The organism is Litoribacterium kuwaitense (assembly GCF_011058155.1).
GTDB lineage: Bacteria > Bacillota > Bacilli > Bacillales > DSM-28697 > Litoribacterium > Litoribacterium kuwaitense.
This window is the reverse complement of sequence record NZ_JAALFC010000002.1, coordinates 1-57,671: the sequence shown is the minus strand read 5'-3', so window position 1 is coordinate 57,671 and position 57,671 is coordinate 1. Positions and strand designations below refer to the sequence as shown.

The 57,671-nt window shown below is 41.0% G+C and carries 51 protein-coding genes, 15 tRNA genes, 1 rRNA gene and 2 pseudogenes (1 of these 69 running past the window's edge); 4 read left to right on the top strand and 65 right to left on the bottom strand.

Going from position 1 to position 57,671, the window contains the following annotated elements; all coding sequences use genetic code 11:
• The 16 genes and pseudogenes from G4V62_RS02255 to G4V62_RS02180 form a co-directional block, all read right to left on the bottom strand.
• Window positions 1-239: the start of an extracellular solute-binding protein gene (locus G4V62_RS02255; protein WP_165199142.1), read on the bottom strand. It extends 1,378 nt beyond the left edge of the window; 239 of the gene's 1,617 nt are visible here — the first part of the coding sequence; the start codon lies at window positions 237-239; its stop codon lies beyond the left edge, outside the window.
• 30 nt (window positions 240-269) lie between these two features.
• Window positions 270-1,169, bottom strand: a complete 900-nt coding sequence (locus tag G4V62_RS02250; protein ID WP_165199141.1) for a carbohydrate ABC transporter permease — start codon at window positions 1,167-1,169, stop codon at window positions 270-272.
• Between the two features lie 13 nt (window positions 1,170-1,182).
• Window positions 1,183-2,148 carry an ABC transporter permease gene (locus G4V62_RS02245; protein WP_165199140.1) on the bottom strand — a complete coding sequence of 322 codons (966 nt, stop codon included), beginning with the start codon at window positions 2,146-2,148 and terminating at the stop codon, window positions 1,183-1,185.
• Between the two features lie 33 nt (window positions 2,149-2,181).
• Complete coding sequence (locus G4V62_RS02240) at window positions 2,182-3,012, bottom strand: MBL fold metallo-hydrolase (protein ID WP_165199139.1); 831 nt, start codon at window positions 3,010-3,012, stop codon at window positions 2,182-2,184.
• 27 nt (window positions 3,013-3,039) lie between these two features.
• Window positions 3,040-3,633: a histidine phosphatase family protein gene (locus G4V62_RS02235; protein WP_165199138.1), complete on the bottom strand. Its 594-nt coding sequence runs from the start codon at window positions 3,631-3,633 to the stop codon at window positions 3,040-3,042.
• Between the two features lie 285 nt (window positions 3,634-3,918).
• Complete coding sequence (locus G4V62_RS02230) at window positions 3,919-6,168, bottom strand: FAD-dependent oxidoreductase (protein ID WP_165199137.1); 2,250 nt, start codon at window positions 6,166-6,168, stop codon at window positions 3,919-3,921.
• Window positions 6,169-7,027: 859 nt separating this feature from the next.
• Window positions 7,028-8,221 carry an acetyl-CoA C-acetyltransferase gene (locus G4V62_RS02225; RefSeq protein WP_165199136.1) on the bottom strand — a complete coding sequence of 398 codons (1,194 nt, stop codon included), beginning with the start codon at window positions 8,219-8,221 and terminating at the stop codon, window positions 7,028-7,030.
• 59 nt (window positions 8,222-8,280) lie between these two features.
• The gene (locus G4V62_RS02220) at window positions 8,281-8,952 is read right to left on the bottom strand and encodes a 3-oxoacid CoA-transferase subunit B (RefSeq protein WP_165199135.1); all 672 of its coding nucleotides are present in this window, start codon (window positions 8,950-8,952) and stop codon (window positions 8,281-8,283) included.
• On the bottom strand, window positions 8,949-9,668 hold the full coding sequence (locus G4V62_RS02215) for a CoA transferase subunit A (protein WP_246218207.1): 720 nt from the start codon (window positions 9,666-9,668) through the stop codon (window positions 8,949-8,951). The genes G4V62_RS02220 and G4V62_RS02215 overlap by 4 nt, the downstream gene beginning before the upstream one ends.
• A gap of 146 nt (window positions 9,669-9,814) precedes the next feature.
• On the bottom strand, window positions 9,815-11,257 hold the full coding sequence (locus tag G4V62_RS02210) for a sugar porter family MFS transporter (RefSeq protein WP_165199133.1): 1,443 nt from the start codon (window positions 11,255-11,257) through the stop codon (window positions 9,815-9,817).
• Window positions 11,258-11,335: 78 nt separating this feature from the next.
• A complete protein-coding gene (iolB, locus tag G4V62_RS02205; RefSeq protein ID WP_165199132.1) occupies window positions 11,336-12,148 on the bottom strand; it encodes a 5-deoxy-glucuronate isomerase in 813 nt (270 codons plus the stop codon).
• A 120-nt stretch (window positions 12,149-12,268) separates the two neighbouring features.
• Window positions 12,269-13,168, bottom strand: coding sequence for a myo-inosose-2 dehydratase (gene iolE, locus G4V62_RS02200; protein WP_165199131.1), 900 nt, complete (start codon window positions 13,166-13,168; stop codon window positions 12,269-12,271).
• A gap of 16 nt (window positions 13,169-13,184) precedes the next feature.
• Window positions 13,185-15,046: pseudogene (iolD, locus tag G4V62_RS02195) on the bottom strand (3D-(3,5/4)-trihydroxycyclohexane-1,2-dione acylhydrolase (decyclizing)).
• A gap of 24 nt (window positions 15,047-15,070) precedes the next feature.
• Window positions 15,071-15,904, bottom strand: a complete 834-nt coding sequence (locus G4V62_RS02190; protein WP_165199130.1) for a class II fructose-bisphosphate aldolase — start codon at window positions 15,902-15,904, stop codon at window positions 15,071-15,073.
• 11 nt (window positions 15,905-15,915) lie between these two features.
• Window positions 15,916-16,911 carry a 5-dehydro-2-deoxygluconokinase gene (gene iolC, locus G4V62_RS02185; RefSeq protein ID WP_165199129.1) on the bottom strand — a complete coding sequence of 332 codons (996 nt, stop codon included), beginning with the start codon at window positions 16,909-16,911 and terminating at the stop codon, window positions 15,916-15,918.
• 133 nt (window positions 16,912-17,044) lie between these two features.
• On the bottom strand, window positions 17,045-18,076 hold the full coding sequence (locus tag G4V62_RS02180; protein WP_165199128.1) for a Gfo/Idh/MocA family protein: 1,032 nt from the start codon (window positions 18,074-18,076) through the stop codon (window positions 17,045-17,047).
• A 383-nt stretch (window positions 18,077-18,459) separates the two neighbouring features.
• Between G4V62_RS02180 and G4V62_RS02175 the strand changes: the two genes are divergently transcribed.
• Complete coding sequence (locus tag G4V62_RS02175) at window positions 18,460-19,245, top strand: DeoR/GlpR family DNA-binding transcription regulator (protein WP_165199127.1); 786 nt, start codon at window positions 18,460-18,462, stop codon at window positions 19,243-19,245.
• 352 nt (window positions 19,246-19,597) lie between these two features.
• Here G4V62_RS02175 and G4V62_RS02170 read toward each other — a convergent pair whose 3' ends face one another.
• The 30 genes from G4V62_RS02170 to G4V62_RS02035 form a co-directional block, all read right to left on the bottom strand.
• Window positions 19,598-21,967, bottom strand: a complete 2,370-nt coding sequence (locus tag G4V62_RS02170) for a glycoside hydrolase family 31 protein (protein WP_165199126.1) — start codon at window positions 21,965-21,967, stop codon at window positions 19,598-19,600.
• Window positions 21,968-21,995: 28 nt separating this feature from the next.
• Complete coding sequence (locus G4V62_RS02165; RefSeq protein ID WP_165199125.1) at window positions 21,996-22,838, bottom strand: sugar ABC transporter permease; 843 nt, start codon at window positions 22,836-22,838, stop codon at window positions 21,996-21,998.
• Window positions 22,838-24,121, bottom strand: coding sequence for a carbohydrate ABC transporter permease (locus G4V62_RS02160; protein WP_165199124.1), 1,284 nt, complete (start codon window positions 24,119-24,121; stop codon window positions 22,838-22,840). The genes G4V62_RS02165 and G4V62_RS02160 overlap by 1 nt, the downstream gene beginning before the upstream one ends.
• Before the next feature lie 104 nt (window positions 24,122-24,225).
• Window positions 24,226-25,485: an extracellular solute-binding protein gene (locus G4V62_RS02155; RefSeq protein WP_246218206.1), complete on the bottom strand. Its 1,260-nt coding sequence runs from the start codon at window positions 25,483-25,485 to the stop codon at window positions 24,226-24,228.
• 150 nt (window positions 25,486-25,635) lie between these two features.
• Complete coding sequence (locus G4V62_RS02150; protein ID WP_246218216.1) at window positions 25,636-26,655, bottom strand: LacI family DNA-binding transcriptional regulator; 1,020 nt, start codon at window positions 26,653-26,655, stop codon at window positions 25,636-25,638.
• Between the two features lie 220 nt (window positions 26,656-26,875).
• Complete coding sequence (locus G4V62_RS02145; RefSeq protein ID WP_165199121.1) at window positions 26,876-27,688, bottom strand: DUF2262 domain-containing protein; 813 nt, start codon at window positions 27,686-27,688, stop codon at window positions 26,876-26,878.
• A 348-nt stretch (window positions 27,689-28,036) separates the two neighbouring features.
• Complete coding sequence (locus G4V62_RS02140) at window positions 28,037-29,068, bottom strand: LacI family DNA-binding transcriptional regulator (protein ID WP_165199120.1); 1,032 nt, start codon at window positions 29,066-29,068, stop codon at window positions 28,037-28,039.
• A 90-nt stretch (window positions 29,069-29,158) separates the two neighbouring features.
• Window positions 29,159-29,854, bottom strand: a complete 696-nt coding sequence (locus G4V62_RS02135) for an inositol monophosphatase family protein (protein ID WP_165199119.1) — start codon at window positions 29,852-29,854, stop codon at window positions 29,159-29,161.
• A complete protein-coding gene (locus tag G4V62_RS02130) occupies window positions 29,835-30,710 on the bottom strand; it encodes a glycerophosphodiester phosphodiesterase family protein (RefSeq protein WP_165199118.1) in 876 nt (291 codons plus the stop codon). The genes G4V62_RS02135 and G4V62_RS02130 overlap by 20 nt, the downstream gene beginning before the upstream one ends.
• Window positions 30,711-30,725: 15 nt before the next feature.
• Window positions 30,726-32,438 carry an ABC transporter permease gene (locus G4V62_RS02125; RefSeq protein ID WP_165199117.1) on the bottom strand — a complete coding sequence of 571 codons (1,713 nt, stop codon included), beginning with the start codon at window positions 32,436-32,438 and terminating at the stop codon, window positions 30,726-30,728.
• 15 nt (window positions 32,439-32,453) lie between these two features.
• Window positions 32,454-33,455 (bottom strand): ABC transporter ATP-binding protein, encoded by a 1,002-nt coding sequence (locus tag G4V62_RS02120; RefSeq protein WP_165199116.1) that lies wholly within the window; start codon window positions 33,453-33,455, stop codon window positions 32,454-32,456.
• 92 nt (window positions 33,456-33,547) lie between these two features.
• On the bottom strand, window positions 33,548-34,600 hold the full coding sequence (locus G4V62_RS02115) for an extracellular solute-binding protein (RefSeq protein WP_165199115.1): 1,053 nt from the start codon (window positions 34,598-34,600) through the stop codon (window positions 33,548-33,550).
• Between the two features lie 333 nt (window positions 34,601-34,933).
• Window positions 34,934-36,253: a methyl-accepting chemotaxis protein gene (locus G4V62_RS02110; protein ID WP_512698558.1), complete on the bottom strand. Its 1,320-nt coding sequence runs from the start codon at window positions 36,251-36,253 to the stop codon at window positions 34,934-34,936.
• A 238-nt stretch (window positions 36,254-36,491) separates the two neighbouring features.
• Window positions 36,492-36,668, bottom strand: a complete 177-nt coding sequence (locus G4V62_RS19685) for a hypothetical protein (protein ID WP_246218204.1) — start codon at window positions 36,666-36,668, stop codon at window positions 36,492-36,494.
• Window positions 36,669-37,089: 421 nt separating this feature from the next.
• On the bottom strand, window positions 37,090-37,224 hold the full coding sequence (locus tag G4V62_RS20250; protein ID WP_281357983.1) for a hypothetical protein: 135 nt from the start codon (window positions 37,222-37,224) through the stop codon (window positions 37,090-37,092).
• A 580-nt stretch (window positions 37,225-37,804) separates the two neighbouring features.
• Entirely contained in the window at window positions 37,805-39,058 is a 1,254-nt protein-coding gene (locus G4V62_RS02105) for an alpha-L-fucosidase (protein WP_165199114.1), read from the bottom strand.
• 83 nt (window positions 39,059-39,141) lie between these two features.
• Window positions 39,142-40,749 carry an extracellular solute-binding protein gene (locus G4V62_RS02100; protein WP_165199113.1) on the bottom strand — a complete coding sequence of 536 codons (1,608 nt, stop codon included), beginning with the start codon at window positions 40,747-40,749 and terminating at the stop codon, window positions 39,142-39,144.
• 503 nt (window positions 40,750-41,252) lie between these two features.
• Window positions 41,253-42,878, bottom strand: coding sequence for an extracellular solute-binding protein (locus G4V62_RS02095; protein ID WP_165199112.1), 1,626 nt, complete (start codon window positions 42,876-42,878; stop codon window positions 41,253-41,255).
• A 68-nt stretch (window positions 42,879-42,946) separates the two neighbouring features.
• On the bottom strand, window positions 42,947-43,819 hold the full coding sequence (locus G4V62_RS02090) for a carbohydrate ABC transporter permease (RefSeq protein ID WP_165199265.1): 873 nt from the start codon (window positions 43,817-43,819) through the stop codon (window positions 42,947-42,949).
• Window positions 43,820-44,258: 439 nt separating this feature from the next.
• Window positions 44,259-45,224, bottom strand: a complete 966-nt coding sequence (locus tag G4V62_RS02085; protein ID WP_165199264.1) for an ABC transporter permease — start codon at window positions 45,222-45,224, stop codon at window positions 44,259-44,261.
• 242 nt (window positions 45,225-45,466) lie between these two features.
• Window positions 45,467-45,964 (bottom strand): GNAT family N-acetyltransferase, encoded by a 498-nt coding sequence (locus tag G4V62_RS02080; RefSeq protein WP_165199111.1) that lies wholly within the window; start codon window positions 45,962-45,964, stop codon window positions 45,467-45,469.
• A 314-nt stretch (window positions 45,965-46,278) separates the two neighbouring features.
• On the bottom strand, window positions 46,279-46,539 hold the full coding sequence (locus tag G4V62_RS02075) for a metal-sensitive transcriptional regulator (RefSeq protein WP_165199110.1): 261 nt from the start codon (window positions 46,537-46,539) through the stop codon (window positions 46,279-46,281).
• A gap of 286 nt (window positions 46,540-46,825) precedes the next feature.
• Window positions 46,826-47,602 carry a sulfite exporter TauE/SafE family protein gene (locus G4V62_RS02070; protein WP_165199109.1) on the bottom strand — a complete coding sequence of 259 codons (777 nt, stop codon included), beginning with the start codon at window positions 47,600-47,602 and terminating at the stop codon, window positions 46,826-46,828.
• A 49-nt stretch (window positions 47,603-47,651) separates the two neighbouring features.
• Window positions 47,652-47,879: a sulfurtransferase TusA family protein gene (locus G4V62_RS02065; protein WP_165199108.1), complete on the bottom strand. Its 228-nt coding sequence runs from the start codon at window positions 47,877-47,879 to the stop codon at window positions 47,652-47,654.
• A 44-nt stretch (window positions 47,880-47,923) separates the two neighbouring features.
• Window positions 47,924-49,051 carry an MBL fold metallo-hydrolase gene (locus G4V62_RS02060; protein ID WP_165199107.1) on the bottom strand — a complete coding sequence of 376 codons (1,128 nt, stop codon included), beginning with the start codon at window positions 49,049-49,051 and terminating at the stop codon, window positions 47,924-47,926.
• A 47-nt stretch (window positions 49,052-49,098) separates the two neighbouring features.
• Complete coding sequence (locus tag G4V62_RS02055) at window positions 49,099-49,332, bottom strand: glutaredoxin family protein (protein ID WP_165199106.1); 234 nt, start codon at window positions 49,330-49,332, stop codon at window positions 49,099-49,101.
• A 138-nt stretch (window positions 49,333-49,470) separates the two neighbouring features.
• A complete protein-coding gene (locus G4V62_RS02050; RefSeq protein WP_165199105.1) occupies window positions 49,471-49,767 on the bottom strand; it encodes a rhodanese-like domain-containing protein in 297 nt (98 codons plus the stop codon).
• Window positions 49,768-49,804: 37 nt separating this feature from the next.
• Window positions 49,805-50,167: a rhodanese-like domain-containing protein gene (locus tag G4V62_RS02045; RefSeq protein WP_165199104.1), complete on the bottom strand. Its 363-nt coding sequence runs from the start codon at window positions 50,165-50,167 to the stop codon at window positions 49,805-49,807.
• Between the two features lie 39 nt (window positions 50,168-50,206).
• Window positions 50,207-50,686: a DsrE/DsrF/DrsH-like family protein gene (locus G4V62_RS02040; RefSeq protein ID WP_165199103.1), complete on the bottom strand. Its 480-nt coding sequence runs from the start codon at window positions 50,684-50,686 to the stop codon at window positions 50,207-50,209.
• Window positions 50,687-51,020: 334 nt separating this feature from the next.
• The gene (locus G4V62_RS02035; RefSeq protein WP_165199102.1) at window positions 51,021-51,632 is read right to left on the bottom strand and encodes a hypothetical protein; all 612 of its coding nucleotides are present in this window, start codon (window positions 51,630-51,632) and stop codon (window positions 51,021-51,023) included.
• A 156-nt stretch (window positions 51,633-51,788) separates the two neighbouring features.
• Here G4V62_RS02035 and G4V62_RS02030 point away from each other — a divergent pair, with 156 nt between their 5' ends.
• Window positions 51,789-52,061, top strand: a complete 273-nt coding sequence (locus G4V62_RS02030; RefSeq protein ID WP_165199101.1) for an alpha-glucosidase C-terminal domain-containing protein — start codon at window positions 51,789-51,791, stop codon at window positions 52,059-52,061.
• Window positions 52,062-52,471: 410 nt separating this feature from the next.
• Here the strand turns inward: G4V62_RS02030 and G4V62_RS20245 are convergent.
• Window positions 52,472-52,603, bottom strand: a pseudogene (locus G4V62_RS20245) (alpha-amylase family glycosyl hydrolase); the annotation flags it as partial.
• Between the two features lie 74 nt (window positions 52,604-52,677).
• Window positions 52,678-53,340 (bottom strand): YgaN family protein, encoded by a 663-nt coding sequence (locus G4V62_RS02025; protein ID WP_212508634.1) that lies wholly within the window; start codon window positions 53,338-53,340, stop codon window positions 52,678-52,680.
• Between the two features lie 313 nt (window positions 53,341-53,653).
• Between G4V62_RS02025 and G4V62_RS20765 the strand changes: the two genes are divergently transcribed.
• Window positions 53,654-53,833: a transposase family protein gene (locus G4V62_RS20765; RefSeq protein ID WP_376768251.1), complete on the top strand. Its 180-nt coding sequence runs from the start codon at window positions 53,654-53,656 to the stop codon at window positions 53,831-53,833.
• 672 nt (window positions 53,834-54,505) lie between these two features.
• Complete coding sequence (locus G4V62_RS02020; RefSeq protein WP_376768250.1) at window positions 54,506-54,709, top strand: transposase; 204 nt, start codon at window positions 54,506-54,508, stop codon at window positions 54,707-54,709.
• 311 nt (window positions 54,710-55,020) lie between these two features.
• Here G4V62_RS02020 and G4V62_RS02015 read toward each other — a convergent pair whose 3' ends face one another.
• The 17 genes from G4V62_RS02015 to rrf form a co-directional block, all read right to left on the bottom strand.
• Window positions 55,021-55,980, bottom strand: coding sequence for a tyrosine-type recombinase/integrase (locus tag G4V62_RS02015; protein ID WP_212508633.1), 960 nt, complete (start codon window positions 55,978-55,980; stop codon window positions 55,021-55,023).
• A gap of 143 nt (window positions 55,981-56,123) precedes the next feature.
• Window positions 56,124-56,205 (bottom strand) — tRNA-Leu (locus G4V62_RS02010).
• 15 nt (window positions 56,206-56,220) lie between these two features.
• A tRNA-Cys gene (locus G4V62_RS02005) sits at window positions 56,221-56,294 on the bottom strand.
• A 10-nt stretch (window positions 56,295-56,304) separates the two neighbouring features.
• Window positions 56,305-56,379, bottom strand: a tRNA-Gly gene (locus G4V62_RS02000).
• Window position 56,380: 1 nt separating this feature from the next.
• Window positions 56,381-56,455, bottom strand: a tRNA-Gln gene (locus G4V62_RS01995).
• 15 nt (window positions 56,456-56,470) lie between these two features.
• Window positions 56,471-56,543: transfer RNA gene (locus G4V62_RS01990), tRNA-His, on the bottom strand.
• Between the two features lie 19 nt (window positions 56,544-56,562).
• Window positions 56,563-56,636, bottom strand: a tRNA-Trp gene (locus tag G4V62_RS01985).
• A gap of 29 nt (window positions 56,637-56,665) precedes the next feature.
• Window positions 56,666-56,749 (bottom strand) — tRNA-Tyr (locus G4V62_RS01980).
• A gap of 12 nt (window positions 56,750-56,761) precedes the next feature.
• Window positions 56,762-56,837: transfer RNA gene (locus G4V62_RS01975), tRNA-Thr, on the bottom strand.
• A gap of 9 nt (window positions 56,838-56,846) precedes the next feature.
• Window positions 56,847-56,922: transfer RNA gene (locus G4V62_RS01970), tRNA-Phe, on the bottom strand.
• 5 nt (window positions 56,923-56,927) lie between these two features.
• A tRNA-Asp gene (locus G4V62_RS01965) sits at window positions 56,928-57,003 on the bottom strand.
• A gap of 21 nt (window positions 57,004-57,024) precedes the next feature.
• A tRNA-Met gene (locus G4V62_RS01960) sits at window positions 57,025-57,101 on the bottom strand.
• Between the two features lie 10 nt (window positions 57,102-57,111).
• A tRNA-Val gene (locus G4V62_RS01955) sits at window positions 57,112-57,187 on the bottom strand.
• A 29-nt stretch (window positions 57,188-57,216) separates the two neighbouring features.
• A tRNA-Glu gene (locus G4V62_RS01950) sits at window positions 57,217-57,291 on the bottom strand.
• A 35-nt stretch (window positions 57,292-57,326) separates the two neighbouring features.
• Window positions 57,327-57,418: transfer RNA gene (locus tag G4V62_RS01945), tRNA-Ser, on the bottom strand.
• Between the two features lies 1 nt (window position 57,419).
• Window positions 57,420-57,494, bottom strand: a tRNA-Asn gene (locus G4V62_RS01940).
• An 8-nt stretch (window positions 57,495-57,502) separates the two neighbouring features.
• Window positions 57,503-57,617 (bottom strand): 5S ribosomal RNA (gene rrf / locus G4V62_RS01935).
• Window positions 57,618-57,671: the final 54 nt, after the last annotated feature.

Below are 57,671 nucleotides of genomic sequence, written 5' to 3'. Positions count from 1 at the left end.
GTACCTTCATTTATTTCTTTAAACGTTTCTAATTCATTCCAATCCGAACCGGTACGCGCATCGTATTTTCCGGCAATTTCCAAAGTAATGTCTTCTTCAACGATCGGGAGACCTGATTCATTAAAATTGCTGCTTACTGCCTCTGCACCAGATTCTTCAGGATTGCTGGAAGAACAACCAGACAATACAAGTGAAAAGGTGAGAACTGACGCTGACACAATCCCTTTATAGCTTTTCATGTGAAGGACCTCCTAGTTTATTAAAATGACTCATCCTTTAATCGAGCCGATCATAACGCCTTTGACAAAATAGCGTTGGACGAATGGATAAAGCACTAAAATAGGAACACTCGAAACAATAATTAACGAATATTTAATTAATTCTTTATACTGTTGCTGTTCGGCAATAAGTTCAGGGTCGATCGCATCACCCGTCACCGCAGCAGCGTCCTGACTTGCCACTAATATACTGCGGAGAATCAACTGTAGTGGATACAATTCTTGGTCTTGCAAATAAATTAACGCTGGAAAAAAGGAATTCCATTCATTCACTGCACTGAACAGCGCCATGACTGCGATGATCGGGACAGATAATGGGATGACAATTTTAAAGAAAAACTTTGTCGTCGAGCAGCCGTCCACTTTTGCCGCTTCAAGCAGCTCGTTCGGAATCGTCGTCTGAAAAAATGTTTTGGCGACAATCAAATGAAACGCAGATACGGCTGAAGGGATAACGACCGCCCAAATCGTATTAATCATGTCCAGTTGCTGCACAAGTAAGTAAGATGGGATGAGTCCGCCACTGAAAAACATCGTAAATACGATTAAAAACATGAAGAAGTTACGACCTATTAAATCTTTACGTGATAATGCATACCCAGCTGTAATGACTAAGGAGACATTCAAAATGAGCGACAGCACAACATAAAGCAGGGTATTTAGATAGCCTCTCCACACCTCACTATTGTCTAGTAAGATTTCATACCCTTTTAACGTGAAGCCTGCTGGCCAGAAAAGTACCTTTCCAGCATTCACTGCCGTAGGATCACTCACCGATGAAATGACGATTAAATATAATGGATAGATCACGACGAGCAAAATGAGCGTTAGCAGGGTATAATTTATCGCATCAAACAATTTGTCGCTTCTTGATCTTGCAATTTTTGACACGCTTTTCACCACCTTAAAACAAGCTTTGTTGTTTAAATTTCTTTGCCATTTGATTCATCATGATCAGCAGAATAAAGTTGATTACATTCTCAAACAGGCCTATCGCAGCAGCGTAACTGAATTGCGAATTCAACAAACCTGATTTATACACATACGTTTGAATCACTTCAGAAGACGCAATGTTCAATTCGTTTTGCATTAGGAGGACCTTTTGGTAGCCAAGTGTAACGAAATTTCCAATCTCCAAAATCAACATAATCATAATGACTGGAAGAATTCCCGGGATGTCGATATGAAACACTCTTTGAAGTTTCGTAGCCCCGTCAACGATGGCCGCTTCATGTAACTGTGGGTCGACAGAAGTCAACGCAGCCAAGTAAATGATGGCACTCCATCCTGTTGTCTGCCATATTTGTGACCCGACAAACACCGGCTTAAACCACGCTTCGCTCCCCATAAAATAAATCGGTTCGCCACCGAACAACTGAATGATATTATTCACAAACCCGTTGGACGGAGAGAGGAAAATAAAAAGCATGCCCACCAACACGACGACCGAAATAAAGTGCGGTGCGTAGGTGACCGTTTGCACAACTTTTTTAAAGCGTGTTCTCGTCACTTGATTCAGCATTAAAGCAAATATAATCGGAATCGGAAACGCAAAAATCAATTGGTAAAAGTTGATGAGCAAAGAGTTCCCTAAGAGATTCCAAAATTGATAAGACTCAAAAAAACGAATGAAATGTTCAAAGCCAACCCACGGACTGCCTAAAATCCCATGAACCGCCATAAAGTCTTTAAACGCAATTTGTAAGCCATACATCGGATAATATTTAAAGATTAGAAAATAGACGAGTGTTGGCAAAAGAAACAGGTACAACTCCCAATTTCTAGCAACTTTCCGCAAAGTCGCTAGCGGGCGCGTTTGTTTTTTTGGGTTCAATCCTGTTTTCTCTTTTGATGATGTCACTGTACTCATCGTGTCCCTCCTTTTAAAAAAAGATTTAGCTGATCAGACGGTTAATATGAATCCATCGTAGGCACACTCGACGCCCAATTTCGATAAGACTTGACTAAGCTCTTCATGGGACGGGCAATGTTGATGGGTAAAGTGGGTTGCACAAAGCTGTGTCTCATCCGTAACAACATTCATTTCTCTCATTTTCTCAATCATATATTGGACACCATCGATGCTTAAATGCCGCTCCTGCCCCGCCTTAAAGGAAGTGTTTGTGCCAACCGTGCATTCTATAATGAGTTGATCTAACGTTACATTTTCCAAATGCGCCCAGACCTCGTCCTTATAAACCGCTGTATCTGAAGCAATTAAAACGGTCGACTGACCATCATCAATAATAAAATTGACGGCATCGCCAACTGTAGGATAATGGGTCGCTTTCAGTGCTTTCACTTGATAAGGTGAAAGATCGACTTCATCGTAGGGTAAGATAGGCACTCTCTGTATGCCCATGGCGGAATCTTTGACACCACTTGTATTCAGCAATGTCATCACTGACGGTGGAGCGACAAAGTTCATCTGTGGAATGTCACTCCGACTTTGAAACCCTTGTTTCCGCACGACGAGATTCGCTATATCAAAGTGGTCGCGATGGCTATGGGTGACTAACGTATGTTTTACATTCAGCAAATGAACATCATGCAGCGAACAGGCAACGAGTAAATCGGGGCCAATATCAACAAGCAAATCATCATTAATTAAATAGCAACACCGCTTGCGCATATCACGGCCTCTGTGCTTACGGGCAAACTCACATCGCGGACAATCACAATAAGGTGATGGGATTTGATCGGCCGCTGCTGTCCCTAAAAAGGTGATTTTCATTTTCAGCCCCCCTACTTCGATATAAAGCTACTTCGTAATCGCTTCTTCCTCTAAATGACTCGTACAGTTGTACAAGTTGTACGTCCACGCGCTGGCGTTTTTTTGTATAACGGTCACGGACGTATTATCTAAGAGGTCATTTTCTTCTGTGTCATTTGGACATAGTTCATATAAGGTTTGAATGAGAAGGCGTCCGTGCGTAACGACAAGGATCGATTTACCTTGGAACCGGCTTTCAATATCTTCCACAAACTCTCGTCCCCTGACTTGTAACGCTGCGTAGCTCTCCTGCCATAATCCTAAACGACGCCAATCTTTCCCCCAGCGCTCAATTCGCTCTTCTTCAATCGTCCCTTCTATGTCTCCACGGTCTCTTTCTCGCAACCTTTGATCATATAAAATCGGTAAGTTGATATATGAAGCAATGATTTCCGCTGTTTGCTTCGCCCTTAATAAGTCGCTTGATACCAATACATCCCAATGTTCGTTGGCTAAGCGCTTGGCCACAGCATCAGCTTGCTGAAACCCTGTCCTATTTAAAGGGTTACTGGAATGGCCCTGTGCTCTTTTTTTTACATTCCAATCGGTGTTTCCATGTCTAACAAAAGTGATTCTCGTCATTGGCTTACCCCTTTTCAATCATGAATGTCGCAAAAGCGTTAAGAGTGCGATAGATACTACTCATCCTGAACGTTCCAAAACGAGTGGTAATACGAATCCATCCGTACGATGGATTTAAACGTCTCATGGTAATGTGTTTGAAAGTGCCCTTGTGAATCAATGCCTTTAAACGTCTTAAATAAATATGGAACGTTCCAAAAATAAAACAGATTGAATACACTGACTATCATAAAACCCCTATATTGATATTGTGTTGAGAAAATATTAAGAGATTATTAATCTTTCTTAGATCACACGAATTGTGCCCACTTCTGCAAAGCGTGAACCATTCGTTTCTTCTACGACAAGGCGAAGCTTTTCTAGCGTCATTGAGCGATCAATGGAATGCACTTTTTTTCGTTTTCGATTGTTTTTTTCTTGGGCAATGACTTTCCATTGTCCCTCTACATAGACTTCAACCCGATAATTTTTTACCAACTCTGGAAAAATATCAAAAGGCGTGCGAATATAGTGTAAGTTATTTAGATCTTCATTGACGTCATCGTTAAAAACAAGCTGTACTTCTGATGCATTCACTGGGCTTTCCCAGGTCAGTTTAATCCACTCCTCAGCACCTTTGATTGGCGCAGAATGCCACATATGAGGCCCACCATATGGACGAAGATAACCATCTGTGACCTTTGCTGGTGTATATGCATTCGTTTCGTCTTTTAATCTCACACAGAATGGATGTCTCCCAATAGGCTTTTTACTCCACTGTACAACAGGCTGCTCATTGTTGATTGCTTCTAGTAATCTTGAAATGTTGGCGCTTTTCTCTTTAATAAGCCCTAATATTCCTGTCTTATATTCACTTGATTGATACAAGGAAACAGCTTCATTTTCTCTGACAATAATAAAAGCGTTTTGTGCTTCTGCCGGATACCATGGCAGTGAAAAGGTGACCCACTGCTGATTTCCTTTTTTCACCGCTACTTCATCGCTGCATTGTTGCTGATAGGGGATGTAATTCTCTTTTCTTCCAGTATCCCAGAGCTCGACTTGCACGGTTGTATCTTGATTTGCATCTAACAACACTTCTACCTCACTGATTTTAGGATCAACCGGAAGTAAAATCGCTACGTCCGTGTCTAAAGGATACGCATTTTTAGGTTGACTGACCTCCACATTTCTTGAAACGCTTGAGGCACTTATTCTCGCTTGTGGCGCAATATCGTTTGAATCCTCGTAAGGCAATCCGATGATTGAAGCATCTTTCCATAAAAGTGTTTCTTGCAACTCTTTGATGTGGTTTTTACATAGCTCCCGCGGAGTCACCCCTTTGTCTATGCATAAGGCAGCCCCTGCGCCGACGGCTTCGCCCATGACTGAACAAGTCGCCATGACGCGCGTTGCTCCGAAAGCCACATGCGTTGCACTGATGTTTCGACCCGCAAAAAATAAATTATCGACGTTGACAGAATACAGGCTTCTAAACGGGATGTGGAAGTTCCCATCTGCGCAATACAACTTGGACACATACTCAGAGGCATACATTCCTTCCGGCGGATGCAAATCAATCGACCAGCCCCCAAAAGCAATGCGGTCTTCAAACGGGACTTGGTTCACAATATCGTTTTGCGTTAAAATGTGATCGCCTATGAACCTGCGATATTCTCTTTTTCCTGGTACACTGCCGACCCATTCTAAGGTCATATTTTCCGCATCGAAGTTTCCTGAGTTTTTAATGTAATCCCATATCCCATAAATGACAGACCTCAATTCATCACGTATTTTTTCATTGTCATACAATGTATTTATATGGTCTTCTCCGCCCCATTCGATCCACCAATAATAACACCCGTTGTCTCCTGCTTTAAACACACGTTTCATTGGAATGGCTGTTTTCGTGATATCTTGGGCAAAGCTTGGGGGCACAAACTTTACTGGGTGACCAGCATCTTTTGTGTAAAAGAACATTGTACTTCCCAATGTAATATTGTCAGGTTTTTCAGGGGCCCATTCTTCTTGAAACTCCTCTTTTGACTCACGGCCAATTCGATACTTTGCGCCAGCAAGAAACCCGACGAGGCCATCTCCGGTACAATCTAAAAAAATGGGGCTTTCAAAACGGATTTTTCGTTCAGATCCCATCATAAACCCTGTCGCTGACTTAATAATCCGCTCATTCTCTTCTCCTTGTGCTTCTACTTCATAGACATTCGTATTAAGAAAAAGTTGGATGTTCGGCTCCTTTAAAACGGTTTCTAGAACGACCAAGTCCCAATAATATGGATTTCCATCCGGATTTAAGTATTGATTTTCAACGAGCATTTCACCAACAATTCCAGTTTCTCTTGCATATCGATTTACCCCTAAACCTGTTGCGCCAAGGACCCAAACTCTAATCTCACTACTAGAATTACCACCCAATACTGGTCGGTTTTGCACCAACGAAACCTTTTTCCCCATTCGAGCGGCAGAAACTGCTGCACTGACACCAGCAAGTCCGCCACCTACAACAGTCAGATCTGCCTTTACTGTTTCATACCTCATTCATCTCACTCCTACATCAATAATTTGTCCAATGATTCTTTTTTTTTGAATATACTTCACGTGGCAACCTTCACTGACACTGTCATGAATAGACTTCACAAGGAGTGACTCTGATTCGCTAACTCACCAGCCTCCTCCTTTTTCAAAAATGCTCGTTTTTGTTCGTTTGTGATTATTTTAATTCATATTATATTCCATATGTTCATATGTCAATTTATTTTCAGAAAAAACAAATATTATTTTTCGCAATATTGATGCCGATGATATTAGCAAGCTAAACAGCTGTTTTGGGGTGAGATGCTTATGAAAGTGTCCCTTTTGGAAATAAAAATCGATAAGGTGTTAAGGGAAAAAATAAAACATATTTTGCCCATCAGTTTTCGAGGTGGAAACAACTTTGGAACAAAGTTAGCTGAAGAAATGGATGAGGAAGTTTATCGATGAAACGTTTTGCACGCAAGGTGTTCCGCTGTAATAGATGTCACAATTTAATATAAAAAAGGCCTATCGCGTGTGAGCAGAGATAGACCTTCGATACGCTAAGACAAACAATGAATGAAAGGCTATCACCAAAAACATCCTCTCAATATAGCATTGTTTGACGGCTCAAATTTACTTGTGACCAACGCATGTAAAACCTTTTCTACAGCAAGGTTTAATAAAGTGTGTCACTCAACAAGCTCGACTTTCTTTCCAGCATTACTGATTATGTCATCTGTAATGGATCCTTTACATAAAAGGGTGTCATTTTGTTGCAATTAAAGACCCCTAAGTGCTCAATTATATTGATGTGTAAATAACATCACTACTTTAAATGAGTAGGGAAAGTAAATACTGGTAACTTGTCCCTTGTCTCTTTTTACCCGTTCTCTCGTTCAATGATCGTCGCTACCCCTTGACCTCCACCAATACATAATGTCGCCAGCCCTTTCCTGGCTTTTTGTCTTTTCATTTCATGGATTAAGGTGACGAGTATTCGAGCACCGCTTGCCCCAATAGGATGGCCGAGTGCAATTGCGCCACCATTCGGATTGACTTTTACTTTTACTTGATCCAGATTGAGCTCTTTATAAACCGCTAATGCTTGCGCAGCAAATGCTTCATTAACTTCAAGAATATCTAATTCACCTAAGGATGTATCGGTTCTTGCTAATATTTTTCTTGTCGCATAAACAGGGGCAATTCCCATTTTTGCAGGACTTATTCCAACGCTCATGTTTTGCTGGATCACCCCTAAGATACGAATTCCTCTTTTTCTCGCTTTGCTTGCATCCATTAAAACAACCGCGGCTGCACCATCATTAATACCTGAAGAATTTCCTGCTGTGACTGTGCCTTTATTTATAAATGCTGGCTTTAACTTAGCTAATGTATCAATAGATACTCCTTTTCTCGGGTGTTCATCTTGGTCAATCCATACCGACTTTCCTTTTTTTTGCGGAACCAATATAGGTATAATTTCATCTGTGAAACGCCCTTCTACTTGAGCTTGATTGGCTTTATAATGACTTTCAGCAGCAAATTCATCTTGCTCGCCTCTAGAGATATTGTAATGTTTGCTCAAGTGCTCAGCCGTAATCCCCATGTGGCAATCATCAATCGAACACCACAAACCGTCCTTTATCAGACTATCTTCTACAATGCCATTCCCCATCCTGTACCCGTACCGGGCTTTTTCAAGGAGATAGGGTGCTTGAGACATACTTTCCATTCCTCCAGCAACGACAGCCTCAGCTTGTCCAAGCTTGATCGCTTGATACCCTAAATGAACGGCTTTTAATCCAGAGCCACACACTTTGTTTAAGGTCATAGCGGGTACTGAATAGGGGATACCTGCTTTGGCGGAAGCTTGTCGAGCCGGATTTTGCCCGTTTCCAGCTTGAAGTACATTGCCCATAATGACTTCATCAATATCTGATGGATCAATGTTTGCTTTTTCGACAGCTTTTTGAATCACTTGTGCACCTAAGTCTGTTGCTGTTATGTCCTTAAAGGCTCCACCAAGTGTGCCGATAGGTGTCCTAACGGCACTAACGATTGCGACTTCTTTCATTGTTCATTCCCCTCATCACGAATCTATATTTTCACGATTTATTGGTAAGGATACATTGTTTAAAACGCATTCATCTTTACATCCGGATGTACAAGTATGTCCGGCTCGGTAGATTCTTGAACATCTTTGACTGAATAACCACTTGCCACCTCGATGAGTTGGAGACCATTTTCCGTTTTGTCAATAACCGCTCGGTCTGTAATGATTCGATTGACAACTTGAGTACCAGTTAATGGCAAACTACACATTTTTAAAATCTTAGGCTCTGCAAATTTATTTACATGTTCCATAACCACAACGACTTTCTTGCTTCCATTGACTAGATCCATTGCTCCGCCCATACCTTTTACCATTTTTCCTGGAATCATCCAATTCGCCAAATCCCCTTGCTCAGATACTTCCATTCCACCAAGAATGGCAAGATCAATGTGACCTCCGCGAATCATCGCAAATGATTCTGCACTGTCAAAAAAGACGCCTCCTTTGGCTACTAATATCGTTTCTTTACCTGCGTTAATTAAATCTGGGTCAACCTCGTGTTCAGTAGGATAACGACCGATCCCTAGTAAACCGTTTTCAGAATGAAGCATCACTTGTTTAGTTTCATCTAAGTGGTTTGCAATTAACGTAGGCATCCCAATTCCTAAATTGACATAATCGCCGCTTTGAATTTCCTTTTCCGCTCTTCTAGCAATTCGCTCTCTCACAACCTTTTGATCTTGTACTTTCATGACGATCCTCCCTTCGCTATGGTGAGCTTCTCTACTCTCTTATCTTGCGTTCCACGAATCAGCCCACTTACATAGATGCTAGGCGTATGAATAGACTCTGGATGTAAATGACCGACTTCCACAAGCGCTTCTACTTCTGCTATCGTTGTTTTGCCTGCCGCAGCCATGAGCGGATTAAAGTTCCGTGCCGTTTTGTTATAGATAAGATTGCCTAAAGTGTCACCTTTGACAGCGCGAATAAGACTCACGTCAGCAACTAACGCTTCTTCCAACAAATAAGTTTTTCCCGCGAATACCCGCGTTTCTTTTCCTTCCGCAATTTGTGTTCCTACACCGGCAGGCGTGTAAAAAGCGGGGATGCCAGCACCTCCAGCTCTGATTCTTTCAGCTAGTGTCCCTTGAGGAATGATCTCAACTTCTAAATCACCTTGTAGAAGCTGTCTTTCAAACTCTTTATTCTCACCGACATAAGATGCAATCATCTTTTTAATTTGCTTATTTCTTAACAGCAAACCAAGTCCCCAATCATCGACACCGCAGTTATTAGAAATAACGGTCAAATTTTTAACACTGCTTTCTGAGAGTGCTTTGATCAGGTTCTCAGGAATTCCGCATAAGCCGAAGCCACCAACCATAATCGTGTCACCATCAGAGATGTTATTTATAGCGCTTTCAAAAGTAGGATAGATCGTTTTTAAAATAGTAATCACTCCCAAACGTTCGAATCTATAAAAACAAGTACTGTCACTGAATAAAAGACAAACTTTTACTTTGTCGATCATATACAGAAGATTTATGCAACATTTTTAAAAATGAAACTAATTTTGACTAAAAGCATTTATTTTAAAAATTATGAACTTGTTTAGCTTGTCTGACTCATTTCCTCTTCAATTTGCTCAAGCGTCTTATTTCTTGTTTCTGGTAAATATTTAAAGACGAACAAAATAGCAAAGACACCTAAAATGACAAAGAAGAAAAATGTATTTGATAATCCATAGGCGTCTACCGACACTGGAAATAACAGCCCTACAAAAAAGTTAGCTATCCATAAACAAAAAATAGAAATGCCCATCCCAAAGCCTCGAATTTTTTGCGGGAATATTTCTGATATAATAAGCCATGTGACCGGGCCTACAGCGCCTTGCATAAATGCTAAGAAAAGGATCGTTAAGCTTAATATCATAAACGGAAGCGCCACTGTACCTTGGAACACATTAGAAAAGATTCCGATCAATAAGAGCGAAGACGAAGTCCCAATAAGACCTGTGATGAGCATAGGTCTTCTGTTGACTTTTCCAAGTAACCATATTCCTGTGAGCATAGCTACGACCGAGATGACACCATTACCGATATTCCCAATTAAAGCGGCATTGGTTTCAAAGCCCGAATCTTGTAAAATTTGCGTACCGTAATACATAATAGAGTTAACACCTGTAATTTGATTGACAACCGCTACCCCAATTCCGATCAAAAGCATTCTTCTAAACCAAGGTTTCGCTAAGTATTTCAGATTTTCATTTTTTGTTTTTCTACTCTGATGATTCTCGCTAATATTTTGTTTCAGTAAATTTAATTCTGATGCGGCTCTTTCCTTATCGCGGATGCGATTTAAAACTTGGATTGAATCGTTAAAGCGCAATTTGGCAGCAAGCCAGCGCGGACTTTCAGGAACAATGAGCATGCCTAGACCTAAAAATACTGCTGGTACTGCTGCCACTCCCAACATAATTCTCCAGACATGACCTGAATCTCCCATAGTCGTTCCTAGAATGGCATTAACAATAAAAGCGAGTAACTGTCCTGAAACAATCATCACTTCATTCCAAGTGACGATCTGTCCTCTGCGCTCTGTTGGCGCCATCTCAGCTAAAAACATTGGAACAGTAACCGATGCTCCCCCTACAGCTAATCCTAAGAAGAAACGAGCTATAATCATGGTAGCTGTATCTGGGGCGAATGCGCATGCCAATGTAGCTATAAAAAATAGCCCGGCCAGCCACATAATGGTTTTTCTTCTTCCTATATAATCTGCTATTCGCCCTCCCAAAACTGATCCGAAGGCTGCGCCTAATAATAGTGAACTGGCTACGAGTCCTTCCGTCAGTGGTGTAAGATTTAGCTGCCCTTCTTGCCCCATAAATGGTAAGGCTCCGTTAATGACCCCCGTATCATAACCAAACAGAAGTCCTCCAAGCGTAGAAATGACAATGATGACCACTAAAAACTTGTTTGGATTTGTTTGTTTTTTTGCTGAGGAAATATTGGTTTTCACAGTAGATGGTTCTTTCGCTTTAATCTCTTTCATATATAAATGATCATCCTTCATCATTTATCTCCCCCTTTTTAAAATCCACCCGAGCAAAACAAACGTAACACCCTTTGTTTAATACACTTTTTTATGTTCTAAAAACCACTCATGGTCTGGGTCATTCGTAAATCTCCACGTCCGAACTGGACCAGCCATCACATTCAAAAAATATACATCGTATCCTGGGGGTGACGCTACTGGATGATACCCTTTTGGAACAAGCACTGCATCATCATGACGTATACACATATTCTCATCAATTGTGCGATCTTTTGTATACACTCTCTGATAGCCAAAGCCCTGTTCAGGGTTTATTTTGTGGTAGTAGGTCTCTTCTAAATATGATTCTGTCGGTAGATTATTTTCGTCGTGCTTATGAGGAGGAAACCCCGACCAATTTCCTCCTGGCGTAAGTACTTCCACAACCAGCAAGTGATCTGCAGGCTTGTCTTCAGGTAAAATATTGTGTATATGTCTGGTCACAGCGCCCGATCCACGCGTCTCCTTCCCTACATCTGAAGGTTGAATCAGCCTGACATCATGGTTTCCTTGACATGGAGCTGAACAAATAGCCACTTCCAATGGCGTTAAGGCTTCAATACTATACTCTTCGTCGGAGGGAATATACACTGAATACGGAGGTGTCCATTCAAAAACGCTCATCCGCTCGCCAATATTGAGAAAAGCTTCATGTTTAGATCTGACATTAGCTTTGCCACTTAAAATGACAACACACACTTCACGATTAAACGTCTCTTTCGTCGTTGTCATGCCCCTATCTAATTTATATACTTCAAACCCAACATACCCCCAACCAGCATTTTCTGGGGTGATCTCTAACGTTCGTCCATCTTGATCAGGTTTTTGACTTTGAACTTGTAAATTCATAAAACAATCACCTTTCTTGTCATAATGAAATCTAGTTGTTCAACAATGCTATTCATCGTTTACCACATATTGAATTGCTTCACCCCCCATCACCAAAGAAATCCATGCAAGACTTACTATTTAAATACCAAGGTGCGTTTTAATAAATGATCTCGCTTTTATTGCATACGCTAAAGGGTTCGCTCTCTCAGGGTCTTGTTCAGCCTCTACAACGATCCAACCTTTATAATCTAAGTCTTTTAATTTGTTACATACTCGCTTCATATCAACGACATCTCCATCACCTGGGACAGTGAATAGACCTTTTCTCACCGCATCAATAAAGCTTCTATCATTCTGTTTTGTATCGTTAAGAACCTCTGAACGAACATCCTTTATATGGATGTGACTTATTCGCTCCCCATACAGTTGCAAAATATCTAGTGGATCCGTTCCAGCTACAGCTGCATGTCCAGTATCAAACAAAAGGTGGACAAGCTCAGAATCGGTGAGTTCCATTAATTTTTTTATTTCTGAAAAATTTTCAATTCCAGTACCAATATGATAATGAAAGGCAATTTTCATTTCTTTCTCTTTTGCTAACCGACCTAACTCATTTAAACCATTGGCTAAAGCGGTAAATTGCTCTTCTGTTAAATAAGGTCTGCCAGAAAACAGAGGAACATGTTCGTCTCCGTGTACGGTGCTCCCAACTTCGCCAACCCCAATCACTTTTGCGCCCATTTCGTGTAAAAAATCACGATGCTTGATAAAGCCTTCTATTGTTTTTTCTTTTGGCCCTGTCGTAAAGAATGCACTGAACCAACCATTACATAAAGCTAAGTTTCTTAGATTTAGCGCTTTCTTTAAATCTGAAGTCTCTTTTGGAAATTTACTCCCAAGCTCACACCCCGAATATCCTGCAAGGGCAATCTCACTGATACATTGCTCAAATGTCAGATGACCTCCAATGTCTGGAGCATCATCGTTGGACCAATTGATTGGCGCACAGCCAATGTTGACTTTTTCTACTTTGATCATTTTCTCCCCCGTTCTCTTAGAAAAACTTCACTTTTTTTCTATTTTTTTCTACTTCCGCAAAAGACTCCTGAATCGAATGGCTATCTGATACTTCTGGTACGCCTACATTCCAAAAACTTTCGTATCCTTCTGTCATGGTTCCTGGCAGTACAGAGATATGGATTAAAGTCGATACCTTTTCCTCTTTTGCTTTTGAAATGGCTTCTTTCAACTCGTCTAACGTATTTACTTTATAAGCTACAGCACCATAGCTTTCGGCATTTTTAACAAAATCAATCGGAGCATACGCACCTGAGAGCTGCTTGTTTTGATCCTGCCGAAAGCGAAATTCATTTCCGAAGCTATCTACCCCATGAGCACGTTGCAAATTGTGAATACACTGATAGCCGTGATTATCAAAAAGAAGTATATTAATTTTCACTCCTTCTTGTATACTTGTATATAACTCTGTATGACCCATGAGATATGTGCCATCACCTACGAAGGCATACACTTCTTGCTCTGGATTAGCAAGTTTAGCCCCCATCGCTCCTGGAACTTCATAGCCCATACAAGAAAAACCATATTCTAAATGGTATGTATCTTGAGCAGTCGGTTTCCATATCCTCTCAAGGTCGGAAGGGAGACTGCCAGAAGCGGAAACGATAATAGAATTCGGGTCAAGCCAGCGGTTGAGCTCAGTAATCACGCGCGTCTGATGCAAACCTCCATCACTTGATAACCTACTCAATCGATCCATTTCTTTAGCCCATTCTTTTTTGCATCTTTTATTTCATTACCATAACCCGCTTGATAATATTCGCGAGCTAGCGACGCCTCTAACTGTTGTAACGTTGCTTTGACATCAGCGATGACCGAATGAGCATTTAGTTTTTTGGCATCGAGCGTGTTTAAATTGATTGAGAGAACGTCACACTCCGGGTTTTCATAAGCCAATTTAGATGACGTCGTGAAATCATTTAACCGAGTGCCTACCGCGATAATTAAATCGGCGTCTTTCGCAATGCGGTTCGAAGCTCTTGTGCCACAGATCCCAACCCCTCCCAAATTAAGGGGATGATTCCATTCCACCGTTCCTTTCCCTGATTGCGTTTCGCCAAAAGGAATATGAAACGCTTCCGAGAAGCTTCTAAATTGCTCACTAGCATCACTATAGCGAACGCCTCCGCCGCATATCATAAATGGTTTTTTCTTATTTTTGATTAAACGAACAGCCCGCTCCAATTCATTTTGTGATGCTGGTCGCCGTTCAAGAAAATGGACTCTTTTTTCAAAGAAATGCTTCGGATAATCATAGGCTTCTGCCTGTACGTCTTGTGGCAATGCTAAAGTGACCGCGCCTGTTTCTGCTGGATCGGTTAATACCCTCATCGCCTGCAGGCACGCCGAGATGAGCTGTTCAGGTCGGACAATTCGATCCCAATATTTACTAACAGGCTTAAAAGAATCCGTGACAGAGAGGGTGTAATCGCCAGCGTTTTCAACCTGCTGCAATACTGGATCTGGCTGTCTAGAAGCAAAATGGTCCGATGGTAAAAACAGTACAGGTATTCTATTCACAGTTGCTGTCGCCGCCGCTGTTACCATGTTTGCAGAGCCAGGACCGATAGACGCTGTAACAGCAAACGTTTCTCTTCTTCTTTTTTGTTTCGCATACGCCATTGCAGTATGTGCGATTTCTTGCTCGTTTTTTCCCTGATAGAACGGAAAATCTGCTTTATACTGCTCAAGTGCTTGTCCTAGACCAAGAACATTTCCATGCCCAAAAATACCCATAGCCCCTTTAAAAAACTTAAATTCTTGGCCATCGATGTTCAGATACTGTTGATCTAAGAATTTGACTAATGCTTGAGCCATCGTTAATCGAACTGTTGACAAAGTCATTCTCCTCTCTACAACAAATCAACTATTAAAACCTAATAAATGTAATTTATTTAATGCTTCTTCCTTAACCCTGTCCATTGGTTCCGCAAATAACTTTAATCGATCATACTCTTGAGGAGAGGCTGCGACTTGATTCGCCAAACTATGACCAAATGCAACTCTTAGCGCCGTCCCAATATTTAACTTTGAAACTTTTGTTTGGATCAATTTTTTCAAATCATGATTCGTAACTCCTGAAGAACCGTGAATGACTAAGGGCGTTTTTACAATTTGTTCAATGGCTTTTAAACGCTGGAACTGAATCTCAGCCTCTTGCTTTGCCATCCTTTGCACTGTTCCAACCGAAACAGCAAGCCAATCTACGCCAGTCTCCTCGACGAATATCTTTGCCTCTTCAGGGTCTGTAAATTCAGTCTCTTGACCAGGGATGTCTTCATACGAAAGCTTGCCTACTTCACCTTCAACAGGTACATTGAAGGCGTGCGCCATTTTTGTGATTTCTTTCGTATTCTTTATATTTTCATGAAGCGGGAGATGAGACCCGTCATACATAACAGAGGTATAGCCACTATGAATTGCGTCTGCAACCGTTTGAAAATCTTTCGCATGATCTAAATGAATGGATACAGGGACGTGTGCATCTTCAGCTAACGACCTAAGCAGTCGCCCCCAGCATTGAATAGGCATATGATCAATGGCTGCTTGATTTGTTGCCAGTAAAATTGGCGCATTCATGTCTTCAGCAGCTTGAATGACCGCATGCGCGTCTTCATAACCAAAAACATTAAAAGCTGCCAATGCATAATTGTTTTGCGCTGCCTTATTTAATATCTTGTTAAAATCTGCGATCACTTTAAGTCCTCCTATGTCGTTTTACTCGTTTCCATTTTTGCGATCACCTCATCATTTGTAGGCATGGCTTCTGAGCATGAATTTCTAGAAACGACAATAGACGCAGTAGCACTTCCATATTCCATAGCATTTTTTATTGACCAACCGTTAATTAATCCACAAATTAATCCGGCCGCGTATGCATCTCCAGCTCCTTGCGTTTTAAGCACTTGAGTACGAAAAGGTTTGACTTGAATGACTTCTTCGTCCTTTGCATATCCGATCGATCCGTCTGACCCTTGCTTAATGATGACTAGTTCAGACCCTTTCGCTAACATCTGCCTCGCTACAAGACTTTTATCCAGTTCAGAATGATCTTTGGTTCCGGTTAGAGCACGATACTCATCTTCTGTCCCTAAAATAATATCGGAGGCAGCCGCTACTCGTTGATAATAATGAGCCGTTTCTTCTTTTGACTGCCAGGAGTAAGCGCGGTAATCCAATTCAAAAATGATTTTCGTTTTTGATTCAGTAGCATATTCAATTGCTTGCAAGGTCGCTTCGCGCGAAGGGCTTTGCGCTAAAGCAGTTCCAGAAATAAGTAATATCTTGGATTGTTCGATATATTCTCGTTGAATATCTTCAGGCTTCATATACAGATCGGCAACGCCGTCACGGTAGAGAATGCTTTGACATTCAGACGGACTAATAATCTCTGTCAGTGCTAATCCATTCATTCTTCCAGATTGATCTATCAAAATATGTGTCGTATCTACGTTCTCTTTTTCCATCGTAATTCTACAGAACCGGCCTAAACCGTCAGCAGAGACTTGGCCAATAAACCCAACATTTAAACCAAGTCGAGAGGCGCCAATAGCGATGTTTGCCGGGGAGCCTCCCACTGTTTTTTTAAAAGTGACGACTTCTTCAATGGGGCGATTGACCTCAACTGCGTTAAGGTCAACGCCTATTCTTCCCATAGGAATGAGATCAAGCTTTCGGTTATTCTGAAATGTAATCAAACTCATGTCGTTCATCCTTTGGCCATATTTTACACAAGCTGGAGTCAGATGATTTTTCAGCTCATCAGCTATTTTGAAACCGCTTTTTGAATACGTTTACATTTAGACATAAATCAACGTTTACAAACTGGTATTGAACTTAAAGAACTTCTTCCGCTTTCAATGTCACTAACGTATTCTGCCGAAATGATTCTGTAGCAGCAAAAGCAACCTCTGTCGCCTTCGTGCCGTCATACACAGAAATAGAAGGCTTCCGCTCCTCAAGAATACAATGAATAAATTCTTCAACTTCTAAACGATAGGCTGCTTTAAATCTTTCCGGAAATCCTGATACACATTCCTTGCGCGCCCCATGGCTATCAAAAATCATGACTTCATTTTTCTGCGGGACCGAACCAATTCTCAGTGTGCCATGAGTTCCTACAATTTCGGTTTCTACATGATACCCATGTGGTGCATTTCTTCCGGAGTGAAACATAGCCATAGCACCATTTTCAAAATGCATTAATGATGCAACATTATCCCCATCTCCATATGCCGCAAATTCTTTATGTAAATAACAGCCGCCAATCGAGTAGATATTTTTGACATCTGATTCTAAAAACCATCTTGCTAAATCGATGTCATGAACAGTCATATCAATAAACAACCCACCGCTAGACTCAGCAAATCTAATTGCACCATCAATCGTGTCTTCGGGATCAATACTTGTTGCTTTGACTAGTATGGGCTTTCCGATTGCCCCTTCTGTAATTTTTCTTTTTGCATATTCATAAGAAGGATCATATCTTCTCATAAATCCGAGCATAAATACTTTATCCGGATTTCTTTCAACAGCTTTTTCAGCAATTTTGCATTCTTCAACAGTTGTACCTAATGGCTTCTCGGAAAAGACATGATAACCAGCGTCTAATGCTTTCTCAATTTGACTACAATGCTCAGGTGATGAAGAGACAATGGCAATCGCATCAATTTCTTTATTTTGCAGCATGTCATCGTAATTTGTGTATCCATACGGAATTGACCAATGTTTTTGCACATATGCGACTTCTTCTTCGGAAATGCTACAGGCTGCCGTTAATTCTGCATTAGGGATATTAAATGCAATGTTTTTGGCGTGATCCATTCCCAATCTTCCTAAACCGACAATCCCAACTTTTACTCGTTTCATCAAATTCCCCCTAACATGTCCTGCAATAAAATATAAAATTAAAAAGTTTCAACTCTTTAACTTTGATTTCACTTTATTATTTTTATTTTCTAAAGTCAATATATAATTTATTTTTATTTACTTTTATCAGATGCTTATTTTCTTTTTGTTTCTTTTATTTTCATCAGGTTAGACTGTTTTTCTAGCCCGCTTTCTTTTAAAAGCTTACCTAATGACTACTTTTAATTCAGTCATGTTCAATAGTTTACTTTAACAAGGATATTTAATTGTCTATGACAGACGATACAATGAGTTTATTTTTTGTTTACTATATTTATTTTTAGTTTCGTTTGTGTTTTAATGTTAAGTAATTCATCATTTTTCAAGGAAAAAGGAGTTCACTTATGTTACCTGAAGAACGATTAGAAACAATTAAAAATTTATTGGTTGACAAAAAAAGTATAAATACATCATCTTTAACGGAAATGCTGAATGTAAGCAGTGTGACAATAAGGAAGGATTTAGATAAGTTACAAGAAGAAGGGTTTTTGAAAAAAACGTTTGGGGGAGCTATTCTTTCACGTGGTCCAGAAGAAAATGAAGAAGAAACATTATCTCAAGTATACAGCACAAAAATAGAGAATGCGGATATTAAGAAATCGATTGCAGAGCTTGCTCTGACACAAATTGATAAAGGTGATACCATTTTTTTAGGCTCTGGAGCCACTTGTTACTTTTTAGCAAAAAAATTAAAAGAACTTAGCCAAATTACCGTTGTTACTAATAATATTAATGCTTTATATGAATTGGTTGCCTGCAACACAAAAGTTTTCTTCATTGGTGGAGAGATTGTTTATAACGAAGGCATGATTTCCACAAGCTCTGAAAAAGTAGATGAGTATTTTAAAGGCATCTTCGTCAATAAAGCTTTTACAAGTGTAACAGGAGTAGACCTCACGGCAGGGCTAACAGTGAATCACATGATTAGTGCCTATATCTACAAAAAGATTCAAGAGATGTCTTCGGAATGGGTTTTGATGGTTGAGAAAGAAAAATTCAACAAACGAGGCATTCACCAAGTCGCCAGAGCTGATTCGCCAAACTGTATGATTTCCAATGAAATCCCTCCAGAGTACATTACTTATTATAACGACAGAAATATCACTATGATATCTAATGATGAAGACTGATTTGATGAAAGCAGCTTGGAACACAGATCCCTCAGCTTCTCAGACCCCTGGAAGCCTTTATTTCGCTTTTTTGGCCTTCACGATGATCGCACCATAAAAGTGTTTGGTGCAACGTTTAATGTGCTTCTTGCATAGTTCTCCCCAGAAGTCGCCCTTTTGCATAAGGTGCCTCTTCATCAAAGTGAAGTAGTTTCGTAGGTTTTTTCCAATTATAGATGGTAACATCAATTTGGAGATATAAAAAGCTCGGCAAATTTTACGGGTATGCTGTGGATTGAACGAGAAAAAGACAGTCCCCATTTGTCAGCTTTCGCTACAAAGAGGGCTGTCTGTTTGATGTCAGGTGGCTCTGTTATCGCTGTAAATTCGTTTGAACACAACCTTTTGCGTTCACTTCTGTCACTTGTTCCTTTCCATCCACTGTCACTTTCACATGATCTGCGACACCATGTACGATGAATTTCACCGCTTTCCAATCAGGCTGATAGCCGTCATTCTCTACATTCATCGTTATGTTTACCTGCTCGTTGTCAATTGCCGCCTCGATCTTACACGTATAAAACTCGCCAGATTCATAGCCGTACGTTCTGCCGTCATCTTCGTAATACGTGAAAGTTGAAGTTTCGCCTTCTTTTGGATACACATGAACAGTAAGCTGTTCTTCTTTTGTTTCCGTAGAGCGCTTGACTGCTCCATGTGTGATAACTGCGCCTTCTTTGACAAAGATTGGCAAGGTATCTAAAGGCGCTTCGACGAGGTGATGCTTGCCGCCTTCTAACTTTTCGTTCGTCCAGTAGTTGACCCATCGACCTTCTGGCAAGTACACAACCCGATGATACGTATCCGGGGTTAAAATCGGTGCGACGATGACATCGGAGCCGATCATAAACTGATCAGACAAGTTAAACGTATGTTTATCATTCGGGTACTCGAGGACTAATGGGCGCATAACGGGCGTTCCAGTCACACTCGCTTCTTGAAATAACGTATACAAGTATGGCATCCATACATAACGTTGCTCAATATACTTTTTGATGACTTTTTCATACGTTTCACCGAATTGCCAAGGTTCTTGTGGGAGCGAATGTAATTCACTATGATTTCTAAAATAGGGTGTGAAAGTACCGAACTGCGTCCAGCGTGCGAGCAGTTGACCATTCGTATCGTGGGCAAATCCGCCGACATCCGGTCCACAGAAAGGAACTCCTGATACACCTAAATTCATACACATCGGTAATGCCATCTGTAAGTGTTCCCAGAAACTACGGTTGTCCCCAGTCCATACGGTCGCATACCGTTGTACACCAGCAAACCCTGCCCGCGTTAATAAGAATGGACGTTTGCCGTTAATTTGTTCTTTCAAACCTTCATGCGTCGCTTTCCCCATTAAAAATCCGTATAAGTTGTGGAGCTCACCATGCGTTTGCGGATCACCATCGTTGTCATGTACGACTTTGACATCCATCGTTTTCGTTTCATTAAACACAGCCGGCTCGTTCATATCATTCCATACACCTTCAATGCCTAAATCGGTGTAAAATGTATGGTTGTCGCCCCACCATTTTCGTACTTCTGCTTTTGTAAAATCAGGAAAGGCGCTGTTGCCCGGCCAAACGTCGCCGTGATATATGGTCCCATCAATGTATTTACAGAAATGATCGTCTTTAACCCCTTCTTGATATACAAAGTACTCTGGGTCTTCTTTAACGCCGGGGTCAACGATCGGAACGACGTGAATGCCTTCGTCTTTCAACTCCTGCATCAGTTGCTTCGGATTTGGAAAACGGTCTTCATCAAACGTAAAGACACGGTAGCCATCCATATAATGAATATCTAAATAAATGGCATCTAACGGAATCCTTTTTTCCTTAAATGTTTGCACGAGCGCTCGCACTTCTTGCTCATTTTTATAGCTGTAGCGTGATTGATGATATCCTAATGCCCACTTTGGCGGTAACGGCATTTTCCCCGTAATCGCTGTATACTGCTCAAGCACATCCTTTGGTGTCGGACCGGCAAAAATGTAGTAGTCAAGCTGCCCTCGCTCTGCTTTCATGGAATATTGCTCAGTCGATGATTTCATATCAAAAACGGTTTTCGCTGGATTGTCCAAAAAGATACCGTGCGCCTGACCGTTGCGAATCGTCATAAAGTAAGGGATCGACTGATAAAGCGCGTCAATTTCAGGGTTATGCGGTGCAAACACATCAGTATTCCACATCGTCATTTTTTCGCCGCGCTTATCTAAAAAGCTCGTCTTTTCCCCAAAACCATAAAAATGGTCATTAGCGTCCATCTTTTTAAAACTAATCACTTCTTGTTTACTGTTAAATGCCATCCCATGCTCTGTCTCTTCTACAAGCACACGCCCATCTTGATCGTAGATTGCAATTGTCACAGGAGCACGATTGATGTTAAGCGTGAGCTTACTGCTCGACAGCGTTAGGTTATGCTCATTCTCTGTTAAGGTCAGCTCGACGTTTTCTCGTTCCTTTACAACAGCGAGCGTAGACTGTTTCTGAGGCGTTTCTTTCGGGTTCATTAAAATACGTACGATGTCATCGCGATAAAACAGGACCGAGACGAAACCGTGCTCACATTGTAACTCTAACGCTTCTTGTTGATGAAAAGTGTGTGAAACGAGTGAGCCAATACGCTTGTACGGTTGTTGCTTAAGTTCATTTTCCTGATCAGGTAAAATCGCTGCGCTACCTTCCTGCATGAAGATCCCTCCGTATTTTATAAAAGTATTATCCTTTCGTTGCCCCAGATGTCAGTCCGCTGATTAAATATCGTTGTAGCATTAAGAAAACAAGAGCGATCGGAACTGCAATTAAAATGGAGCCTGCGGCAAAACGGGTAAAATTGTTCGCGAATTCGGCGTTGACAAAGTTATAAAGCCCTAAGGCTAACGTGTAATTTTCCGGACTTCTTAATACAATCCGCGGCAAAATGAAATCCATAAATGGCGCCATAAAGTTAAACAAGGCGACGACCGCTAATATCGGTTTGGCGAGCGGAAGCATAATTGTAAAAAGAACGCGAAAATGCCCTGCGCCATCCATGCGCGCTGACTCATCGAGCTCGCGTGGAATCGTGTCAAAATAGCCTTTGACGAGAAAAGCGTTCATCGGAATGGACCCACCGATGTAAATTAAAATTAATCCTAGGAGCGAATCAAGCAGACCAATCAAATTGAGTAAAATGTAGATGGCAACCATCGCCATTAGGACCGGAAACATTTGCAGAAGTAAAAAGGCGTACAACCCGTACTTTCTGCCGACAAAACGATACCTTGAAAATGCGTAAGCGACGAGTGAGACAAAAATCGTTGAGCCTAGCGACGTTGCTAATGCGACGATCAACGTATTTTTATACCAGAGTAAATAATCACTCTCTGGATCCGTAAACAGCCACATATAATGCTTAAAAGACCAGTCTTCCGGGATCATACTTGCTCCAAACAAGCTTGATCCAGGGTTTAATGACAACCCAAATGTCCAAAGAAGAGGATATAAAATGAGGACAAACATGACGAGAATGCTTCCATAAATCCCAGTAAGCTCTAAAGCGTTCTTCATTTTTCGGCTCATTACATTTTTCCCTCCTCTTTAAAGGACGATGTTTTTCTAAACTGAAAGAAGGCGAAGACGGCGACGATCAAACCTAAGATTAACGAAATCGCAGCGGCGATACTGAACTGACTCGATTCAAATGTTAAATCGTACACCCACGAAATTAAAATGTCTGTTCCGCCGGCATTTTGACCTTTCACAGCGGGTCCACCTTCGTTAAATAAGTAAATGATGTTAAAGTTATTAAAGTTTCCTGCATACTGCATAATTAATAACGGAGCGGTCGCAAACATAACATGTGGAAAAGTAATGTTTTTAAACTTTTGCAACCGATTCGCTCCATCCATGTCGGCAGCCTCATACCACGCCGACGAAATACTTTGCAATACACCGGTAAATAACGCAAACACAAACGGAAAGCCTAACCACGTTTGGATTGAAATTAAGGCGATTCGCGCCCAAAACGGATCACTTAACCACGGAATTTTCGTATCAATGAGAGGCATTAGTATGTCTCTATTAATCGCACCGAAGTTGTCGTTAAATAAGGCAGCAAAGATGAGAATCGTCACAAAGCTTGGAACCGCCCACGGAAGAATGAGCACAGTGCGAATAAGCTTTTTCATTTTGACCCTTGGGTCGTTCACAACCACTGCAAGATACAATGCGAGAGCAATTTGCAGCGTTGTCGCTACAAATGTCCAAATTAATGTCCACGAAAGCACCGAAAAGAATGTGTTGCGCCAAATCGGGATCGTTAATAACGCTTTAAAGTTGTCAAACCCGACCCAATCGAGCAAGTTTTTTGGCGGTGAATTCATTAACGTATAATTCGTAAAAGCAAGAAAGGCCATAAATAACAGTGGGAAAATAACGACAAAAACGAGCAAGGTGAGACCTGGACCTGTTAGCACATAAGGAAAAGCATAATCCCATGCATGTCTAACAGCGTCTTTAAAGTTTGTAAGCGCAAAGCCTTCTTGAATTTTTTTAGCATCATTTCGTGCATCAATTAAATTCGCTATATAAAAGGTTAAGGCAAAGGCTGACAAAATGAGCGCAATAATCCCTTGTGCTAACAACACCCGCGAATCGTCGATAGCGGGAATTTCTCCTAATGTGAACAGTCCCCAATAGCCAATATTTAAAATGTCATAAAAGACGATTAAAAAAGCAGCTGTCAAAACTAAAAAAATGGAGCCTTTGATGTAGCGCCGATTATACATTTGGCCAAGGCCTGGAACAATGGATAAAAAGACTGCTAGCTTAGCGTTGTGCTTCCGGGCTTCTCCAGTTGCCATGTGGAGCCCTCCTTTTCAAAGAATCACTAAGAAATAAACAGGGATAACAATCGGGCAATCGGTGTTACCCTTATTTATCGGATAACACCTTTGCCGTACCGAAATTATTTATAATTCATCTCGATATCCTGTTTAATCGTTTCTACTGCACTGTCCAAGCTTTCTTGTACATCTTCACCTTCTGTGATGAAGGTTAAGGCATCCCCCATTGGCTCCCAGACAGCTGAAAGTGCTGGCACTGGCGGGAAAGTCGTTGCATGCTCTAATTGTGTCGCAAAGCCTGCAACTAATGGGTCTCCTTGGAATTCGTCACTGCTTAAAATAGACGATTTCGCTGGCATTTCACCAGTTTGATCGTAGTACGTCTTCAGCGATTTCTCATTTGTTAAATAGATTGCTAAATCTGTCGCCGCTTCTGGATTTTTTGCGTAAGCAGAAAGCATCCATCCTTTCGTTCCTAAGAACGTTTTTGGGTGCTCACCATTCTCAAGCTTCGGCAACGGCGCCGTTCCTAAATTGTCGCCTAATGCTTCTTTGTATTCATTAAGCGCCCAAGGTCCATTAATGACCGCGCCGACTTTTCCGTCATTAAACAACCCAGTCACGACATCCATCGTTACGCCATTCGGTAAATAGCCTTTTTCAAACCATCCTTGAATTAACGCTCCACCTTCCGCAGCTGCCTCGCTCGCTAGCTCAACCTTATCAATGTTGAAGTTGTCGCCGTCTTTACCAATAATTTCTGCGCCATAACCTCCCATGAATGGGAAGGAGAAATAAAAATCTGTTGCTGGGTATAAAAATCCGTATTGATCGTTGGCAGGGTCCGTCATCTCTGCTGCAATTGCTTCTAAATCAGCAATCGTTTCAGGCGCTTCGGGAATGAGTTCTTTATTATAATAGAGCGCCAATGATTCAACGACTGCAGGTAAACCGTAAACGTCTCCTTCATAACTTAACGCATCAACTGAACCTTCAGAATACGTATCCAGTACCTCTTGATCAACGTCCATTGGTTGAACAAGACCTTTTACTGACAAACTTCCAACTCCTGGCTGGAAGAAAAGGTCAGGTCCATGCCCGGCTGGCCCGTCTAATGACATGGCGTCTTCTTGTTCATCCATAGCAAAAGGTACAACTTCGACAGCAATCCCAGTTTCTTCAGTATAGCTTTTTGTAATTTCCTCTACTGCATTTACTTGATCATCTGGAGCCCAAATGAGTAGTTGTTCTGCTTGTTCGGATTCAGCCGCATCTCCAGTTTCTGATCCTGTCGTCTCGGAAGCGCGATCACGATCTGGACCACACGCTGCGACAAGCATCATTAAAGCCAATGCGACGAGAAACAGTACTTTGTTCTTCATCATTCATCTCTCCATTTAGTTAAAGTATATTAATTTGAACAAACCGGTTAAACGGTTAACTCACAGGGTAAAAAATATAGGTTAAACGGTTAACCAAACAAGAAAACAGAAAGCGCCTCGAACATGAAGCACTTATATCATCACCTAAACCTAAACTAAGGTTTTCGTTGATTGTCTCGTCATTAATTGGACAGGCAATTCAACCGTTTGATTTTCAATATCAGGTTGTTCAATGGCATTCACAAGCAAGTGACCTGCCGCTTTTCCTTTTTCAAACACATCTTGGCGAATTGTCGTTAAGCTCGGTGTCACGTATTGACTCATACTTAGATCGTCAAATCCAACAATCGAATAATCATCAGGAACCTTTTTTCCATGCTCTTGAAACGCCTTCATCATGCCAATGGCCAACACATCTGATACTGTTGCAATACCTGTGAGTTGATCTGTTTGCTGAATGAGCGCTTTTCCGATTCGTAAGCCTTGTTCAAAGGTAATATCATGCGTTTCAAAAATATATGCACGATCGTGCGCTACGCCTTTTTCATGAAACGCTTTCAAAAAACCTTGATAACGTTTTGTATCTACAGGACTATTTTCTAAACTTGTCGCTATAAACGCAACTTGCCGGTGTCCTAGGTCGAGCAGATGCTTTGCAGCTAAATAACCGCCTCGTTCATCATCGATTTGGACATTATTCAATTGTTTCGTATACTCCTCGTACGTATCAATCAATACAATGGGGATATTCAGCTTCGTCATTTCGTCATACAAGCGCCGTGGGAACATGCCTAAGAAAATAAGACCGTCTAAATTTCTTTTTTTTACCCACTGCCTGCATTCCTCTGGCTGATACACGCCTGTAATCATCGTATCAAATTGACGATTTCGTACGACCATTTCTACACCGCTTAAAAACTCATGGTAGTATTGGTTGTTTTTTAACATCGCGGCTGGTGAGTCTTCGACTAAAGGAAGCATAATTCCAACTAAATTCGATTTTCGTTTTGATAAGCTAACGGCCGTAAAATCAGGATAATAGCCTAGTTCGTCAACGGCCTCCAACACACGCTTTTTCGTTTCTTCAGATACTTTTTTAACATCATTTAACACGTAAGACACAGTTGCAGGGGAAACGTTTGCATACTTTGCAACATCCCTGATCGTCATTTTTTTCAAGTTGCTCATCGTCCCCTTTATGTTAACCGGTTAACTAGTGCTTATATTAATACAGTTGACCATAAGTGTCAATATGATATCTCCAAAAAATAAAACGCTTTCTTATTGTTGTAACAAGTTCTTCAAACTTCAAAAATATTCCAGAAGCACCTACACGAAACACTAAGCGAACATTTGATTCTTGCCGTGCTGTTCACCAGCTCTACAAGGATCATCCCGCCATTTCCGCTGATGCAAAAGTGCCTTCGATATTCCCAGCGACAATAATGACGTGCCCCGCAAACATGTCGCCATCAGCAAAAAAGATTTCAAAATCGCCACCTGGGTATACACTCATGCTTTCAAATGTCATAAGGTTAATAAACTGTTCATTAGTCATTGGCTCTGGCTCGCCTTCTTCGATATCCATGAGCCAATCGTTGGCTAACCCCACTAATTCATCAGCAGCAAAAGTACGTATTTTCCTATCCCACTCAAGTTCGTCAGCGAAGAGCGTTTGAGCTGTTTTTAGAGAAGCTTTCATAACACCCTCATCTTCATCCCAGTCAAAATACAGAATTCCTTGCTCTCCTGCCCATGATAAGTTTTTTTCAAACAATTTTACCCTTTTGTCTAGTTGAAAGGTACCAAAGGTTTGATCCTCATAAAACACGGGCTTTTTCGCCTCATCTAATAACTGTTGCAAGCTGTCATCGACGTATGATGTGTCCAAGGCTTGAAGAAGCATAAAAGATGATTCCCCTTTTCGGACAAGGAGCCTGATCATCGAGTAAGGCGAAAATAAGTGCTTCGTTTTTTCCCATTCTTGATCATTAGCCAGCCACTCCAGGCGTCGCTCTTCTTCGATAAGTGGTGCATCATTCGTTCGTTCCTTCCATCCAACGAGAGAAATCGATGCATTCCACAACACTTTTCCACCTGCACGGCCTGCATGAATGCCCGTCGGTCCGGTGACTGCGACAATCTCAATAACTTCTTCTGAAAAGCGACGGTCAAACTCACACCATTCTTCTTCTGTATTCATCGTCCGATACCACCTTTCTTATTTAAAAGTTCATTTTTATCGTTTTCTGACAGAAGACTCCCACTTCAAACAGCTCGTAAGAGTGTTAAGTGGGAGTAGTTCAATCCATCATGTCATCATAAAAGCTTGCACTTCTCATCTCTTACAAAAACTTGCCGATCGTTAAAAAAGGATACCAAACATTGAGGCAAGGAATGATATGGCCCTGTCGAAGGGCTAACGTAGTGTAGACTCTTGGGGCAATAGAAGAGAATGACGACGTCACTGAGCCCTCTTCTTTCCCCATATAGTTTGCCAGCCGGTAAACAAATGCTTCACAAGCATATGCGCAAGCACATAACACACCGTCTACGATTCCACCATAGAAATCAAACGGCTGCTTTTCCGCTCAATAATATGTGTAGCCATCTCTACTTTCTTTGCCAGCTTGCGCTCATCATTCACCCGCTCAAGTAAGCAAAGAATCGCTTCCATGCCCATTTCCCTTGTATTCACTTTTAGGGTTGATAGCGGCGGGTACGTATATTCGGTCGTATAGTCTCCATTAAACCCAACAATTGAAATATCTTCGGGTACTTTAAGCCCATGGTCCTGCAACGCTTGAACGACTCCAATCGCTGTCGGATCATTTGCGATAAATAAAGCCGTAGGTAAGTCTTCTAATTCAAGCAGCTGTTTAGCCATGTCCTGCCCAGCTTCTGTACCCTTATCACCAAAAATAACCCATTCATCACGATATAATTGCTTTTCTTTCATATATTTAGTGAATAGCAATTTCCGAGAATCCGTGTCTAAGATGCCTGAAAACTCTTGCGCGCCTAGACAACCGATCTTTTCATGCCCAAGGGATATTAAATAATCTAACACTTTGTATACAGCGTTTCTCGTATTAAATGAAATTTGATCATACACGTCTGGATATGGGTTTGCAAGTCCAATCACGACGAAATGATCGGTATTGATGTTTTTCCGAATCTCTTCATGCTGTGCCCTGGAGAGATTTCCGAGAATAATCGCACCGTCTATCACATTTGCGTATTCTTCTTTAATGGTTGGTAAATGATCAATCGGCGCACTAATGATATTGATGCTTTTCTTTAAGCTCATTTGTTCGATGCCATTTCGTATAGAAAAGTAAAAGGCTCGGTCTACGGTACTTCTGAACGCCTCATCATTATGAACCATCGCAATATGATACTGCTTCTTTTTTGCTTTCACTTTTTTCTTGCGCAACGGTTTGTACCCTAACTCGTCAACCGCAGCTTTAATTTTTTCTCTCGTTTCATCCGTCACTGTTAAGGTCTGATCATTATTTAATACACGAGAAACCGTTGTTTTGGAGATTCCTACTTTATTAGCAACATCTTCTAATTTAACCATTAGGCTCGTCTCCTTCCAGGAAAATTATAGCACAAAAATCTGCTAAAAAAGTGGAAGGGGAATACCCCTTCGTAGTCCCCTTAACATTTTTTATTGAAATGGTGTACCGACCAATACCGTGTCGTCATTGATGATGTCTACATGGACACCGACGATTTCTGCAAAAATGACAGCAGCCTTATAATCCCAAACCTTCTGCTCTCTTCGGTAAAAACAGCTTGCTTCTCCAATCGCAACACGTATCACTTCGATTGAACAGACTTCTAAGTAACGAATGCCTTTAAACAAATTTGCAAAATCCTCGTATGTCTTCTCTTTTAAATAGGGAGGAGAAATATGAATAATGCCGAAATCAGGCGTTGCAGGCCTTTCAAATGGGACCCCGTTAATCCATGCCCCTAGGTCACTATGCGCATGGTATAACGTATTGTTCTCTACATCAAAAACGAGACCGAATCTCCCCTCATCTCCTTCATAAGCAATCGAAATCGCATATTCCCGTTTGCGATAAATACAGTTCGTCGTACCATCAATCGGGTCAATATACCAAGTATGATTGTTGTTCCCTGCTTGCGACTGCTCTTCACCGATAATTTGATCATCGAATGCTTGTGCGATGGCATCAATAAGTCTTTTGTTTAACAATTTGTCTAAATTTGTAACCAAATCGTTTGCATGCTCTTTTTCTTCAATTTGCTCAACTGTTTCTTTTTGGAGAATGGCCTTACACAGCTCGATTAATTGTAAGGCGAAATCGTAACGTGACTTATAGTGTTGAATGATCATAGACGAGATTGACTCCTTTACCTTCTAGATATTTCTTTAAAGGGAAAGGCCAGTCTGTTTGAATGACATCAAATCCCATCTCGTGCAGTTTTCCCCATCCTAAATCGGCATTTTCCAATAAAGACACGTCATCATCGTAGCCCCCACATAATGACTGCCGATCATTCCAGAGAACGATGGCATTGATCATCGTGTGGTATCCTGCTTGTCTTAATGAATCTAACTTTTCTTTTGAGACATATTCGGCTGTTGGGTCTGTAAAAATCATCTCAAAGCCGACGATATTAATCTGATCTTGATATTCCATAATTTTTTCGAAATCAGCCTGACTCCACACTTTCGGTAATGTCATGTATTTCACGTCGTGAGCGGCTAATGCTTCTAAACATTCTGTGGCAGCGACATCGGTTTTAATGATCATTGTTTCCCGCTGCTCTTCATATTGATCAAGGTCCTGCAATAAAGTGGCGCCCCATTTCTGCGCATGGTCAAAATGTAATAGCGTATTGGGATGATTTTTCATCTGCGCCATGAAGTCTTTTAAAGTCGGCGGCGGCTCAACGGCTTGCATATTCATGTTGAACAACGTTTGCTCTTTCAGCTCTGCCGAAGTGAACGTGCGAAAATTTTCCTGGCGATTAAAGCGGATAGGTTCTTCGTTTTCATGAAAGACATGAAAAACACCGTCTTTTGATTGACATACGTCAAATTCAACAATATGAGCGCCTTGACGAATGGCATTTTGCATTGACCGGTACGTGTTGTAGGCAATGTTTCCCCCAGCGGAACCTTGGTGGCAGGCAATCAGGACGTCATTTTCACGTAGAAGCTGTTCAACGAGCTTTGTATATTTCATAAAGAAACTTCCTCTCTAGTTTTTCTTCTCTTTTAATAGAATGCCATACACGACATATAGAGTAGATGCGGCGATCACCATTAAAACGGTAGAGTACACATAAATGAGTGCTTGTGCATCACCATCAGCGCGTTCGGACGTAACGCTTTGAATCATAAGCCCCAGTGGTTCTCGCAACGGATGTGATAAAAAGGCCGCAATGTTATAATCCGACAGCAACGAATTGAAGGATAAAACGACTAACGCAATGACAGTTGGGAAAATCATTGGCAAGACGACTCGTCTAAATGTATAAAACGAGCTTGCACCTAAAGCTTTCGCTGCTTTTTCTAAGTCATGATCGACGGATTGATACGTCGCTCTTAACATACGAGAGGTCATTGGAATCGAAATAATTAAATAGGCAATGACGATGATTCCAGTCGTCCCAATTAAAACATTATTTCCAATGATCCACCGCGGCATGTCGTACGTCGTTAATAAGCCAATCGCAATTAATGTGGACGGAAGCATCCACGGAATTAAAAAGGCATATTCAATGAATTTTGTGAAACCATTATCGTGATGACGCTGTAAACCTACCCCAAGCAATACAATAATGACGACACCTATGGAAGCCTTGAGGGCAAACTCCGCACTATTAAAAAATGGGGCGATTTGTGAAGCATCATTGAATACGGACCGGTAATTCTCCAGCGTGAAAGAAGCAAGGCTAAAGTCCACATTATAAATGGCTGTTGCATTCGTAAACGAGAATATAACGATAATAACAACCGGAAAAACATAGATGATAAAAAGTGCGTAGGCTAAAATATGCACGATTACATTAGCAAACTTGTTATTGATTTTCTGCTTCACATAGGTTTTCTTCGTTTTCGAAATCGAGAAATACGTTCCGCCCTTTTCTAGCCTTGTAAAGAAAACTAACAGTAAGATCGTCGTCAGCCCTAAGATGAGCGAGAGAATTAAAGCAAGCCCCTGTGATCCAGGAATTTTATTTAATTGTAAAATTAACGGGGCAATCGTCTGAAAATCTTTACCCCCAAGAACTAACGGCGCTGCAAAGGCACTTAAACCACCAAGAAACTGGAGGATTGTAATCGCAAAAATCGTCGGCATTACGACCGGTAAAACGACTCGTTTAATAATGTAAAAAGTGGAGGCACCCATATTACGAGCCGCTTCGATCGTGTAGTTATCAATCGACTTCACAGCATTCGACAAAAACATCATATGCGCCGTCGTCGTAGACACAGTCATGACAAACAAGACTGCCCAAAACCCTTGGAACCATTGGACATTCAGGTCGGGAATCACATTGATCAATAGTTGAGTGACAATGCCATTCTGTCCGTAAATCATTTGATAGCCTGAGACGAGGATAATACCGCCATAAATAAACGTCGTCATATATCCGAGCTTTAAAATTTTCGCACCTTTAATATCAAAATACTCAGAAACGAGAACGATAAATATCCCGACAATATTCGTTGTTATCGACAACGCAATCGCTAATAAAAAGCTGTTTTTCAATCCGGCCATCGCAATGGGTGAATCCAGTAGCTTTTGAATAATACCGAAAGAGAACCCTTCATCCGTTTGAAAGCTCGACAGTGCCACCATAAGGTTGGGATAGATTAAAAAGGTAATGACGAACCAAAGCAAAAATATCCCGATCACAATACTGTACATATTTTTCTTTATATACGATAAATCAAGTCTAAACATCTGAATACCTGCTCCTTATAGATGAATAAAGTCACTTTCGCAAATATATAATGTTACTTCATCGTCTACCTTATATGATTTAGACATATCCACTTCGACATTTTTGATGTTGTGACCGTCTGCTGTACAAAACGTGTACTTTGTATATAAACCGTGGAATTCGATGTTTTCTACCTTGCCTTTGACTTGCATCGCTTTACTTACTGCGGTTGTTTTTACATTGTTTAGGCGCAAGTAACTTTTTCCTTCTCGAGAGGGAGTCATTTTCAAACCAAATAGCGACTCTAATTGAGCTGTTTCAAATTGGTTGATGTCACCGATAAAATTAGCGACAAAGTCGGACGTTGGGGAATTGAAAATGTCTTTCGGCGCTCCTAACTGCTCAAGCTTTCCATTCGCAAACACGGCAATGCGATCGGACATCGTCAACGCTTCTTCTTGATCATGGGTTACATAAACTGTCGTAATGCCAAATTGCTTTTGCAGCTTCTTTAACTCAACCCCTAGCTGGCGTCGTAGTTTAGCGTCCAAATTAGACAGTGGCTCATCTAAACATAAGATTTTCGGCTGTAAAATTAATGCACGGGCAATCGCCACTCGTTGTTGCTGACCGCCTGATAGCTCTGAAGCTTTGCGGTATAAATGCTCCTCTTTTAAATCGACCATTCTAGCGATATCCATGACTTTTTCATGAACCTTCGCTTTAGACAATTTTTTGACTCGTAATCCAAAGGCAATATTTTCGTACACATTCATCGTCGGAAAAATCGCATACGACTGAAAAACAATGCCTACACCTCTTTTTTCAACTGGATCTTCCGTAACGTCTTTTCCATCAATAAAAATGCGTCCTTTTGACGGATGAACAAAGCCAGTTATTGTACGGAGTAAGCTCGTTTTTCCGCATCCGGAAGGTCCTAACAGCGTAAAAAATTCACCTTCGTTTATGTTCAGGTCGATCTCGTTCATTGCAACGAAATCATCATATTTGATCTCAATTCCGCTGAGCTCAATCATGTTCAGTCAGAACCTCCTTTTGAATAACATCAGAGGAGCATGAAGATTGATGCTACTCTGATGTTGTTCGTTGCTACTGCTCAGAAAAATAGTTATTGTGCATACTCTAAAGCAATTTTTTCGCGCCAAGAATCAATATTTTCATAAACGAAATCCCAATCAATCTCATGCCGCTCTAACCGCTCGATCAACGCTTGTACCTCTCCACCGACTGCTTGCAAGGCTTTTTCGTTTGCTGGAGCCTGACCTGTTTCTTGTCCCCAAACTGTTTGTACTTCTTCAGAGCCCCACCAATTAGCAAACTCTTCCGCATTTTTCATCTTTTCTTCGTTTCCTGTATTGACGACACCGATGACAGCGGGTAAAAATGGCGTTCCGGCTGGTGTTTCCATGACATCTAATTCGATCCCTTTATCTTCAGACACAGAGACGACACCACCGCCCCAAATGAAGCCACCGACCACTTCGCCTGTTAATGACTCTTGCCAATCTTGCGGCATCGGATTGATTGCATTTTTATGAAGCTCTTCAACTAATGTCCAGCCTTCTTCTGATACGCCGAGCTCACCGTTCTCATCACGATGACGTTCTAACATTGAAGCATACATCACGCCACCAGTTGAACCTTCACTGCCAAACACATAATACTTGTCCTGATACGCTGGTTTTGTCAGATCAGACCAATCTTTAGGTACCGGAGGCTGTCCTTCTCCGCCAACAAGCTCGGTGTTGTATGTGAAATGAAATGTATCAATTGCCCACGGCCAAAATTTATTGTCCGGACCTACCATCGATTGATCGATCTCGCCAGCCCACTCTGGTGTGAATGGGACTAAAATGTCATTGTCCACTAAGGCCAAGTGTTCTAATGTCGTTCCTCCTAAGACTACATCAGCCATCGGATTATTTTTCTCGGCAATGAGACGATCTCTCATGTCTCCCCCGCCAGATTGTACAGTCACTACGTCAAATTCAAAATTACGTTCTTCTAAAAGTTTCTCGAAAACCTCTTCACGGCCGCTCGTCTGATTCGTATAAACGATGAGTTCAGATGAATCAGACTGACTTTCTGCGCCTCCACTGCACGCTGCCAATAAGGTTAAAAGGAAAGCAAAAGCAAATACGGACGACAGTGCTTTTTTCATTGTTGTACGCTCCTCTGTTTTAATTTAGTAAACTAATTTTATTTCTCTTTTAATTCACTAGTAATTTACTCTTTTTATTTTCGCATTTCAACAGATTTACGATGTTTTTACAATCTCTTAAAACTCCGCTCCTCACGTTTACAAAGAAGAGATTGCGCCGTAATGATCATCTGCTGCGAAAAAGATTGAATGAAACAAGAAGATTCACGATATGTGTACGCATTATTAACGATCAAAACGAAAAAAAGACTTGACACGTATCACTTAGTGTCAAGTCTTTATAAAAGCTGCTTAAATTGTATGAGCCTATGCTATCTTTTTATGAGCCGTTTCTCACAGACGCCCTTCTCTTTTGCGCTCTTCCTCAATCTCTTGCAGCAGGTCTTCAATGCCTTCCAAGACTTCTGTCGATGCTTGTTCAATGTCCGCCAGCTGCTTATGAGCTTCAGTAATATCACCATTTCGATAGCTTTCCGCTGCATAAAGCGCGGCTTGGTGGACGCGATCATGCGGCTTTTCAATCTCCTGATAGCTCTTTAAATTAGAAAAGCGCGCCTTTGCTTCTGGCGAATAATACCATTTCCCAAAACGACAGTCTTTAGCCGAAGAAACGTCTTCTGGGTTTACATTTTCGAGGCCAAGGAACATGTTATAGATACGCCATTTCCAAAGAATGTGATCTGATTTAGACAAATAGAGCAGGGCAGCTGTCGACAGCTGAATGTTATTGCGTTGAATCACATCTAAGCGGAAATGGTCAATCGACGCCCCCATATCGTGGACCGCTTCGCCAGTATTGCGACCGAGCGTCCGTACACGTTCGGAAAAATTAAGAATTTCCGTCATTCTCGTCGCAATTTCATCGACGGCGGCAGCTTGCTCCTCAGTGACCGCGGCAGTATTGCTCGTATCGTCGCTGATGTCTTCTATAATCGAGATGAATTCCGTTAAGAGCGGCAGTGAATCCGCTGCTTCCTTCGTTGCTGTGCGAATGACGTCGCTTGTCGTATGGATGGAGTCTGAAACATCGATCGAAAAGCCTTTTAAGTTAGCGACATTTTCATTGACTGTTTTCAAAGAGACGACCGTTGATTCCGCAAGCTTACGTACTTCGTCAGCGACGACCGCAAAGCCTTTACCGTGCTCTCCAGCACGCGCTGCTTCAATCGACGCATTTAAGGCTAGTAAATTTGTTTGATCGGCGATGCCATTAATTAAAGTGACCACTTCTTCAATGGTGTTGACATATGATTGCAGTTGCGAGAATTTCTCAACGATTTGATCAAAGGTTTCACCTGTATGAATAATCTCATCGAGCGCATGACCGATAACCTTTCGACCCTCGACCGCTTTATTTACAGATAAATCCGTTTTTTCCGAAACGGATGTCGCACCGTTCGCGACCTCAACGACAGAAGCTGTCATTTCCTGTGTCGCCGCGGTCACAGACTCAATCTCAACACTTTGTTTATCAAGGTTTTCGACGAGGTCTTTAATAAACATAATTTTCGCATTGTTTTCCATTAACTCGCCAATGCCTTCAGTCACTTGCTCCATAAGGCGCTCAGAATATACTTCAATCAGAAGCTGCTGATCAATATTAATTGCTCTTTGCATGCTCGTCATTAAACCAAAACATTGCTTCGGCTGCATCCCTTTTTTGGAAAGCAAATTCGTAATGAGATAGAAATTGAATTGATTAAAAGCGACGATGAGCTTCCCGATGTTATAACGGTGCTTACGAAGGTCATTAAAAAACCAACCGCTTGAATAACATAATCTTTATCACGCTGCTGATTGAAAAAAAGTGAAATATATTGTTTTACTTTTGTGTGTGAAATGTGTTTGTCCTCTTCGACATTTAAAACCGTTAAATAGCTTTCGAAGATTTCTACCATTCATCAGTCGAATTTGTTAACAGCTCCTTGACGCGTGTTAAATTCGCAAAATCTTCACTTGTAAAATGGTTGTAGTTGACTGTTTCTTGAAAACGGCCTTCCACCTTTAAATCAGAACCCGTTTCAATTAAACTTTCAGCAGACGCTCGTGGCCGAAATCGATCTAGCATATTTTTTTCCCCCTATTTTACGATTGATATATGTAAAAAAATAAGCACAGTCTCTACCTTAAAATTGTTGTTGGCAAATAAGAGTGCACTTATATAATTAATCTTCCCCCACTTACTCATTGGACAACGTCCTAGTATTCTTTAAAGTAGGAGTCTTCTGTCAGAAAACGATAAAAAAGGCCTTCATCGTTGTTATCGACATGTAGATGAAGAGTGTTAATGACAAAAATAAATATTTTTATAAAAAAACTTTTTCTTTACAAGCAATTCTTTAGACCTATAAAAACTACATTAAAAACTCATCGATAGTCTTTTATACTCATACATTAAATACATCATAGCTGATTTTCTAGGAATAATCTATGAATATCTTGTAAACCTTTCCTGATTCGTGTAAGCAACCATAATTTGTCTTCCATCATTAAAAGAAAAGGATCGTTCTTTTCCCACTGCCCGAGCTCGATGATGGGTCCAGCAGAATAAATGGGCTATTTTTAACAATGGTGACGTCTTTAACTTCTTCAACATGACGTTTCACGACATCTGTTTCTTCCACATGCTTTTTACCTCCCTTAAAGAGTAAGATCTACATGAACAGATGACATTTAGAGCGATTTAACGCCATCGAGAAAAAAAGCTTTCATAATTAGTCCGGTTTAGCATTGGTAGTGCTAGCTTGCATTCATCGTGCTTTACAGCTAAGAACATTCACACCTCATTGCAGGGTGATATTGCGTGTAGCCTCTGTAAATAGATCACTAAAGTTTTGGACGACGATCGATCAGCTGTCAGCCTAAATAAAAGAACTGCCCCATAGAGGACAGTTCAAAAATTCGCTAGCAAGGTTGACTTTGTCGTTATTTTTGGGCGATGATTAAAAACCATTTAGAATTTGTTTTGATCCCTTATTGGTTTGGTCACCTCACCGACCGCCTTTCAAATACAAACCCGACAGAGAATTTTGTTGAGAATTTAACTAAATGACGGTGGATTTTTGTGTGGCTTATCTAAAGCTAAATTTACAAGAGCGATATTCAAATATCTCTCATCTGAATTAACAAAATACATAGTTACCTTGCAGTCATGCTGTGCTTCTCCAAGCTAGTCCTCTTTAGACGTGTGTACGTGATACATGATTATTGACACACATAATATAACCGCAGATCTCTTAAAACAGGGGTTCCTTCACTTTCAGTCACTTCAACCATTACACCGCGAACGTTGATCGGTGGTATTTGGATAATCGCTTTGTTACCAATGTTTCTTCCTTCATAAATCACACAGTGCTGACCTGTTTTTGCGGTGACAATCGTAACTTTAAAACGTTTTACCGCTTCACCATTTGTTAAATCTTCCTGAAGAACAACATGATCAATCAGCTGAGTCCCGTTTGCTCGATAGATCCACTGACCATCTGTATATTCACATTGCTCCATCGTAGCAAGCGGAGCGTCAAAGCGAGCGTTTATTTCTGCGCCAAATTCTCGTAAGCGTTCAGTATCCTTATCTGGCAGCTTCCCTTTTCTATCGGGTCCTATATTTAACAGTAAATTTGCTCCTCGCCCGACAGAATGATAATAGATGCCCATTAACTGATCCAAGCTTTTAATGGTGTGCTCATCACTGTCACTATAGAACCAATTGACACGTAGTTGAACATTACATTCTGCTGGTAGCCAAAGCTCATGTTCCAGCTTTTTTTGATCATCGGAGTAGATCGAGTAGTCTAATGAATCAACGGTATTCCAGCAAGGTACAGGAGCAATCCCATCCTCATTGCCCGCCCAACGGATATCGGGATCGGCCATATTGAATATAAGGATATTAGGCTGTAACGACCTGATTTGTTTAACAATGCGCGACCAATCATATTCGTGTCCTTCAGATCCTGCACCGTCAAACCACAGAATATCGATATTTCCATAGTTTGTCAGTAATTCGGTAATTTGATGAACAAAATAGTCATCATAGGCTTTGGCATCTTGGTTGTAAAATTGAGCATCCCCATCGTATGGAGAGTAATATAGTCCAGGTTTAATATCATATTTACGACAGGCCTGAACAAATTCAGCGACGACATCGCCTTTGCCTTCTTTCCAAGGTGATTGTGCGACAGAGAATGTCGTATATTTTGACGGCCAATTTGAGAAACCGTCATGGTGCTTCGCTGTTAACACCGCATATTTCATTCCGGCTTCCTTGGCGGTTCGTATCCACTGCTCACAATCTAATTCAGACGGATTAAATGCACTCGGTGACATTGGCCTATCGTCAAAATCTACGTATCCTTCATAGAATGTCCGAAGTCCAAAATGCAGGAATAGTCCAAACCCCCAATGTTGGAATTCGAGTTGTCTTTCTGTTGGTTTAATGAATGATTGTATGCTCATAATGTAAAATGCCTCCAAGTTTATATTTGATCGGTCAGAGAAAAAGGGGGGACTGTGCACTCCCCCTTTTCAACATTCATTAATTATTTATATTTTTCATCATATGCTCTTTGGTAAATACCGACAAACTCCTCAAGGCCGATTTGCTGTAATGTATTCACATATTCATCCCAATCGCTGTCTAAATCTGATTCTCCAGTAATAAAGGCTGCTGCCATCTCTCCGTGAAAATCGGAAAGGGACTGTTCAATTTTGGCCATTTTATTAGAATCTTCTTCACTAAAGAAGAGTGGTGGAATCGGCTCTATTGTGTCCGAAAGGTAGGGCTCATACTGTTCAGTTGCACCCCATAATAATGTTTCAATATCGCCTTCTGGAACGGCACGGCTCGACCGAAACTCTTTCGTTCTTAAAGATGGGCCCGTTTGATCCCAATGCGCATTGTGAATATGTCCATTCTTTGTAATTGTTTCATATGTTGCCTGTTCCCCATTTAAAGCAAGCACACCTTCCTCCGGTTTAAACCATTCCTCTCCTTCTCTGCCAATGACAGAACGCATCGTAATGTCTTCATTATACATCGCATCTGCCCAGCGAAATGCCACTTCAGGGTGTTCGGCTTTATTCGTAATAATAAACTCGGCAGGACGTGTGACTAAACTCGGCACAAAATGCGTTACGCGTTGACCACTCGGTCCCTCCAATGGTGGAATCACGACGTAATCGTTCATTCTCCCATCTACATCTGCGTACGCGATCGAGGCAGATACAGCTGTGCCTAAAATGGGTGTCCCCGGATTTTCTCCTAGTTGTTTAAACTGCTCTGCATTTTGTGTGAATGAACCAGAATAAATCAGTCCCTCTTCATACAAATCACGTAAGTAGGCAAGACCTTCTTTATATTCTGGCTTATCCCAAGGCGCAATCACCTTTCCGTCAACGATGTGTAAAGCGCTATAAATAAACGGATCCATTAAAAAACCTGGGTTTGCCAACGATGTGTACCAGCCATTGTATTGACCAGATAACGGAATTTCGTCCGCTTTTCCATTACCGTTTGGGTCGTTATTTTTAATGGCTAACAAGAGATCTTTATATTCTTCCGTTGTTGTCGGGATGTCCATGCCTAATTCCTCTAGCCACGGTTCGTACACCCACATTTTTTGCGGCATACTGCAGTGATAACACTCATTAACTTGTGGCAAAGAGAAAATATCTCCGTCAGGTGTCGTAATGTCATCTTCAACTAACGGCATGTCTTCAAACATCTTTTTCGTTTCGACACCGTATTCGTCGATCAAGTCATTTAAAGCTAAAAACGTACCATTCTCTCCATACAATCTTAGCTGCGATCTGCCAATGCCCATATCCATAATGACATCTGGGTATTCACCACTTGTCATAATTAAATTCAATTGTTCTGTCGAACCTTCAGCGGGAAGGACTTCCCAGTTTACGTGAACCCCTGTTTTTTCTTCATACCACTTCGTAAATGCATTCGTTTCAAAGTCTTCGACCATGGCATTTGCCGGGATTAAGACATCTAGCTCTACTTTTTCTTTCACGATCGGAAATTCTCCGGCCGCTGTAACAATGGGATCAGAACTATCAGCACTCGTATTCTCATCATTTGAACAAGCCGTAATAAACACGATAGACAACACTAGAAAAAACAGCCTTTTCCTGATCATTGAATACCTCCCTAGAGCTGTAAGATTTTTTCTTAACTCACAAAGAAGTCTTTTTTTCTGAAATTTAAAGTTGATCAAGAGCTTGTTTTTTAACGTTTGCCATCTCTTGTCATGCAAAACAAGGACTTTCACAACCACCATAACCCTTTTCTGTTTCAACCTCTCTGACCATTCTGTTTTAAGCCTTCGCAAACAGTTGTTATCAACCTATGTCATGATCAGTCGCCCTCCCAAAAATCATTTTTTAGAAATTAATGCACCTTCTGCAATCCATTATTTAACTTGGATCAGAGTGGCTGACTTCATGCGCTAAGTTCATTATAACCTCCTTCCACATCATGTCGATTCTAACCCGACTTCTCAACGTGGTACATGTGAGCTTAACTAAATTTATCCCCTCCCTTTTAAGTTTTGATATAAGGTAACACAGAAAAGGGTCCGTGTTATCATTCACTCCCCTTTTCTTACCACACTACGATTAACGCAATGACGCATTCACTAAATTATTTATATTTTTCATCATATGCTCTTTGATAAATATTTACGTACTCATCAAGACCGATTTGTTGTAAATTATTAATATACTCATCCCAATCCTTATCTAAATCTGACTCTCCAGTAATAAACGCTGCTGCCATCTCTTCGTAGTAATCCGTTAAGGACTGTTCAATTTTCGCCATCTCATTAGAATCTTCCTGACTAAAGAAGAGAGGTGGGATTGGCTCGATGCTATCTGAAAGATATGGCTCATACTGCTCGGTCGATTCCCATAATTTTGTTTCTAAATCCCCCTCTGGAACAGCACGGCTCGATCTAAATTCTTTTGTTCTCAAGGATGGTCCTGTCTGACTCCAGTGCGCATTCTGAACAGGCTCATCAAGTTTAATCGTTTCGTATGATGCCTGCTCCCCATTTAAAGCAAGTACACCTTCTTCTGGTGTAAACCACTCTTCTCCTTCTCTGCCAAGCACGGAACGCATCGTAATACCTTCATCATACATCGCATCTGCCCAGCGGAAGGCAACTTCAGGGTGCTTTGCTTTATTCGTAATAATAAACTCGGCAGGGCGTGTGACTGGATTCGGTACAGAATGAGTAATGCGTTGACCGCTAGGGCCTTCTAACGGTGGAATAACAACATAATCGTTCATTCTACCATTCACATCAGCAAAGGAAACTGTTGCAGAGACAGCGGTTCCTAAGATCGGTTCATTTGGATTTTCACCCAATTGTTTAAATTGTTCTAAACTTTGCGTAAATGAACCAGAATAAATGAGCCCCTCTTCATACAAATCACGTAAATAGGCAAGGCCTTCTTTATATTCTGGTTTATTCCAAGGCGCAATCACTTCTCCGTCAACGATGTGCAAATCACTATATATAAATGGATCCATCAAAAACCCTGGCGTAGCCAACGAAGTGTAGTATCCGTTGTATTGTCCCGATAAAGGAATCTCATCCGCTTTTCCATTACCGTTTAAATCAGTATTTTTAATGGCTAACAAAAGCTCTTTATACTCTTCTGTTGTTGTCGGGATGTCCATGCCCAATTCCTCTAGCCACGGTTCGTACACCCAAAGTTTTTGTGGCATGCTGCAGTGGTAACATTCATTGACTTGAGGTAAGGCAAAGATATCTCCTTCAGGTGTCGTAATGACATCTTCGACAAGGGGCATATCTTCAAACATTTTTTTCGTTTCGACGCCATATTCGTCAATCAAGTCATTTAAGGCTAAAAAGCTGCCACTTTCGCCATACAATCTTAGTTGGGATCGTCCAACGCCCATGTCCATAATGACGTCAGGATACTCACCACTTGTCAGAATTAAATTTAATTGTTCTTGCTGACTTTCATAAGGAATAATCTCCCAATTAATATGCACGCCTGTTTTTTCCTCATACCATTTCGTAAATTCATTTGTTTCAAAATCTTCTACGATAGAATTTGCAGGAATTAATACATCTAATTCAACTTTCTCTTCTACGATCGGAAACTCTCCCGGCGCTGTTACAATCGAGCCAGAGCCACTTTCATTGCCCTCGCCACTTGCATTTTCATCATTTGAACACGCCGTCATCATAACAAACATGATAAGCAGTAATAGAAATAGCATTTTGTTCTTGAACAATTAAAGACCCCCCGATAAATAATTTTACTCTCATTACTTTTGTGAGATCATTCAAAAGGCATTTTTCTTTAGCCTTTTAAAGAACCTATCATAACCCCTTTAACAAAATGTTTTTGTACAAACGGATAGATGATTAATACGGGCAATGATGCGACAACAATCGTGGCATATTTTAAGAGTTCTTGAAGCCCTATTCGTTCTTCTAAATTTGAAACATCAGACATCATTGACGGGTCGACTTCATTTTGTACTAATATATCCCTTAACACGAGTTGTAAAGGAAATAGATCGGCATCTCTTAAATAAATTAAGGCGCTAAAATATTGGTTCCAATGTCCAACGGCATAAAACAATGACATCACCGCAATGATCGGTGCAGACAGCGGAATAACGATTTTCCATAAAAACTTAAAGTCATTACAACCATCAATTTGCGCAGATTCCAAAAGTTCGTTTGGAATCGTCGATCTGAAGAAGGTCATCGTAATAATGACGTTAAATACTGCTAAACCATTCGGAACCAGCAAAGCCCATCTCGTGTTTAACATCCCTAAATCTCGAACGAGGAGGTACATTGGAATTAATCCACCATTAAACATCATCGTAAAAACAAACATGAACATAAAGATGTGTCTGCCTCTAAAATCTTTTCTCGTTAATGGGTATGCGGCTAAAATTGTCAGCACAATATTGATAAAGGTTCCAACGACCATGTAAAACAGTGAATTCGCATATCCTCTCCAAATGGCGTCATGGTTAAAAACCTCCTGATAGCTCTTTATACTAAAATCAACTGGCCACAACCATACCTTTCCACTAGATACAGCTTCAGCCGAACTAAAAGAAGCGCTTACAACAAAAATGAGCGGATATAGAACCGATGCCACAAAGAGTGACAGTAACACATAGTTGCAAATCGTGAATATCCGATCACCCTTGATTCTGGAATTGAAGTGTTCATAGTGCTCCCTCCCTTATATGTGTTCGCCGTAGAATTCAGGACAATTAATTTTCCAGTTTTCGTATCGATATTCACTCAGCACGCCTAGGATTTATTGATTGGGCTAATGACCATTGATCATAGGTGCTTTTCTTAGCCCTCATTTCGCAATGGATATGAACCGTTCACGAGCTGCCATAAGCACAACTTTTTCACTTAGCCAAATCAATTTAAAAATCATTGATGCTATCATATAAACAACCAACATTTTAAAGCGGTAAAATACTCCTTCAAAATAATCTTGCAAATTATTCCGTATCTTGTCTGCATCAAGGTTTATTTTAAAGATGCTCGACATTCAATTGTGAAATTTCAATTAATTAATTGTAGTTTTTGATTATTGTTTGCAAATTTATTTCCTTTCTAATATCGTGCTTAAATTACCATAAGCCCTGTTTTGTGATTACCTTAGCAATTTTGTTTGCGCTTACAATTAGAATAAGACCTACAACTGCTTTAAATAAGCCAATGGCTGCTGAATACGAATATTGTGGAATCATAGCGGTTAGACCTATTTTATATACATACGTGTCGATGACTTCTGATGCGGAAATATTAAGTGAATTTTGCATCAATAATACTTTTTCAAAGCCTGTATCTAAAAAGCCACCCATATTTAAGATGAGAATAATGACCGCTGTAGGTAAAATTCCTGGAATATCGATATGCCAGATTCTTTTTAACTTAGAGGCACCGTCAATAATCGCCGCCTCATGGAGCTGCGGGTTAATTCCTGCCAAAGCTGCCAAGTATATAATGCACGCAAACCCTACATTTTGCCAAACATCTGACCAAACGAAGATCGATTTAAAGAGACCAGGTTCGCCCATAAAGTTAATTTCGCTAATGCCCATCGTTCCAAGCAATTGATTCACAGGTCCCCTTGGGTCGAGAATCACTAATATGATCCCCACCATCACAACAACAGAGATAAAGTGTGGCGCATAAGTAATCATTTGCGCTGCTTTTTTAAATCGTGCGCTATACACATAATTTAGACTTAATGCCAAAACAATCGGGAGTGGAAAAGTAGCTAACACTTGATAAATGCCTAGGATAATCGTATTATTCATCACTCGCCAAAACTCATAGGAATTAAAAAACTCAATAACGTGCTTCATGCCTACCCACGGACTGCCAAAAATGCCGTCAATAGGGTTATAATCTTTAAATGCGATAATTGCCCCGTACATTGGATAATACTTAAAAACTAGGATGTACAGAAGAGGCAAAGCAAAAATGACATAAAGCTGCCAACCATTTTTAATATCTTTCCAAAACGAGGTTTTTCTCTTTTGCCTTAATTCTTTTTTTACATCTGATTTAGGCACAGACGTCTTAGACATTCCCATTGTCACACCCCTTTATAAAACAAATAAAGTTAAGCATTACCACTTGTTATCGGTAACATTACACTATCATAGACTTACTGCGAAAACAAGTTATTATCAGAAAAATAAAAAGGTTTGTAATCAAATGATTTTTAAATGCGCATTTCTGAAAAAGGCCTATAAATCTATGTATCGCAAGTATCAGTATGCTCCCGAATTCTTGTTTACGGGAGCAGCTATTGACCTAAAGAAGATGACTATACCAATTTTGACATATAGTATTCATCCACATATTCTCCGTTCAAGAACAAAGAATTTCTTTTCGTGCCTTCTACTTGAAATCCTTGCTTTTTATACAAAGATAGACCTGCCTTATTTTCCGTAACAACCGTTAACTCTATGCGATGGATATGATGGTCCTTTGCCCATTTTTCTAATTCCTTAAATAATTTGGTGCCTACGCCTTTTCCTCTGTAATGAGTTAAAATTCCTACGACTATGTATACTGAATGCTTGTTTCTTCTTGCACTTCCGCCCTTAGCAAGTAGGAAGCCAACAAGTTCATTGGCATGATCTGCAACGAATATCGTGGAATTCTCACTTTTTTCGATAGCGTCTATTTCTTTAGCTTGCTTTGCAATATCAACTTTTCTTTCCCTAGCCTCCCAAAGCATATATTGCGAGCTTTCTTCAATTTCCTTAATTAAAAGAGCGAATTTTTCAGCATCAGTCTTTTTTATTTCTCTTATGTTCATATTTCCTCCCCCTACCCATTTTTGCCCCTGTGATGGCGACTTTGCTTTTGTATTTAACCATATCATTGTATGTGATGCATTTTAAATACTAAACTGAAAGTGACTGACTTTCACGAAGAAAAGTGTAGTCAAAGTCCGTGAGCGGCAGCGAGTATGTATCGAGTTTTAAGAAAATACACAAATACTTAAAGCCTGTGTCTGAAAGTATTTGCACAATTATAATGAAAACGACGAGCAGGGGTTTACATACTCGTCGTTTTACCACCCTTTTATATCAAGCCTGCCTTTAGAAAATGAGTTATTTAGTATCAGGGTTATCTACTTTTCACAAGTAAATGAACAGCTTCGTTGATGAGGTGTTCAGAGCTTTCACCAGCTTGCTTTTCATTACGAATGCAGTATGCAAGGTTTGTACTTACCATTAAGGCCGCGGTACGATCGAGAGCACTTCTTACGGCTGACATTTGCGTGACGACATCCCGACAATCTTTTTGTTCTTCCATCATACGTATTAAGCCTCTCACTTGTCCTTCGATTCTTTTCATTCTATTCTTCAACTGAGCATTGTACTCCATACTAGCGCTCCTCCTTCCTTTTTTAACGAGATGGACTTTTAATGGTAGCGGTTCTTTCAAGAGATGGTGAAGAGTTTGTGCGAGGATGATCAAGCCAACGGAGAACAGCTAACAGTGTTAGTCATCAGGCTTTGCAACTTTTAGTAAAAAAACAGATCATTGCCCAACCAATAGAAACAACAAGTTACGCTTGATCAACTTGCCGTTTCTACTGGCTCCACATAAAAAGCTTTGTGAAAATGAATCTTGACGGTGTGTTCCTTCCAACCCTTATTTCATTTATACATTAGAATATATCCATCCATATCTTGATCGCGGTAGCTGCGATCAATACTGCTAATATGACTTGTAAAACCTTCGTGTTTACCTTTTTACCTGCGTTCGCACCCAAAGGCGATGCAATTAAACTTGCAATAATCATAATGACAGCTGGAAAGTAATCGACCTGTCCGGTTGTCACTTTTCCTACGGTTGCACCAATAGATGAGATAAAAGTAATTGCTAATGACGATGCGATCGTCATACGTGTAGGAATTTTAAGCACGACTAGCATAATGGGTACTAATAAGAACGCCCCTGCTGCTCCAACAATTCCCGCTCCAATACCAACAATTAAAGCGAGAGACGCTGCCAACCATTTATTAAACTTCACTTGATCTAATGGAATATCATCAATCCCTTTTTTAGGGACAAACATCATCACCGCAGCGATTAACGCTAATATGCCGTAGGTGAGATTGATTCCTCCTTCAGATAATAATTTCGAGCCGTATCCGCCAATAAAACTACCGATAAGAATACTAACACCCATATAAGCGATCAACGATTTATTTAAATAACCGCCTTTTCGGTAGGCCCATACACCGCCAATCGTGGCAAAAAGCACTTGAACTGCGCTAATTCCTGATACTTCATGCGCTGTAAATGCGGCTACACCGAATAATGGCGGAATATATAACAACATTGGATATTTAATAATGGATCCGCCTATACCAAGCATCCCTGAAATGTAAGATCCGATAAAACCAATTAAGAATATCGTAATAATAAATGCAAAATCCATGAACTTCCCCCCTTGAGTAAAGGGAACCATGTACATGGCTCCCTTTTATTTAACCTTTCTTAATCCAAAACTTTAATACCTCATTTTCTTCTGTACTATCTAGGAGCTCATGTCCTCCAGATTTCGCCCAGGCAGTAATATCACTTTTAGAGCCTTGATCTGTTGCGTGTACTTCTAAAATTTGACCAGATTCTAATTCATTCATCGCCTTCTTAGTTCTAACGATTGGCATTGGGCAAGCTAATCCCTTTGCATCTAATACTTTTGTCACGTTCATTTTTCATTCCTCCAATGATTTTTAGTTTAAATTTAGATTAATCATTAACGTACAGCACAACGGTTCGGTCCAATTTCCATTTCTCTTTGCTTTTCTTCTTCTGGCGTTATTTTACCCATATTTGTTTCACGAATTTCTTGGTATGCATTCGGTTGTGGTGGTAGATTTTCTGTAACTAACTTTCTAAACTCTGCTTCGTCTTCAATATTTAAACCGTGGTTTTTTGCAAAGAGAGTGCCTAGTTTTTCAGCGACGCTCCCATCTTCATTTAATTCATCGATGATCATAAAGTGTGCTGGCAAGACAATAAGCTCCTCTGACAACTCTTTGTAGCGAGAATAGAGACTTTTTCTTAAATCGCCAACCCAATCCTCAGCCTTCCCGGCTAAGTCTGGTCGACCAATCGAATCGATAAATAAGATATCACCAGACAATAAGAATTGCTCATCAATCACAAAGGATGTGGACCCGATTGTGTGTCCTGGCGAATATAGGGCTTGAATGTCAATTGCAGTATTCCCAACCGTTACAACATGACCATCTTCTAAAGCTCCATAGTCAAACGTTACTTCTTCGGCATCTTTCGGTGGCAGCCAGTATGTTGCCCCTGTTCGTTCAGCAATCTTTCTGCCCCCAGAGATGTGATCCGCATGAAGGTGGGTATCCAATACATTTGTGATCTTCGCTCCTTTACTTGCAGCAAAGTCTACAAAAACATCTGTCATACGCGTGGCATCAATGATCGCTGCTTCACCATCCGAGATGACCATATAAGAAAGGCAGCCTTTACCAATACGAACAAATTGATAAATTTCTCCGCCATCTTTTAAGTCGCCGACTTTGACAGGCTCTAAGTGTTCACTCCAGGCTTTCATCCCCCCTTGAAGATATGACACTGCCAAACCTGCTTCAGATAGCATCTCTGCCACCATGACCGATGAGCCTTCTTTTGCACAGACAACTAACGTTTCTTGATTTGCCGGGATTTTATCTAGGATGCCTTCAACGCCTTCCAAAAGTTCGAAATAAGGAATGTTCAAGTATGAAAAATGTTCTCCTTCAACCTTCCAATCTTCAAATGCATCTTCATTACGAACATCTAAAATGAATAGCTCCTCTTTATTGAACACCTTTTGTGTCACTTCATGTGCTGTCATCATTTTTACAGTCATATATTTTTACCCCCTATGGTATTATTTTTGCCAAAAAAATATGATGTTTAGTTCTCTAAAGCTTTCATAAGACGACTTGGGTCATAGCCCATAATCCACGTCCCATTCACGTCTGTTTGTGGCACACCCATTTGTCCTGTTGTTTGAACAACATACCGCATAGCTGCAGGGTCCTTTTCCATGTTCACCTCTTTAAAGGCGACATTTTGCTCAACTAAGAAATTTTTCAGCATCACACAATATGGACATTGCGTTGTCGTATACACAGTGATTTTGTTCATCGTTTTCTCTCCTTATGTTTTAGTTTCTCCAACAACACTATATCTTTTCATCCATTTACCTTCCGACTTCAACACACCATTCGCTTTGCTCTACCACAACCTAAATACCAGTACGGGTATATTAGAGTTTAAAAAAAATTACTCTGTTTCGCCTTCCCACGCTAGCATGCCGCCAGTCATATTAATGCAATTGAAGCCGTGGCTTTCAAGAAATTCTGTCGCACGACCACTTCTACCACCAGAACGGCAAACCATAATATATTCTTTTGCTTGATCTAACTCATGCATACGAGCTTCAACCAAACCTAATGGAATGTTCACTACACCGGGTATTTTTCCTTCAGCGACTTCATCCACTTCACGAACATCGATCATATTAACTTCTTTATTTTCCTCTAGTAAGTTTTGCAATTCTTTTGCAGATATTTCTTTCATAATGGATCATCCTCTTTCTTTTTTAATGATGGTCAAGTTATCTCCAGGCACTCATGCCGCCCTTGACATTAGTTACATGTGAAAAGCCTAATTTCTTTAAAGTCTTCGCTGCTTTTTGACTTCTCATCCCGCTTTGACAGATGACAATAACTTCTTTATCCACTGAAAGTTCCTTGGCTGCTTTTTGTCCAATGGTATGAAGGGGAATATTTTTAAAGCCTTGAATATGATTCCCTTTAAATTCACCTGTTGTGCGAACATCGACGAATTGCTTGCTTTTGTCTTTTAACTCTGTCTTCAGTTCTGCAGTTGAAATATTCTTAACCCCTTTGACGGGAATAAATCGCTGAACAATAAAGATGAGAATGAGCGCAAAAATAACGTAATTCACATAGTCCATTCTATGACCTCCAAATCATGAAGCAGAAATCCAGCATGATTATATAAACAAGTTTACGTTTCCTTCTTCAGCATCACCAAGATAAGCTGCAACCCCTGCATATTCGATATCGTTTAACAGTTCTTCTTTTTGCAGGCCTAATAAATCCATGGTCATCGTACAAGCCACCAGCTTAACATCTTGTTCTTGCGCCATCTCAATTAAGCTCGGTAAACTCATTGCGTTATGCTTTTTCATGACACTTTTGATCATTTTTGGTCCAAAACCAGCAAAATTCATTTTTGAAAGACCCATCTTGTCAGAACCTCTAGGCATCATTTTGCCAAACATTTTTTCCATAAAACCTTTTTTCACTTCAATGGGCTCATCTTTACGCAAGGCATTCAAACCCCAAAACGTGTGAAAAATCGTCACTTCATGATCGTAGGCAGCCGCTCCGTTGGCAATAATATAGGCTGCCATTGCTTTATCATAATCACCACTAAATAGTACAATGGTTGTTTTTTTCTTCTCAGACATGTTCATCCTCCTATGTTTTCGTTTTTTACCGTTACCCCTATGGGTATTAATAATAATAAAATAAAAAGCGGGTGTCAACCCTCTTATCAAGTTCGCCACATGCATCGCCGTGTCCGTCTGACAATGCTTATAATATACCCCGTCAGGTATTTTGTCAACAAGAACGTAAAAATAATTTCTAAGACTAAAACACAAGTGATTATCGAGGCCAGGGTCATCGCTGTGGAAAAATTAGCCCCTCCTCTGTTTTTTTAATTTAGGAAAGGCTCAATATGTCTCCTTTTTCGACCGCATGAAAGTTTGCCTGAGCGTTTTGTTAGTGGAAAGTGAACGATTACGGATTGACTGCTGTCAAAGGAGCTACAAAGTCTATGCTTTTCTCAACCGATTTGTCGATATAATCAATGATTTCATCGTTACTGTATAATTCTAATGGTTCGTTCATTAAATCATGATCGATTGTAAAATCTTCGTGCAACAATTCAAGCAACTTGACTAAATAATTGGCATTGTATCCTTCTATTTTAACGCTAGGGATGGTGTGCGAATGTAATTGCAGAGAATATAATTCAATCATCCTGCCATTTAACCTCCTAAAGTCACGATATGTTGTTTGTAATATTTTGTTGTTTTGGTCAGAAGAAATCTCCCCATTTTTCTTCAAATAGAAATCCAGCCACACATCCTCGGAAATTAAATGACACAAATACCCTAAATAGAAAGGTTCATTCATTGCATGTTTATATGTTTCATAAAATCTTACATAATTAATATAACTTTCCCCAGCCTCGTCTATATCCTTAAAATGCGTGACGCCTTTTCGAACGCCCATGAGTCCGTGTATATCTGGTGCAATCCCGCCTAACAAAAATTCACTTTGATCGTTAATTTTTATTTTATCGGCTATGATAGACGAAATACAGTAATGCATTATTCTTGATCCCAAAAGAACACCCCTTCACTTTTCGAACTAATTTTGTCAAAAGCATCATGATTAATCTGAATTTTAACATAACTGATCACAGACAACATCCATTATATATCTGGTTTTTGTCACTATGAAAAGTCGTCCTTCAGGAAAACATTGCTACTTCGAAGTTGAATGGTTCTTACACTAAAGGCAGAGGAAACGCTAATTTATGGTCGCTATGACCTGATCTTAAGGGATCATGACCAAGTCTTCGCCTATACACGAACACTTGGAAGTGAAAAATTTATCATTCTGACCAACTTGTTCAATGAGAAAGCGGAATTTGAACTGCCAGAGTCATTGCAGGATCAAGAGTTTCAATTGCGGTTAAGCAATAATGATGACAATCCTGCTGACCAAACGAGCCTCATGCCGTATGAGGCGAGAGTGTATCAGCTCATATAAATCAAGAAAACTAGATGAAACCCTACGGGGAATCATCTAGTTTTTTGACTTTAGTGCGTATTGGACAAAGGGTCTGCAACCTTCGTTAGCTAAATTGCCGAAAGTAGCGGGGGTTAAAGTAACACGAGGGGATCGAAAGGTGATCGCTGATAGCAGAGCAAGCCTCTTCCCAATGATTTAGTGGTGAAGGCTTATTTTAGTTGGAAAAAAATAACATGAAAGATGCTTACTGATATCGTTATTTAGCGCTGCTAAAAATCATTAGTCATTCTTCAGTATTCATTCTGTGTTCTGAGGCAGTTGATCGCATAACGACAGTCGCGTTGGCTACGTGCTTGTTTTTGAAACGATTATGCCAAATGTATACTATATGCCAAATGATATTTTTACTTAGCGCGATTCTATTAGACGTAGGGATAGATCGATTCAGGGTTTTTCATTTCATCTTCCACATTGATTTCCTTGTAATTCGGATTGACCTTCAACCATGGGGTGCCCGTCGTAAACCCGGCATTTTTCTCTTTATTCCACTGCATAGGCGTTCATTACGTTTTTATTGTGCCATAAACACAGCGACAGACCTGTTATTCAGGCTAAAGCTTACTTTTCTAAGCACTTACTTCATAAATTCAGCTTTAAGCAAGTAAGCAACATCAATGTCTTCCAACGTTTTCTTACGTTCCTTAACATCTTCATAAAAATTCGCGACAGAAATACTCATGTTATTTGCGTCATTCGAATAAACAATATGCCCCAGAACGATTTCCCCTTCGTCCACGGTGATCTCGCCCATATGAGGCCCCCAAGAGGAACTCGACATATTTTCTAGTTCAGCCGCATCTTCATCAAAACCTTCTACTGAAGCAAAGCTGTTGTTACTACGAACACTTAGATGAAAGGCTTTATGCTTTTCATGATCATTTTTTGAGCTTGCCACAATTATTGAGCCGCTTTCCTTGATATCTGTTGTGACTTGACTTACTTGTTCATTAACCAATTCACCTAATTCATATTTCTCAATCCAGACAGATACCTCTTCGTATGGACTGTCTACATTGAAATCAAACACAAACGATTGATCAGAAATCGTCGACAATATAGCATCTTCTCTCTCTGTTAATTCAGCATAAGAAATCGCGTCCGCTTTAGGGTCGCTACACGCCCCTAAGGCAAACACCACCAGGACGATTGTTAACGTTGTACATATTTTTTTCATTGATGTCCCACCTTTACTGTCGCGTTCTGCAACTGCAGAATTCCCCCATTTATCTATCTCCATAATCTTACTATTATGATAAAATTCACGCAATATGTAAGGAGGAAGTTTCCAATACATAGTTCAAACCAAAGTAAAAAGCACCTCAGCGAAAATGAACAATTAAAATAAACTGGTCAAATTTGCAGACCAGTTGTTGATCATTTAGGGGTTTGTTCGTTCATATTGTTAAAAGGTGGGTTTATGGCACAATAAAAACGGTTCTTACGGCACATTTGAGGAGTTTCATTTAAAAGAGATGAGAGAATTTTTATATAAAAAGGAAGTGGATTTTATGCATAACTTGCTTCAGCATCTGCATTCTCGCTAAGAAGTTGTGTCCGTCTATGATACTTCCAAATCATTAGATATTGTTGCTTTTCTTCCCAGTTCCTCAGCGCGATGCCCTCACTGTTCCATCACTTCCAGTAGCAGACATAGTTCCTATATGCGTAAAATAGCTGATTTACCTGTTCAAAGTCGGTCAATTACCATATACCTCAAAACGGCAAAGTAGTTTTTGTCGAAATATCAATAATGTAAAAAAAGTATTTACTGAGCGCCACTCTTGGCTTAAACCTTATCAGCGAAGAACGGTGCGTATGGAAGAAGCACTTCGAGCTATTGTGTTCTCTACCAGTGCTTTACAATCAGAAAAGGTGTGCAAAAAAAGACCGACTATGGATAGCAAATGGGAGCGTGTGTGCAAGTAATATCTCTTAAAAAGTATGGCCATACAAAGCAAGCAATTGCTCAAACCCTGAAAATCGATCCACGCACTGTCACAGCTGACCTTCAAAGAGACCAGCCAGAATACGTAACGCGAAAACCTCACCTCTACCAGTTGAAAAATGGAAAGATCAAATCAAGGAGCTAGAAACAGCCGGTCATACTGTCCGAATGATTTTTCAAATCATAAAAGAACATGGATTTTACGGAACATTTGGCTCTGTTCGCATGCATATTGAAAAAAAGCGCAAGGAACGTAAACAAGGCATCCCACATAAAGCACCCACCTATTATTCTCGAAGGGAGATTCGTCGTATTTTATGGTAAGCGAAAAGCATCTCAGACAAAGAACGAATGATTTTAAACGAGATGTTACAGCGTTTTCCAAAACTACAGCCTCTCTTTGCATTCCTACAAGGGTTTCGGGAAATAATTTCAAATCTTGACGAAGAAGGTCTCCGTGAGCTTGTATTACACGAAAAAGTTTATAGAGCGTTTAATGATCGATTTGCCATCTGTCATGCATGCTTGCAAATTAAAAGAAAGCAACGGTTTCGTTGAAGGACATGTTAATCGGTTAAAAACAATTAAACGAATGATGTATGGGCGAGCGAGTTTTGAATTACTTATAATTCGAGTCCTATACTATGGTACATCCATTTAAAATTAACAGAAATGTATATAGTGTAAAAGGTGTTGGTATTCCCCAAAATACCGTAAGAACCGTTTTTCTCTTGCAAAATTAGTCACAATTATGGGCGATTCTTATCGTTTGAAGGATCATTTAACGAAAGAATCCGAGTGATTTTGTACATTCTTAAACAAGCGAAAATGTACATGTTTTCGTTGACATTTATACTGGACTAGACGTCACGCCGTGCGATCTAATCGAATACATAAAAGAAACGGACGCAAAAAACCCCGACCGCTAAGGCCGGGCTTCTTTAGGTTTCGACAAACGCTTAAAACAAACGCCTAAAATAAACGCTCAACTGGCGAGAATTTCTTATGGTTTACCGCTAAGTCTTTCGAGAAGAAGTTGACGTATCTCCGCACCATATCTAAGGTCTCATGCCCTAGTATCTTCTGTAACGTAAAGGTGTCCGCGCCGTTTTGAACGCTCATTTTCGCGAAAGTATGGCGTAAGGTGTGCGGACTGCACCTTACGTTTGAAATACCGGCTAGAACGCCGTACTTATGAATAGCGGTTTGTATCGCGCGGCGAGAAACTGGTTTATTGTCGATATTTACGAAAAGTGTATCGTGGTGCAGCTCACCTCTTACCGCCACGTAACGTCTTAACTCACGCTTAACTGTCGACTGTATCGGGAGTAAGCGGTCTTTTGCGCCTTTACCGTGTACTTTAATAGCGCTGTCGTCTGCCCACTGAATGTCTTTTAGCGATACCTCCGTTAGCTCTCGAAGGCGAACGCCCGTCTCAAGCATGATAAGCATTATCGTATAATCACGTACCCCGGTAAACGTCTCCTTAGCTGGCGCCGCTAATAACGCCCGCATTTGCTCTTTCGTGAATGACTCGATATACCGAGATTGCTGCGTAACTAGCGACACGGTATTGAACGGACTTTCTTTGATTAACTTTTCGTCTACGAGGTAATTAAAGAACGCTCGCAAAGCGCGCAGTCTAGCGTTAACGGTTGTGTCTTTGCGTTTTTCGTCCATCATCCGCAATATAATATGTGTTTTAATATCCTTCGCGGTTATTCGTTCTGGACTCGTATCAACGCCCGCCCGCTCTAACATACCGCCGGCTTTGAGTAATTCGCGTGCATAATATTTTACGGTGTACTCGCTTCGATTCCGCACCTTCAGTTCTCGCAGGAAAAGGCTTACCGCGCTTTCGTAATCCTCTACCGCTGCAGCGTCTGTTTTCTGTAGAATCGTGTCATCTAGTTTATTTCGCCTTCTTACCAATCGTATACGCCTCCTTTGGTGGTTTCGTAGGTTCACCGCACAACGACCGAATCGTACGCAGTATAACGATTTTCAACCAAAGAAAAACGCCTTTCCTAACGGAAAAATCCGCTAAGAAAGGCGCCATATCGCCTTTTCTCTGATACCGGTGGCCGGGGTCGAACCGGCACTCCGTGAGGAACACGATTTTGAGTCGTGCGCGTCTGCCAATTCCGCCACACCGGCACGATGTGAAATATTTGGAGGCGGTACCCGGATTTGAACCGGGGATAAAGGTTTTGCAGACCTCTGCCTTACCACTTGGCTATACCGCCATAAAGCCAATGGAGCGGAAGACGGGATTCGAACCCGCGACCCCCACCTTGGCAAGGTGATGTTCTACCACTGAACTACTTCCGCGTGGCTGGGCTAGCTGGATTCGAACCAGCGCATGACGGAGTCAAAGTCCGTTGCCTTACCGCTTGGCTATAGCCCAAGAAAACAAAAAAAGGGCGACTGATGGGAATCGAACCCACGAATGCCGGAGCCACAATCCGGTGCGTTAACCACTTCGCCACAATCGCCATGATGGAGGTAAAATAATGGCAGGGGCAGTAGGAATCGAACCCACACCGGAGGTTTTGGAGACCTCTGTTCTACCGTTAAACTATGCCCCTACATATTCAAATATGATGATTAAATAAAATGGTGGAGGGGGACGGATTCGAACCGCCGAACCTGAGGGAGCGGATTTACAGTCCGCCGCGTTTAGCCACTTCGCTACCCCTCCACAATGATTAAGTGGTGCCGGCCAGAGGACTTGAACCCCCAACCTACTGATTACAAGTCAGTTGCTCTACCAATTGAGCTAGACCGGCTCACACTGGTGGTGGCTCGAGACGGAATCGAACCGCCGACACGAGGATTTTCAGTCCTCTGCTCTACCGACTGAGCTATCGAGCCTTGACTGGCGGTCCCGACCGGGATCGAACCGGCGATCTCCTGCGTGACAGGCAGGCATGTTAACCGCTACACCACGGGACCATTTGAAAATTATTTATGATTTGGTTGCGGGGGAAGGATTTGAACCTCCGACCTTCGGGTTATGAGCCCGACGAGCTACCAGACTGCTCCACCCCGCGGCGTTTTAGATGGTGGAGGATGACGGGATCGAACCGCCGACCCCCTGCTTGTAAGGCAGGTGCTCTCCCAGCTGAGCTAATCCTCCGGATATTGCTATTATTGCTCTGAATAAAATGGTGACCCGTACGGGATTCGAACCCGTGTTACCGCCGTGAAAGGGCGGTGTCTTAACCACTTGACCAACGGGCCATTCATGTTAAGAAAAGATGCTGTTATGTAGTCTATGGCGGAGAGCGAGGGATTCGAACCCTCGAGACAGCGTTAGCCGCCTACACGATTTCCAATCGTGCTCCTTCGACCTCTCGGACAGCTCTCCTTGGCTCCACAGGCAGGATTCGAACCTGCGACCGATCGGTTAACAGCCGATAGCTCTACCACTGAGCTACTGTGGAACGATATGGCCTGGCAACGTCCTACTCTTGCAGGGGCGGACCCCAACTACCATCGGCGCTGGAGAGCTTAACTTCCGTGTTCGGCATGGGAACGGGTGTGTCCTCTCCGCTATCGCCACCAGACCTTATTAAAATGACAAGGATGATTGTATAACATTTCTTGCGAAATGTCAAGAG

Coding starts and splice junctions, on each gene's coding strand:
- G4V62_RS02245 (WP_165199140.1), bottom strand. CDS start 2,148: ATGAGTACAGTGACATCATCAAAAGAGAAAACAGGATTGAACCCAAAA.
- G4V62_RS02240 (WP_165199139.1), bottom strand. CDS start 3,012: ATGAAAATCACCTTTTTAGGGACAGCAGCGGCCGATCAAATCCCATCA.
- G4V62_RS02235 (WP_165199138.1), bottom strand. CDS start 3,633: ATGACGAGAATCACTTTTGTTAGACATGGAAACACCGATTGGAATGTA.
- G4V62_RS02230 (WP_165199137.1), bottom strand. CDS start 6,168: ATGAGGTATGAAACAGTAAAGGCAGATCTGACTGTTGTAGGTGGCGGA.
- G4V62_RS02225 (WP_165199136.1), bottom strand. CDS start 8,221: ATGAAAGAAGTCGCAATCGTTAGTGCCGTTAGGACACCTATCGGCACA.
- G4V62_RS02220 (WP_165199135.1), bottom strand. CDS start 8,952: ATGAAAGTACAAGATCAAAAGGTTGTGAGAGAGCGAATTGCTAGAAGA.
- G4V62_RS02210 (WP_165199133.1), bottom strand. CDS start 11,257: ATGAAAGAGATTAAAGCGAAAGAACCATCTACTGTGAAAACCAATATT.
- iolB (WP_165199132.1), bottom strand. CDS start 12,148: ATGAATTTACAAGTTCAAAGTCAAAAACCTGATCAAGATGGACGAACG.
- iolE (WP_165199131.1), bottom strand. CDS start 13,168: ATGATCAAAGTAGAAAAAGTCAACATTGGCTGTGCGCCAATCAATTGG.
- iolC (WP_165199129.1), bottom strand. CDS start 16,911: ATGAGTTTGATTACATTTCAGAATAACCGAAAGCTTGATCTCATTCCT.
- G4V62_RS02180 (WP_165199128.1), bottom strand. CDS start 18,076: ATGAAACGAGTAAAAGTTGGGATTGTCGGTTTAGGAAGATTGGGAATG.
- G4V62_RS02175 (WP_165199127.1), top strand. CDS start 18,460: ATGTTACCTGAAGAACGATTAGAAACAATTAAAAATTTATTGGTTGAC.
- G4V62_RS02170 (WP_165199126.1), bottom strand. CDS start 21,967: ATGCAGGAAGGTAGCGCAGCGATTTTACCTGATCAGGAAAATGAACTT.
- G4V62_RS02165 (WP_165199125.1), bottom strand. CDS start 22,838: ATGAGCCGAAAAATGAAGAACGCTTTAGAGCTTACTGGGATTTATGGA.
- G4V62_RS02160 (WP_165199124.1), bottom strand. CDS start 24,121: ATGGCAACTGGAGAAGCCCGGAAGCACAACGCTAAGCTAGCAGTCTTT.
- G4V62_RS02155 (WP_246218206.1), bottom strand. CDS start 25,485: ATGAAGAACAAAGTACTGTTTCTCGTCGCATTGGCTTTAATGATGCTT.
- G4V62_RS02150 (WP_246218216.1), bottom strand. CDS start 26,655: ATGACGATCAGGGATGTTGCAAAGTATGCAAACGTTTCCCCTGCAACT.
- G4V62_RS02145 (WP_165199121.1), bottom strand. CDS start 27,688: ATGAATACAGAAGAAGAATGGTGTGAGTTTGACCGTCGCTTTTCAGAA.
- G4V62_RS02140 (WP_165199120.1), bottom strand. CDS start 29,068: ATGGTTAAATTAGAAGATGTTGCTAATAAAGTAGGAATCTCCAAAACA.
- G4V62_RS02135 (WP_165199119.1), bottom strand. CDS start 29,854: ATGATCATTCAACACTATAAGTCACGTTACGATTTCGCCTTACAATTA.
- G4V62_RS02130 (WP_165199118.1), bottom strand. CDS start 30,710: ATGAAATATACAAAGCTCGTTGAACAGCTTCTACGTGAAAATGACGTC.
- G4V62_RS02125 (WP_165199117.1), bottom strand. CDS start 32,438: ATGTTTAGACTTGATTTATCGTATATAAAGAAAAATATGTACAGTATT.
- G4V62_RS02120 (WP_165199116.1), bottom strand. CDS start 33,455: ATGATTGAGCTCAGCGGAATTGAGATCAAATATGATGATTTCGTTGCA.
- G4V62_RS02115 (WP_165199115.1), bottom strand. CDS start 34,600: ATGAAAAAAGCACTGTCGTCCGTATTTGCTTTTGCTTTCCTTTTAACC.
- G4V62_RS02110 (WP_512698558.1), bottom strand. CDS start 36,253: ATGCAGCCGAAGCAATGTTTTGGTTTAATGACGAGCATGCAAAGAGCA.
- G4V62_RS19685 (WP_246218204.1), bottom strand. CDS start 36,668: ATGCTAGATCGATTTCGGCCACGAGCGTCTGCTGAAAGTTTAATTGAA.
- G4V62_RS02105 (WP_165199114.1), bottom strand. CDS start 39,058: ATGAGCATACAATCATTCATTAAACCAACAGAAAGACAACTCGAATTC.
- G4V62_RS02100 (WP_165199113.1), bottom strand. CDS start 40,749: ATGATCAGGAAAAGGCTGTTTTTTCTAGTGTTGTCTATCGTGTTTATT.
- G4V62_RS02085 (WP_165199264.1), bottom strand. CDS start 45,224: ATGTCTAAGACGTCTGTGCCTAAATCAGATGTAAAAAAAGAATTAAGG.
- G4V62_RS02080 (WP_165199111.1), bottom strand. CDS start 45,964: ATGAACATAAGAGAAATAAAAAAGACTGATGCTGAAAAATTCGCTCTT.
- G4V62_RS02075 (WP_165199110.1), bottom strand. CDS start 46,539: ATGGAGTACAATGCTCAGTTGAAGAATAGAATGAAAAGAATCGAAGGA.
- G4V62_RS02070 (WP_165199109.1), bottom strand. CDS start 47,602: ATGGATTTTGCATTTATTATTACGATATTCTTAATTGGTTTTATCGGA.
- G4V62_RS02065 (WP_165199108.1), bottom strand. CDS start 47,879: ATGAACGTGACAAAAGTATTAGATGCAAAGGGATTAGCTTGCCCAATG.
- G4V62_RS02060 (WP_165199107.1), bottom strand. CDS start 49,051: ATGACTGTAAAAATGATGACAGCACATGAAGTGACACAAAAGGTGTTC.
- G4V62_RS02055 (WP_165199106.1), bottom strand. CDS start 49,332: ATGAACAAAATCACTGTGTATACGACAACGCAATGTCCATATTGTGTG.
- G4V62_RS02050 (WP_165199105.1), bottom strand. CDS start 49,767: ATGAAAGAAATATCTGCAAAAGAATTGCAAAACTTACTAGAGGAAAAT.
- G4V62_RS02045 (WP_165199104.1), bottom strand. CDS start 50,167: ATGGACTATGTGAATTACGTTATTTTTGCGCTCATTCTCATCTTTATT.
- G4V62_RS02040 (WP_165199103.1), bottom strand. CDS start 50,686: ATGTCTGAGAAGAAAAAAACAACCATTGTACTATTTAGTGGTGATTAT.
- G4V62_RS02030 (WP_165199101.1), top strand. CDS start 51,789: ATGGTTCTTACACTAAAGGCAGAGGAAACGCTAATTTATGGTCGCTAT.
- G4V62_RS02025 (WP_212508634.1), bottom strand. CDS start 53,340: ATGGAGATAGATAAATGGGGGAATTCTGCAGTTGCAGAACGCGACAGT.